The organism is Mycolicibacterium sp. HS_4_1, assembly GCF_054515875.1.
In genome coordinates this window covers 2,799,556-2,857,071 of record NZ_CM137261.1, presented here as the reverse complement: position 1 = coordinate 2,857,071, position 57,516 = coordinate 2,799,556, and the positions used below count along the sequence as shown (strand labels likewise).

Here is a 57,516-nt window from a genome sequence, read left to right as displayed (position 1 = left end):
ACACCGGGCCACGATCGCCCTTGCCGGCCGAAAGCTGGTACGGCGTCTCGCCGTCGGCGACCTCGCGGAGCGCCTGGATCAGCCCCGTGGCGTCCTCTGCGAGCACCGTGGTGCGGACCGGGCGGTGGGCGCGGCGGCGGGACAGCGTGTAGGCCGTATCCGCCACGTCCAGGGACTCGCCCTGGGCTGCCGCCCAGTCGGCCAGCCTGCCTGCGGTGCGGCGCAGTTCCTCGGCCGAGGTCGACGACACCGGGAACAGCAGCTTGCCATTGCCAGCCAGGCTCCCCCGGCCCTCGGACTCGACGGTGCGCGGCGACGATGCGGCGGGCGCCTGCTCGACGACGGCATGCACGTTAGTGCCCGAGAGGCCGTAGGCGGACACGGCGGCGCGGCGCGGGTGGTCGGCGGTGGCCGGCCACGGCACGAGCTCCGTCGGCACGAACAGGCCGCTGGAGATCGCGGCCATCTCGGCGGGCATCTCGTTGTAGTAGAGGTTCTTCGGCACCTCACCGTGCTGCAGGGCCATGACGGCCTTCATCAAACCGACCGCACCCGAAGCCGACTGCGCGTGGCCGAGGTTGGTCTTCACCGAGCCCAGGACGACTGGGCCTTGCTGGCCGTAAACCGTTGCCAGACTTGAGTATTCGATCGGGTCACCAACCGGCGTTCCGGTTCCGTGCGCCTCGATGTAACCGACGGTGGCGGGATCGATGGCGGCCAGGTCGAGCGCGCGCCGGTAGACCGCGACCTGGGCGTCCCCGCCCGGGGTCGCGATGTTGACGGTGTGACCGTCCTGGTTGCTCGCGGTGCCGCGGATGACGGCGAGGATGCGGTCGCCATCGCGCTGCGCGTCATCGAGGCGTTTCAGCATGAACATGACGGACGCCTCGGCGGACACGAAGCCGTCAGCGGCCACGTCGAATGCGTGGCAGTGGCCGGTCGGCGACAGCATGCCCTGCGCCGAACCCGAGGACATCTTGCGCGGCTCCAGCATGATGTTGACGCCACCGGCCAGTGCGGCGTCGCTCTCGCCGTCGTGCAGGCTGCGGCATGCGTGGTGCACGGCGAGCAGGCTGGACGAACACGCCGAGTCGACGGTGTACGCGGGACCATGGGCGCCGAGATGGTAGGAGACGCGACCCGAGGCGAGGCTGTAGTTGTTGCCGGTGAAGCCGTACGGCCCCTCGATGGCGTGCGCATCTGCGGCCAGCAACTGGTAGTCACCGGCAGTCATGCCGACGAAGACGCCGGTCAATGAGCCCGCCAGCGACGCTGGGTCGATACCGGCGTGCTCCACGGCCTCCCAGGAGGTTTCGAGGATCAAGCGGTGCTGCGGGTCGATCGCGGTGGCTTCGCGGTCGCTGATGTTGAAGAAGTCGGCGTCGAAGCCGGCGACGTCATCGATGAAGGCGCCCCACTTGGAGACCGACCGGCCGGGCACGCCGGGCTCCGGGTCGTAGTACTCCTCGGCGTCCCACCGCTCCAGCGGAACTTTGGTAACCAGGTCGTCACCGCGCAACAGGGCTTCCCACAACTCCTCTGGCGAACCGATTCCGCCAGGAAGTCGGCATGCCATGCCGATGATCGCGACGGGTGTCGTCGGTGACCCACCCACTTAGCTACCGCCTCTCCGTGCAGTCCGGACCGACTCCGACACACGCTGTGCCGGGTGGCTCGCAGACCGCCGCTCAATCTTTTTGGAAATCGTCTTTGCCGCTTTAATCAAACTGGCTCGAAATCCTACCGGGTCAAATTAACTGATCCGCCGAATCGGGGCTACCCGTTTCGGCCGAATCGCTACCAGGCGACCATCACCACCGGATATCCGCAGCACACTCGCCACGGAAGGCCCAACCCACCCGGCGCGCCGTTGCACAGGGCGTTGGTTCGGAGCCTTTTCGAACCAGCCTCGGGCCGGAAGCATAGCGCTCCGTAGCGAACAACGTTCACCCCAGCACCGCACGCACAGAGAAGGGGCGACAGGGCGAATGTTTGCGTGGATATCGAAATTACAATTGGAGCAACATTGCAAAAATCCGATACCTACAGGCTGCAGCCATAAATCCGTATTTTCGGCAATGATCGATACACATGGTACGAAATATCTAGTGTGACGAACTCCGCTCGATGCGGGCAAAAAATCAACACGCCAGACATCTCCGGGTTCATGAAAGTACCGTGCTGAGGGCGGTCCGCATCGCTTCCGATGCGGCCGCGTATCTCGCGCGCGCAAACTTCGTCAGCCCGCCACGGGCGCCGGATCTGCATAGGTCGAACCGAACTCCGTCACCCGACAGAAACCGTTGCTGCGGGCCTGCGCGACACTGTGTCGCACCATTGCCCCGAGCGCCACGAAACCGGCCTGATCGGCAACCATGAGCGGTGTCAACAGCCGGTTGTGCACGAAGCCGAACGCCAGGCCGCGATCCGGGTCGGCCCAGCCCAACGACCCACCGAGACCGACGTGGCCGAACCCCGGCATGATGCCCGGGAACGGCAGTCCGTGATAGCCCAGGTTGAAGTCCATCGGCAGCCCGAGGCCCAAGTCGGGGAACACGCTGCCCGTGCCGCGCAGCTGCGCCACCGTGCCGGCGGACAAGAAGCGCATGCCATCGATCTGGCCACCGTTGGCGATCGCGCCGTAAACGCGGCCCAGCGATCGAGCCGTGGCCACCCCGTTGGCGCCCGGCATCTCGGAATCCAGCAGCGGGGTGTCCCCTTGAGCCATCGACCGCATACCGGTGAAGTACATCGAGCCGAACCCACCCGAGAACGGCAACTTCGCCACATACGGCGCCACCGCGTCGAAGAGCGGATTGCGGATGCGGAACTGCGGGCCGATGATCTGTGCCGGCTGCGTGGGCGCATCGGCCGACGGACGACCCAGATGCAGACCATCCACACCGAGCGGTTCCGCCAGCTCCGTGCGGAACAGCTCCCGCATGCCCTGCCCCGTCACCGCCCGGGCCAGGCCGGACAACAACCAGCCGTAGGTGATGGCGTGGTACGCCGGGCGCCCCTTCATCCAGCTCATCGGAGCCGCCGCCAACCGCTGTTCCATGAGGCGGTGGTCCATCAGCTCCTCCCGGGTGGCGCCGTTGAGCTGCGATAGCCCCGCCCGATGCCGCATCAGCTCCCGCACCGTCACGCCGGCCTTACCCTTGGCCGCGAAGGCAGGCCAGTAGTCGGCCACCGGTGCGTCGTAGGCGATCAGGCCCCGGTCGGCCAGCCGGTGGATGACGGTCGACGCCAACCCCTTGGTCGCCGAGAACACCATGGCGCCGGTGTCCGCTTCCCATGGCCGGTTGCCCCATCGGTCGGCCCACCCCGTCCATACATCGACGACCGGGACGCCGTCGAGGTACACCGAGAGGGCGCCGCCGCCGAGAAAGCGGCTGGGGAACATGGCAGAAAAGGCCCGCACCACGTTTGCGAAATTGGGGTCAGCGGCACCGTGAACGCCCTGCGGAAGGGGCCCGCCGGCGGACCGGAGAGGCGCGACATTGCGCTCCCGGCGAAAAGCGTTGGTCATTACCAAATGATGACCTGCCGTTGCCGCCGATCATCTCCGACGTTATCAATCTGTTAACTAAATAGTCTGGCGCGCGCGGCCGGAAATTCACTTCAAGATCGCAGCTACGCCGGCGTAACTCGTTGCGAAAAGTCGACTACGCCGACAGTTTTTCGTGGTCACAGCAGATATCTGGCGACATTGACCGGTAGCCATATCCATCCGACCGCCGTTTTCGGCGGGAATGCGGCACGCCGCTGAACACACCAACATTTGGTTTCGCCAAACGCGCGGCCCGAAAACACCCGGCCCGTGCCCGATATCACGCCGGCGGCACCCGTCGGCGTGATACCGAGGGGAACGCCGTCCGTCAGTTCGCGAGGTCGATGATGCGCTGCGCCGCCAGTGCGGGTGTGAGTTCGCCGTCGCGCACCTGACGTTCCACCTCGTCGCGGTGCGCCTTGACGGCCGGGTTCGACAGCACGCGGTCCAAGACGGTGTCCCGCACCATGGTCCAGGTCCAGTCCACCTGCTGAGCCCGGCGCCGGGCTTCGAATTGGCCCGCCGCGCTGAGAGTGTCCCGATGCTTGAGCACCGTGTCCCACATCTCGGCCAGACCGTCGCCACGTAGCGCACTCATCGTGAGCACCGGCGGCCGCCACAGGGTGTCACGCGGATAGATCAGCCGGATGGCACCCGAGAGCTCGCGGGCCGCGGCCTTGGCTTCGATGGCATGCTCACCGTCGGCCTTGTTGACCACGATGACGTCGGCCAGCTCCAGCACACCTTTTTTGATGCCCTGCAACTGATCGCCGGTGCGAGCCAGGGTCAGGAAGACGAAGGTATCGACCATGTTGGCCACCGTTACCTCGGACTGCCCGACGCCGACGGTCTCGACCAGGACGACGTCGTAACCGGCCGCCTCGAGCAGCACGATGGTCTCTCGGGTGGCCTTGGCCACCCCGCCGAGGGTGCCCGACGTCGGCGACGGCCGGATGTATGCCTCGGGCTGCACCGCCAGCTGAGCCATCCGGGTCTTGTCACCCAGGATCGAGCCACCGGTGCGGGTCGACGACGGGTCGACAGCCAGCACCGCGACGCGGTGTCCCTGCCCGATCAGGTACATACCGAGCGCTTCGATCGTGGTCGACTTCCCCACCCCGGGCACGCCGGTGATGCCGACGTGCAGCGCCCGGCCCGCTTCGGGGGTGAGCTCGAGCAGCAGCTGCTGCGCGGCATCACGATGGTCGGCCCGGGTGGACTCGACCAGTGTGATGGCCCGCGCCAACGCCGCACGATCGCCGGCGCGGATCTTCGTGGCAAGTTCCGGTATTGGTGTGCTCATCGTCGTATCACCGGCGAAACGGTGTTCCAGCAGAAGAAGTGCGAGTAGCAGCCTGCTGGAATGCCGTTTCGGCGCATCAGAGCTTGTAGCCCAGCCGCTCGGCGAGCTTGCCCAACAAGCCGATCGCGGCCTCGGCGATCACGGTGCCGGGCGGGAAGATCGCCGCGGCGCCCGCGGCGTACAACTCGTCGAAGTCGCCCGGCGGGATCACGCCGCCGACCACGATCATGATGTCCGGACGCCCGACCTCGGCCAGTGCATCGCGCAGTGCGGGCACCAGCGTCAGGTGACCAGCGGCCAGCGACGACACCCCGACGACGTGCACGTCGTTGTCCGCCGCCTGCCGCGCCACCTCGTCGGGCGTGGAGAACAGCGAGCCGACGTCCACGTCGAAGCCGATGTCGGCGAATGCCGTGGCGATCACCTTCTGGCCGCGGTCGTGACCGTCCTGGCCCATCTTGGCCACCAGGATGCGGGGCCGACGGCCGTCGGCCTCGGCGAACTTCTCGACCAATTCCGTTGCGGTGCTCACGTTTCCGGCCTTCCCCACCTCGTCGCGGTAGACGCCGGCGATGGTCCGGATCTCGGCCTGGTGCCGGCCGTACACCTTCTCCAGGGCGTCGGAAATCTCGCCGACGGTCGCCTTGGCGCGGGCCGCGTTGATGGCCAGCGCCATCAGGTTGTTGCCCAGGCCGTCTTCCCCGGCATGACCGGATTCGCCTGCGGCACGGGTCAATTCGGCCAGCGCGGCCTGAGTGGCGGCCTCGTCGCGGTCGGCCCGCAGCTGCGCGAGCTTGGCGAGCTGCTCGGCGCGCACGCGGCTGTTCTCGACCTTGAGGACCTCGATCTCCTGGTCCTCGTCGACCTGGTACTTGTTGACGCCGATCACCGTCTGGGCACCGGAGTCGATCCGAGCCTGGGTGCGAGCGGCAGCCTCTTCGATACGCAGCTTCGGAATGCCCTCGCCGATGGCCTGCGCCATGCCGCCGTGCTCGGCGACCTCCTTGATGTGGGCGCGGGCCTTCTCGGCGAGCTGGTGAGTCAGCCACTCGACGTAGTACGAGCCGCCCCACGGGTCGATGGGCCTCGTGGTGCCCGACTCCTGTTGCAACAGCAGCTGAGTGTTACGGGCGATGCGGGCCGAGAAGTCGGTGGGCAGCGCCAGCGCCTCGTCGAGGGCGTTGGTGTGCAGCGACTGGGTGTGGCCCTGGGTGGCGGCCATGGCCTCGATGCAGGTGCGGGCCACGTTGTTGAACGGGTCCTGCGCTGTCAGTGACCAGCCGGAGGTCTGCGAGTGGGTACGCAGCGACAGCGACTTGTCACTCTTCGGCGCGAACTCGGCGACCAGCTCGCTCCACAACAGACGGCCGGCACGCAGCTTGGCCACCTCCATGAAGAAGTTCATGCCGATGCCCCAGAAGAAGGACAGCCGGGGCGCGAACTTGTCGATGTCCAGCCCGGCCTCGAGGCCGGCCTTGATGTACTCCACACCGTCGGCCAGCGTGTAGGCCAGCTCCAAATCCGCTGTGGCGCCGGCCTCTTGGATGTGGTAGCCCGAGATGGAAATCGAGTTGAACTTCGGCATCTTGGTGCTGGTGTAGCCGAAGATGTCCGAGATGATCCGCATCGACGACTTCGGCGGGTAGATGTAGGTGTTGCGGACCATGAACTCTTTGAGGATGTCGTTCTGGATGGTCCCGGCCAGTTTCTCCGGCGGCACGCCCTGTTCTTCAGCGGCGACGACGTAGAGCGCGAGGATGGGCAGCACCGCGCCGTTCATCGTCATCGAGACGCTGACACTGCCCAGGTCGATGCCGTCGAACAGCTGGCGCATATCGAGGATGGAATCGATTGCCACACCAGCCATTCCGACGTCGCCCTGGACGCGGGGGTGGTCCGAGTCGTAGCCGCGGTGGGTGGCGAGGTCGAACGCGACCGACAGACCCTTCTGGCCGGCGGCCAGGTTGCGCCGGTAGAACGCATTGGATTCTGCGGCGGTGGAGAACCCGGCGTACTGCCGGATGGTCCACGGCTGGTTCACGTACATGGTCGGGTACGGCCCGCGGATGAACGGCGGGGTGCCCGGGAAGGTGTCCAGCGGGTAGCCCGCTTGAGTCGCGGCATCCCTGTCTTGAGCGATGTACACCGGCTTGACGTCGATGCCCTCGGGGGTCGACCAGGTGAGCTGCGCCGCGGTATAGCCGTGGGCGCCGGCCGCGTCGGCGACGTGGGTGTCGACGGCGTCCGCGGTTGGCGCGGTGGCGGCCTCGCCCTGCAGCGGAACGTCGGCGAAGCTGGCGATGGGGTTGGCCTCAGTCGCGGTCATTGTCATGCCCCCAATCGGGTGAGCAGGGTGGAAAGCGCTTCGACGGCATCGATTTTCATGGTCAGGTACGCATCGGGTTTATCAGCGGCAGCGGCCACCGCCTTCTCCGGTCCGGCAAGGTAGACGTGCGCGACGCCGGCCGCGCGGGCGGCCTTGATGACGTCACCGGCTTCCTCGGCGTAGCGGGCGTCGGTGCCGCAAACCACCGCGGCGACCTGGCCGGCGGCGGCGGCCGCAGCACCCGCAGCGTCGACGGTTCCGGGGTTGACGGCTTCGATACCTCCGGAGGCCAGCAGGTTCGAGGCGAACGTGGTGCGGATGTTGTGCTCGGCCAGCGGTCCGACGGGCAGCAGCACCGCCTGCGGCCGCTTGCCGGTCTTCGCCAGGTAGGCGTCGGAGCGGTTGCGCAGCGCCTCGAATGCCGCCGCGTACCGGACCACGCCGGGGAACGAATCAGTCTGTGCGAGTGCGTTTTCCTCGAGGTTCGGGAACTCGTTCACACCCGTGAGGGCGGTGCGCCGGTGCGCGATGTCGTCGGCACGCCGGGCCGCGACCTCGGCGATCTGGGCACTCAGGTAATCGCGGGCCGCGACAAATCCACCCCGCGATTCCAGGTCCTGGAACTTCGCCCAGGCCTGCTGCGCCAGCTGGTCGGTGAGGTCCTCGACGAACCATGAGCCGCCCGACGGGTCGACGACCCGGCCCAGGTGCGACTCCTCCAGCAGCAACAGCTGAGTGTTGCGGGCCATGCGCCGGCTGAAAGTGACTGCGGTTCCGGGCAATCCGCCGGCGATGGCGGCGTCGAACGTCTCGACCAACACGGTGTCGGCACCGCCGACACCGGCGGCGAACGCGGCGAGCGTGGTGCGCAGCATGTTCACCCACGGGTCGCGCTGCGACATCATGGCCTTGGAGGTGACGGCGTGAATCGTTGCGGCACCGGCGTCAGGTGCACCGACGACCTCAGCAACCCGCGCCCAAAGCTGGCGCGCCGCCCGGAGTTTGGCGATCGTGGCGAACTGATCGTCGTCGGCCGCGAAACGGAAACTGATCTGCCGCAACGCATCAGCGGCGGACAGCCCGCTGCCGGTGAGCAGGCGCAGGTAGGCGACACCGGCGGCGATGGCACCCGCGAGTTCCAGGGAGGCACTGGCGCCGAGGTTGTGCAACGCGGCGGCGTCGACCGTGACGGCGCGCACTCCCCCGTCGTACTCGGTCAGCTTCGCCGCGGTGGCGATGACGTCGGCTTCGGCCGCGGCGGCGCGACCCGACAGCGGCGCCGTCAGCGGGTCGGCGCCGAGGTCGATCGACAACCGGCCGCGCTGGTCGGCGTCGAACGGCTTCACCAGCGCGAGCAGCTGGTCGGCGGCACCGGCAACGTCGGCGCCGGCATCGAGGAGCACCGGAACCAGGTCCAGGAAGACACCTTCGAATACGCGATCCAGCTGGTCGACGGGGACGCCGCCCGTTCCGACCCGAACCTCGAGGGCACTGGTGCCGTCGGTCAGGGCAAGCAGGATGGCCCCGTTGACCAGGCGGGCGTCGGCGACTTCAGTGTCGCTGGAGATCGGGAAGGATTCGGTCACCTTCCAGCCGGCGAGCACGTCGCGGTGGGCGTCACCGCCACGGGTGAAAGGCCAGTGTCCGGGCAGCGAGGGCTCGGCCAGGCCGTCCAGGCTGGTGTAGAGGGGACGGACCGGGAATCCGTCATAAGTGGGTGTATCGAGCAGACGCTCGGGGTCTGCCGGCAGCTCCTCGACTGCCTTGCGGGTGCTCTTGGCGAGCACGCCGGCGACGTTCTCTTGCCACCGCGCGTAGCGGTCCCGAACGGTGGACGCGTCGACAGTCACCGGCGACTCCCAATCTTTCGGCCATCAGACATATGGCACTGCATGCAGAAATGCCTATCACACTTGAATTCGAGGCTAAATCACGCAGGTCGCTACTACCCAGTAGCTCCACCGCACACCAGCTGTCCATACCTCTGACGGCGACGAGTTGCCGCGATCGACCTCCCAACGCACCCGCTCCTGACAGCGGTGATCAGCCGGTCGCCCCGTACCCTTGGAAGACGTGAACTCCGTTGTCAGCGCGCTGCGCATGGTCCTGTCTGCGGTGCAAGCCACTGCAGCGCAGATGCCGCCCAGACGAGCCGCCGGCATCGGAACGGTGATTGTGATTCTTGTCGCAATGGCGATCTGGGTACCGTTGCCCAACGCGGTCGAGATGCGTGACTGGGCGGCCGCGGCGGGGCCGTGGTTCCCGTTGGCCTTCCTGCTGGCCCACACCGTCGTCACGGTGCTGCCGTTCCCCCGTACCGCTTTCACCCTCGCCGCAGGGCTGTTGTTCGGTTCCGCCCTCGGCGTCACGCTCGCCGTCATCGCCAGCACGCTGAGCGCGTTGATCGCGCTCTGGCTGGTGCGGGTGCTGGGCTGGCACCTGAGCAAGTTGTCGCACAAGCACATCGACAGCCTCGATGCCCGGCTCAAGGAACGGGGCTGGGCGGCGATCTTGTCGATGCGCATGATCCCGGCCGTGCCGTTCTCGGTGCTCAACTATGCGGCCGGGGCCTCATCGGTCCGGGTGCTGCCGTACGCGATCGCCACGTTCTTCGGCCTGCTGCCGGGCACCGCGGCGGTCGTCATCCTCGGCGACGCACTCACGGGACAGATTCGGCCGTCGCTGCTGGTCGTGTCGGCCTGCACCGCGACCATCGGAATCGGCGGACTGATCTACGAGGTCCGGCTCCATCGCCGCGCCCACGCCGCTGCACAGGACACCGTGGGCTCATGAGCGCACTCGCCGACCTCGGCGCCCGGATGCTGCGTAACCGCCGCCTGGTGCGGGCCCCCGTCTGGCTGTACCGGGCGCGGTTGGGCGCACTGCTCGGCTCGCGCATGCTGATGCTCGAGCATGTCGGCCGCAGCTCTGGTCAGCGTCGCTACGTCGTACTCGAAATCGTCGACCGGCCGCACGCCGGCACCTTCGTCGTGGCCTCCGGGTTCGGGACCACCGCGCAGTGGTTCCGCAACGTCTGTGCCAATCCCCGGGTCCGGCTCTGGATCGGCAGCCGCGGCGCCGCACCTGCGACGGCCCGGGTGCTCGATCAGGCCGAAACCGATCGGACGCTGGGCGACTACCGGACCCGCCACCCCAAGTACTGGGAGCAGTTCCGGCCGGTGCTCGAACAGACGCTCGGTCAGTCGATCGGGGACCGCGACATCCCGCTACCGATGGTGGAACTGCGGCTGCAGCCCTAGGCCTCGCGCTCGGGCAGCCCTTTCGCTGTCATCGCGCTGAACAGCGCCAGGAACAGCACAGCCGGCGCGGCGTTCTGGGGCTTGTCGTGGGCTTTGACATGCGCGGTGACGGCGAGCGTGAAGTACAGGGCCAGCATCGCCGTAGTCAGCCGCGCGAGTGCCGAATTCCGTTGTCCGGCAAGCAGACCCACGGCAGCTGCCGCCTTGGACCCGACCAGGACCCACCGGTACTCCAGCGGGAAGTTCACCCCGGTCAGCGACTTCTCGATGGGCGCGACGGGCACGGCACACGCCACGGCATCGCCGGCGAGAAACAATGCCAGCGCGGTGTAGGTCTTGCGGGACGTCAACAGGCTCATCGTCACCTCGCGTGTTGCCCGGCGGACGGGTCGATTTCAGGGGTCTGGCGCGACTCTATCGGCTGCGTCGGCGGGGCCGGCGGCACCGACAGTGGCGGCGCGCTGTAGCCCGGCTGCTGGACCGGGGTGCGGGCCTCGGCCTCGGCCTTCGCGACCGCCTGTGCGATGGCCGGGTCGGTCTGGGTGGAGAACCAGTCAGCGACCTCGTCGTCGTCATCGCGCACCGGAGTCTCGTCGACGGGCGACGGCGTGTAGCGGAACACCCCGTCCTCCCCCGGCGCTCCGAGCAGTTTGGTGAAACCCTGTAGCGCAGAACCGAAATCGCTGGGCACGACCCACACCTTGTTCGCTTCGCCCTTCGCCATCTGCGGGAGGGTCTGCAGGTACTGGTAGGCCAGCAGCTCCGGCGTGGGCCGGCCGGCCTTGATGGCGGCGAACGTCTTCTCGATGGCCTTCGCCTGGCCCTGCGCATTCAGGTACTGCGCGGCGCGTTCACCCTGGGCGCGCAGGATGCGCGACTGCCGGTCCGCCTCGGCCGCCAGGATCGCGGCCTGCTTGGCACCCTCCGCCGACAGGATCTGCGACTGCTTGGCACCCTCCGCCTGCTTGATCGATGCCTCCCGACTGCCTTCCGCCATCAGAATCATGGCGCGCTTCTCCCGGTCGGCCCGCATCTGTTTTTCCATCGACTCCTGGATCGACGGTGGCGGATCGATGCTGCGCAGCTCCACCCGGGCGACCCGCAGGCCCCACCGGCCGGTGGCCTCGTCGAGCACGCCGCGCAGCTGGGCGTTGATCGAGTCGCGAGAAGTCAGCGCCTGCTCCAGCGTCATACCGCCGACGACGTTGCGCAGCGTCGTGGTTGTCAGCTGCTCGACGCCGACGATGTAATTGCTGATCTGGTACACCGCGGCCTGCGGGCTGGTCACCTGGAAGTAGACGACGGTGTCGATGTTGACCGTCAGGTTGTCCTCGGTGATCACCGGCTGCGGCGGGAACGACACCACCCGCTCACGCAGGTCGACCCGCGCCCGGATCTTGTCGATGAACGGCAGCAGCAGCGTCAACTGCCCCGAGACCGTCTTGCTGTAGCGGCCCAGCCGCTCGATGACCGCCGCCTCGGCCTGCGGGATGAGCGCCACCGATTTGACCACCACGACGATGGCCAGTGCCACCAGCATCAGCAGAAGAACAAGTGCACCAGTCAATTTCAGCTCCCCTTGGGTTCAGATGGTCCGGAAGACCACCGCGGTCGCGCCGTCGATCCGCACCACCGTGACGTGATCGCCGGGCTCGAAGACATCGTCGTCGTCCAGCGGACGCGCCGTCCAGATTTCGCCGTCGAGTTTTACCTGCCCTTCATGGCGGGCCACCCGATCGAGGACCAGTGCGGTCTTGCCTTCCAAGGCCTTCACCGGCTCCGGCAGGCCCGGGGCGCCCAACCGCCTGCGCAACGCCGGCCGCACCAGGACCAGCAGCAGGACCGACACGATGAGGAAGGAAGCGCCGTCGGCCCAGATGGGCCAGTCGGTGGCCCAGCTGAGGCCCGCCGTCGCCAGGGCGCCGCCGGAGAGCATGAGCAGGAACATGTCACCGGTGAGCGCTTCGGCACCGGCGAGCCCGATGGCCAAGACGAGCCACAGCAACGGCACCGGCATGCGACCAGAGTAGCGCCTTGCAGGCGTTATGGGCCGGAGCGTTTTACACTGCGTGCATCATGTGGTGTCCGAGTGTTTCACTGACGGTGTGGGCCAATGCCTGGCATGCCGGCCTGGCCGCACCTGACGATGTCCTGGATGCGTTGTCGCCTTGGGCGCCACGGCATTCCATTGCCGCCTACGACGCAGTGGCGGCCAGCCGGACCGGTCTGCCATGGCCGGACCTGACCAACTACGGCGGCGTCACGTTGCTCCAGACGCTGCGGCATGCCGCCGGTGCGGCGCGCTCGGAGCCGGCCATGAACCTGGTACTGCCCGTACCCGGCGATGTCCGCGGTCTGCCCCCTGGCACCCAGTTCCAGCAGGACGCCATCGACGCGGGCGAAGCCGTCGTCGTCACCTCGAACTACGGCGAAGCCGTCGGGCTGGTCCCCGATTTCGAATACGAGGACGACACCGACGACGCCGAGGTCAAGGCGCTGTCCTGGACGGTGTACTCGCTGCCGACCGCACCGGTGGTCGGCCACTTCGACCTCGGTGACGAGGAGTACCGGTTGCGCGACGCGGTCCGGTCCGCGGCCGATGCGCTCGGGCGCCTGCGGGCCGAACCGGGTTCGGACATCGACGATCCGCGCGAAATGGTCGAGCAGTTGCTCGAGGCCGGACACCTGCACCGGCTGCCGGACCACGCCCCCACCCGGGCGGTGCGGGTGCTGGAGACGGCTGCCCACATCGACGCGATCATCACCGTCAGCGCCGGGCTGGCGCCCATCGGCCTGCAGAGCGCATCGGAGATGCAGATCGCCAGCGAGGCCATGCGGCCGCTCGCCGACGTCGTGCGCTCCGCCCGGCTGGCCGCGGTGACGGCCATCCTGCACTCCGCCTGGGAGCGCTAGGCCCCGTCAGTCGCCGCAGCAGCGCGGCAGGCACAATGCGCCGTTGACGCTGCAGCCGTGACCGGGCACGGGATCCGGGCCCTCGACCCGCGCCGGCGTCGCTCCCGTGCGCAGCTCCTCGACCAGCGCCGCCGCCAACCGGGCGAAACGCGGATCGGCATTGGGAGTCGTGGTGCGCGCCAACGTGATTCCCGCCTCGGCGGCCTGCTCGGCCAGTTCGTTGTCGAGGTCCCACACCACCTCGATGTGGTCGGCGACGAACCCGATGGGGCAGACGATGACGGCCTTGGTGCCGGCGTCCGCGAGCGTCGCCAGATGATCACCTATATCCGGTGCCAGCCACGGGATTTGGGGCGGCCCGGACCGGGACTGCCAGACCTGGTCGTACTCGTCGTATCCGGCGGCGGCGGCGACCAGCCGGGTGGCGTAGCCGACCTGACGGCTGTAGAGCCGCGGCCCGTCCCGTTCATCGACCCGGACGGGAATCGAGTGCGCGGTGAACACGAGCCGGGCATCGTCGCGCAGTTCGGCGGGCAACTGGGCGGCGGCTTCGCCGATCGCTTCGGCGAACATCTCGACGAACAGCGGATGGTCGAAGTACTGGCGCAGCTTCACCAGTTCCGGCGCCTGCGGCCCGGCCGCGGCGCGGCCCCGCGCGATGTCCTCGAGGTACTGCCGGCAGCTGGAGAAACCGCCCCATGCCGAGGTGGTGAATACCGCGGCGCGACGAACTCCGTTGTCCCGCATGGCGGTAACCGTGTCTTCGATATATGGATCCCAGTTACGGTTACCGAAGTACACCGGCAGCTCCGGCATCGCCGCCTCGAGCTCCGAGATCAGCGCCCGGTTGATGCCGTTGATCGGCGACGCACCCCCGAAATGCAGGTAGTGCTCGGCGACGGCGTCCAGGCGCTCGGGCGGTACCCCACGTCCGCGCGTCACGTTCTCCAGGAACGGACGGACGTCGTCGGGGCCGTCCGGCCCGCCGAACGACAACAGCAGTAATGCGTCAAAGTCCACGAGTTCGCTCCTCTAAGACGCGAAACGGCGTTCCGGCAGGCGAAGTGCGAGAGCACGCCTGCTGGAACGCCGTTTCGGCGGAAACAAGACAATCAGAGCAGCTGGGTGCTGGCGCCACCATCGGCGTAGATGATCGAACCGGTGGTCGCGGGCAGCCACTCGGACAGCAGCGCACAGACGGTCTTGGCGACCGGCGTCGGGTCCTTCATGTTCCAGCCGATCGGCGCGCGCTGGTCCCAGCCCTCTTCCAGCAGCTGCATCTGCTGGCCGGCCTCGTCGCCGAGGGCGCCACCGACGATAGCGCTCATGGCCAGGGTCCGGATGGGGCCTGCCGCAACAAGATTGGAGCGCACACCGTACTTGCCGGCCTCGCGTGCGACGAATCGGTTGACCGACTCGAGTGCGCTCTTGGCGACCGTCATCCAGTTGTAGGCGGGCATGGCGCGGGTCGGGTCGAAGTCCATGCCGACGATGCCGCCGCCCTCGTTCATGATCGGCAGCAGCGCCTTGGCAAGCGAGGCGTAGGAGTACGCCGAGATGTGGATGCCCTTGGCGACATCCTCGTACGGGGCATCGAAGAACGGGTTGATGCCCATGCCGCTCTGCGGCATGAAGCCGATGGAGTGCACGACGCCGTCGAGCTTGTTGCCCTCGCCGATCACCTCGGTGACGCGCTCGCCGAGCGAGGCCAGGTGCTCTTCGTTCTGCACATCGAGCTCCAGCAGCGGCGCCGGATTCGGCAGCCGGTCGGCGATGCGCTGGATGAGCTTCATCCGATCGAAGCCGGTGAGCACCAGCTCAGCACCCTGTTCCTGGGCGACCTTCGCGATGTGGAACGCGATGGACGAGTCGGTGATGATCCCGGTGACCAGGATCCGCTTGCCTTCGAGCAAACCTGCCATTGTGCTGACTCCTTCTGAGTTCTGGTAAGCCAAAGAATGTGGGGTCAGTGACCCATGCCCATGCCGCCGTCCACCGGGATCACCGCACCGGCGATGTAGCCCGCGTCCTCGGACGCCAGGAAGCTGACGGCACCGGCGACCTCTTCGGCGGTGCCCACGCGCTTGGCCGGGATGAACTCCAGCGCACCTTCCTGGATGCGCTCGTCGAGGGCGCGCGTCATCTCGGTGTCGATGTAACCGGGGGCGACGACGTTGGCGGTCACGCCCGCCTTGGAGAGCTCACGGGAGATGGAGCGCGCCATGCCGATCAAGCCGGCTTTGGCGGCCGCGTAGTTGGCCTGGTTGCCGATGCCCCACATGCCCGAGACCGAGCCGATGTAGATGATCCGGCCGAACCGCTTGCGCTGCATGCTGCGCGAGGCCCGCTGGGTGACCCGGAACGCGCCCGTGAGGTTGGCGTTGATGACCTCGGTGAACCGCTCCTCGGTCATGCGCATCAGGAACGCGTCCTTGGAGATGCCGGCGTTGGACACCAGCACCTCGACGGGGCCCTGGTGCTCCTCGACCTCTTTGAACGCACGGTCGATGGCCTCGGTGTCGGTGACGTCACACTCGACGCCGAACAGGCCCTCGGGCGCACCGGAACCGCGGTGGGTCACCGCAACCTTGTGGCCGTCGGCGGCCAGGCGCTGCGCGATGGCCAGGCCGATGCCCCGGTTACCACCGGTGACCAGCACGGAACGGGAAACGAAAGCCGGGCGACCGCCGACAGGCGTGGCGGCACTTTCCGTGGCAACACTGTCACTCATGGTGGTCAACTTATCGTCTCAGCCGGTGCGGGCCGAAATCGGCGCGCTACAGCGCGCCGCACGGCGGTCTGGGCAACTACCGACGGCTACCGGGCCGCCATGGCGCCGCGGCGGCGGTTCGCCACGAACCGGACGACGTCGGCGATCCAGTCCCGGTCGGTGCGCAGCGTCAGCAGCGGGGCGTCGCATCGGCGCAGCGTGCGGGCCACCTCGTCGCGATGGGCCTGCGCGGCCCGGGCGAAGTCGTCGCGGAGTTGTTCGTCGATGGTGAATTCCTTGGTGATGCCGGACTCGGCGTCCTGCAGCACCACGTCGCCGATGGCCGGCAGCTCCACATCACGGGGGTCGATGATCTCGATGCCCAGTACCTCGTGCCGCCCAGAGATGGCCCGTAGCGGGCGCATCCAGTTGATGGGCCCCAGGAAATCGCTGATGATCACCGCCATGCCGCGCCGCCGCTCTGGCCGCCGCAGCGCATCGATGGCCGCCGCCAGGTCACCGCGGACCCCGACGGGCGCCTTCGGTGTGGTGGCGATGGCGCGCAGCAGCTCCTGCTCGTGCAGCCGCCCCGACAGCGCCGGCACCCGGCGCACGGTGTCGCCATTGGAGATGATGGCGCCGAGCCGGTTGCCGCCACCGCTGTTAAGGAAGGCGATCGCGGCCGCCGCCGCGACAGCCAGATCGCGCTTCTCGCAGCCAGCGGTGCCGAAGTCCAGGCTCGCCGACATGTCGACGACCAGCCATGTTTCGAGTTCGCGGTCCGCGATCATCTGCCGCACGTGCGGATGCGTGGTGCGGGCCGTCACCGACCAGTCCATCCGGCGGACGTCGTCACCCGGCTGGTAGAGCCGTGACTCCCCCGGCTCCGAGCCGGGACCCGGCATCAGGCCCTGGTAGTCACCGTGCAACACCCCGTCCAGCTTGCGGCGGATGGTGAGTTCGAGCTTGCGCAGCGCGGCCGACAGTTCGGGGTCCCGTATCTGGCCGCGCTGCAGCGACGGCAGATCCACCGACCTGCCGGACCGCGGCGAAGCCGAACGATCAGACGACTTCGGCGAAGCCGAACGGTCAGACCCGGGAGCGGTCACCGACCAGAGGCCCCAGCCGCGCCGGCCATCACCGGCGGCACCGAATGCCCTTGCTGCGGAATGGCATTCACCTGAGGCAGCGCGACGGTCTGCAGGATGCGGTTGATCACGGTCTCCGACGAGATTTCGTCGGCCAGCGCGTCGTACGTGAGCACGAGGCGGTGCCGGAGCACGTCCGGGATGACCTCGACGACGTCCTGCGGGATGACGTAGTCGCGGCCGCGCACGAGGGCCAGCGCACGGGAGGCGCTGATGATGCCCAGCGAGGCACGCGGCGAGGCGCCGTAGGCGATCCAGGCCTTGGCGTCGGGCATGCCGAACTTCTCCGGCTCGCGCGTGGCGGTGACGACGCGCACCACGTAGTCGACGAGCGCATGGTGCACGAAGGTGTTGGCGGCCACGTCCTGCAGGCGCAGCAGGTCGTCGGTGGTGAGGATCTGCTTGGGCTCCGGCGGCTTGACGCCCATCCGGTAGATGATCTCGCGCTCTTCCTCAGGCGATGGGTAACCGACGTTGAGCTTGAACAGGAAGCGGTCGCGCTGCGCTTCGGGCAGCTGGTAGACGCCCTCCTGCTCGATGGGGTTCTGGGTCGCCATCACGAGGAAGGGGCTGGGCAGCGGGAAGGTCTTGCCGCCGATGGAGATTTTGCGCTCGGCCATGATCTCCAGCAGCGCCGACTGCACCTTGGCGGGCGCGCGGTTGATCTCGTCGGCGAGCAGGAAGTTGACCATCACGGGGCCGAGTTCGATGTCGAACTCTTCCTTGCCGACGCGGTAGATGCGGGTACCGACGATGTCGGTGGGCACCAGGTCGGGAGTGAACTGGATGCGGGCGAACGAGCCGCCGACCACCTTGGCGAAGGTCTCGACGGCCAGCGTCTTGGCGACACCCGGCACACCTTCGAGCAGCACGTGGCCCTTGGCCAGCAGGCCGACCAGCATGCGCTCGACCAGCTGGTCCTGGCCGACGATGATGCGCTTGACCTCGAAGATCGCCCGCTCGAGGGTGTGCACCTCGGACTGCAACGATCCACTGGCGGGCTGCTGTGCGGTCGGCGCGGCATGCGCCCCGGGCGGGTAACCCTGCGTGGGAGCCGGGCCTGGGTAGCCTCCGGCGCCGTCGGGTGGCCCACTCGGTGACGTCATCTAGCTTCCTCCCAGGTTTATTCAGACCGGCTGTTCCGTCTGATTCGTCGTACACAAAATCGCTGGTCTAGCGGGTAGCCGCCAATATAGCCGCGCGCCCGGACTCAACTATTCCAGGCAGTCGGGTATCCGTCGACGTTGGCATGGCCGACTCAGGTGATTATCAGGTCTCGATGATGCGGGACAGGTGCGGTGACATGCCGGCCATCCGGACCGGGCTGACCGTCACCTTGCCGGCGCTGCCGGAGGCTTCCAGCATCTTCCCGCCACCCAGATAGATCGTGACGTGCTGGCTGCCGCCGGGGCCGTAGAAGATCAGGTCGCCGCGCTTGGCTTCCGACGGCGCGATGGCGCGGCCGGTGTTGTATTGGTCGCCCGAGTACTTCGGGATCTGGACGCCCACGCCGGCGTATGCGTAGCGCGTGAACCCGGAACAGTCGTAGCCAATCTTGCCGGCGTCGTAGTCGACGCCGGGTCCCGGACCGGTCAGGGTGCCGCCGCCCCACGAGTACGGCACGCCCATCTGCGAGCCGCCGCGCCGGATGACGTATTCAATGGCCTGCTTCCCGCCGACCCGGCCGCCCGGCATCATCGCGGCGCTTCCGCCGCCACCGCCGCTCGGCTTGCCGCCGAGACCCAGGCTGGACAGGAAGCTCTGGCCGAGGTTCTGCGTGGTCTGCAGGGCCAACTGGCTGGCCTGGAAAGTCGCGTTGGCAATGGCCACCGGGTCGCCGGGGGCGCCGGAGCTGGGTTTGGCGGGCAAGGTCGGATCCCAGCCACCGTCGGGGTCGGCCGCAGCGCGCGGCGCCGTCCCGATCGCGAATGCCAGCGCGAGCGCGCCGACGCCCGCGAGGACGTCTCGCCGGTGAAATTCCTTGCCCTGCAATGCAATAACCCCTATTTCTTCCCGTCGCTTCGCTCGCCCTGAGCTTTCTTCCCGTCGCTTCGCTCGCCCTGAGCTTTCTTCCCGTCGCTTCGCTCGCCCTGGGTCAGTATTCGATGTAGCGGATCACGTACGGCGTCATGCCGCTGGTTCGCACCGGCGAGATGTGCACGTCCGAGCCGGTGTAGGGGGCTTCGAGCATCTTCCCGTCGCCGAGGTAGAGGGTGACGTGCTGACTGCCGCCTGGGCCGTAGAAGATGACGTCGCCGCGACGGGCCTGCGAGGTCGGGATCTTGCGGCCCATCTCGTACTGGTTGCCGGAGTAGTGCGGCAGCTTGATGCCGACGCCGGCGAACGCGTACAGGATGAGGCCCGAGCAGTCGAAGCCCACCGTGCCAGAGCCCGAGTCGATTCCCGTGCTCGGACCCGCCGCGGTGCCGCCGCCCCAGGAGTACGGCACGCCCATTTGCGACATGGCGCGCTTGATCACGTATTCCGAGGCCTGCTTGCCGTAGACCCGCGGGATGGCGCCGTTGGTGAAGCCGGTCTTGGTGACGTCGGCGGGCACCAGGCCGAGCTTCTGCAGGAAGCTGTGGCCCATCTGCTGGGTGACCTGCGCCGAGGTGGCCGTGATGCCGAGCACGCTGTTGATGACGGCGACCGGGTCACCGGGGATGTTTGCGCTGGCGATCTTGGGCAGGGTCGGGTCCCAGCCGCCTTCGTCCCACTTCCGGGGACCGCCGGCAGCACCGGCCGCGCCGTCCCAGTTTGCGGCGTAGCGGCCGGGATCGGCCGCGGGCGTACCGGGCGCCGTGGCCGGCCCGCTGTTCCCCGCCCATTTCGTGCGTACGGCGTCGAGCTTGGCCTGAGCCGCGTTGCGCTGGCTGACCAGCTGATCGAGTTGGGTCTGCTGCTCGGCGAATGTCGACCGGGCGTCGGTCAGGGCCTTGACCGCGTCGTCCTGGCGGGCCTGCGCGTCTTTGACGGCCTGATCGGCCTTCTGCTTGGCCAGCCGAGCCGCGGATTCACGATTGGCCCGTTCGGTGCGGGTGCGTTGCAGGTCGGCGATGGCCTCCTGCGAACTGATGGTCAGGGCCTGACCGGTGGCGGCGGTGTTGATCATCTCGCCGGGATCGGTGGCGGTCAGGTAGTTGGCAGATGGCCCGTTGATGTAGGCGGCCTCGGCGTACTTGTCGAAGTGAGCCTGTGCTGCGGCGATCGCCGCGTTGGCGTCGTGTAGCTCGCGCTGGCTCGTCTCGATGGACTGTTGGGCAGTGGCGGCGTTGTCGCGGGCGGTCTGCACGTCGGCAATGGCCTTGTTGACCGATTCCTGCCGGGTCTGGATGGAGGCGCCGAGGTCCTGAAGTTTCTGGTTGGCGTTGGCGAGGTCGGTGACCAGAGCGGCGATCTCGCCACTGCCGGGCTGGGCCGAGGCCGGGCCGAGGCCGACCCCGGAGGCGAAGACGGACGCGGTCACGACACCGAATACCAGCGACCCGGTGCCGACGCGACTGCCCAGCCGGGCGGCCAGCCCACCGCTGAAGGGGCGAATGCTGCGTCCCATTGACTAGGTCTCCTAAGGCTCCAGCGCGCTGGTGCCCGCGTAAGGCGAAAGCGGGCTCGATCCGTTGGTCCCGTAAGTCGCAGAAATCACATTCATAACAACTACAACATGCGGTACCAACTGCACCGTACGTCACAGGTTGCACAAATGAAACGTTAGTAACAAACCACATCGGTGTAATTGAAAAAGGTGTGACCGAATAGTGATATTCGAATTCGCGGCGCTCCGCGCCCAGCTACCCCGTTGTGGTCTCGGCGGCATTCACCGGGGCGACCGCGGCGACGGCTTTGCGGGCTCGGACCTGCAAGAAGCGGGTACCGACGGCAGCCGCTACCACGCCGAGGATGACCACCACAGTGAACGACGTCCACGGAAATATCGGCGTTTCCAGCTGGCTCACGAAATTCTTCGACGACTGCACGACGCTCGGTGTCTTCGCCAGGTCCTGACCCGCCTCCAGGAGCACGCGGTCATAGGTCGGGCTGACCGCGCCGGCGAAGCCAGGGCTGAGGGTCAACACCGTCGATTCCGGGTAGTGATGGCCGACGTCGGCGGCGATGTCACGCAACGGGGTGTCGATGCCCGGACTCGTGGGCAGCACCACGATTTTGAGGTCGATGCCCTTGGCGTGGGCGTCGGCGACCACCTGGCGCAGGGCGGCGGCGTCCTGCGCGGCCGCGGCGGCCTGGTTCGCTTCCTGCGGCGTCGCCGGGGGCTTCGCCGGCGCGATGCCCGGCGCGCTCACCCCACCATCGCGCACCTGCGTGATGACCGTCGCCATACAGACGTCGACGGGGGTCTTGACCGGGTCCTGCCCGACCGTGGCGCAGACGTCCGGCGGAATGAATGCCGGGATGAACGGCGTCGCCGCAAAAGTGGTCACCCGGCAAACGGTACTGGAATTTCGACGAACTCCCGGACGGCACACCCGGAACCCGACAAGACTGTGGGAGGCGCCCCGAGGTGCCTACAGGACAAGCGTACTGTTAGGGTTGCAACGCGCCGCTGACACAGCCCGTCGCGGCGAGATCTAGCCGGGAGTTGATGTGAGCAGCAATTCATTTGGAGCCCGTGACACGCTCGTTGTCGGGGAAAACAGCTACGAGATTTTCCGCCTCGATGCGGTACCGGGTGTCGAGAAGCTTCCCTACAGCCTGAAGGTGCTTGCGGAAAACCTGCTGCGCACCGAAGACGGCGCAAACATCACCAAAGATCACATCCTGGCCCTCGCCAACTGGGATCCCTCGGCTGAGCCGAGCATCGAGATCCAGTTCACCCCGGCCCGCGTGATCATGCAGGACTTCACCGGCGTGCCCTGCGTCGTCGACCTGGCCACCATGCGCGAGGCCGTCACCGCCCTCGGCGGCGACCCGAACAAGGTCAACCCGCTGTCGCCCGCCGAGATGGTCATCGACCACTCCGTCATCCTCGACGTGTTCGGCACCGCCGACGCCTACGAGAAGAACGTCGCCCTCGAATACGAACGCAACTCCGAGCGTTACCAGTTCCTGCGCTGGGGCCAGGGCGCCTTCGACGACTTCAAGGTCGTCCCGCCCGGCACCGGCATCGTGCACCAGGTCAACATCGAGTACCTGGCCCGCACCGTCATGGTCCGGGGTGGCCAGGCCTACCCCGACACCTGTGTGGGTACCGACAGCCACACCACCATGGAGAACGGCCTGGGCGTGCTGGGCTGGGGCGTCGGCGGTATCGAGGCCGAGGCCGCCATGCTGGGCCAGCCCGTCTCGATGCTGATCCCGCGCGTGGTCGGCTTCAAGCTGACCGGCGAGATCCAGCCGGGCGTCACCGCCACCGACGTGGTGCTGACCGTTACCGACATGCTGCGTAAGCACGGCGTCGTGGGCAAGTTCGTCGAGTTCTACGGCAAGGGCGTCGCCGAGGTGCCGCTGGCCAACCGCGCCACCCTGGGCAACATGAGCCCCGAGTTCGGCTCGACCTGCGCGATCTTCCCGATCGACGACGAGACCATCAACTACCTGCGCCTGACGGGCCGCACCGACGAGCAGCTGGCGCTGGTCGAGGCCTACGCCAAGACCCAGGGCATGTGGCACGACGCCGACCACGAGCCGGCGTTCTCCGAGTACCTGGAGCTGGACCTGTCCACCGTGGTGCCGTCGATCGCCGGCCCGAAGCGCCCGCAGGACCGAATCCTGTTGTCGGAGAGCAAGATCGCCTTCCGCAAGGACATCCACAACTACGTGGAGGAGCAGCACCCGGCCGACCACACCAAGCTCGACGAGGCCGTCGAGGAGTCGTTCCCGGCTTCCGACCCGGCCGCCTTGTCGTTCGCGGACGACGGTGCCGTCAACGTGCAGTCCGCCGCCAACGGCGCCGAGGGCCGCCCGAGCAAGCCGGTGCGGGTCAAGGGCGAGCGCGGCGAGTTCATCCTCGACCACGGCGCCGTCGCGGTCGCGGGCATCACCTCCTGCACCAATACCTCCAACCCGTCGGTCATGATCGGCGCCGCCCTGCTGGCCCGCAACGCCGTCGAGAAGGGCCTGACCACCAAGCCGTGGGTCAAGACCAACATGGCCCCGGGCTCGCAGGTCGTCACCGACTACTACGAGAAGGCCGGCCTGTGGCCGTACCTGGAGAAGCTGGGTTACTACCTGGGCGGCTACGGCTGCACCACGTGCATCGGTAACACCGGTCCGCTGCCGGAGGAAATCTCCAAGGCCATCAACGAAGAAGACCTGACCGTCACCGCGGTGCTCTCCGGTAACCGCAACTTCGAGGGTCGCATCTCCCCCGACGTCAAGATGAACTACCTGGCCTCGCCGCCACTGGTCATCGCGTACGGACTCGCGGGCACCATGGACTTCGACTTCGAGCAAGACTCCTTGGGCAAAGATAATGAAGGTGCCGACGTCTATTTGCGCGACATCTGGCCGTCGGCTCAGGAGATCGACGACACCATCAAGAGCGCTATCAGCCAGGACATGTTCCGCAAGTCCTACGCCGACGTGTTCAAGGGCGACGACAACTGGCGGAACCTGTCGACGCCGGACGGCGACACCTTCGCGTGGGACGACGCCTCGACCTACGTCCGCAAGGCGCCGTACTTCGACGGCATGCAGATGGAGCCGGCGCCCGTCACCGACATCACGGGCGCTCGCGTCATGGCCCTGCTGGGCGACTCGGTGACCACCGACCACATCAGCCCGGCCGGCCCGATCAAGCCCGGCACTCCGGCCGCGGACTACCTGGACGCACACGGTGTGGCCCGCAAGGACTACAACTCGCTGGGCAGCCGTCGTGGCAACCACGAGGTCATGGTCCGCGGCACCTTCGCCAACATCCGCCTGCAGAACCGGATCCTCGACACCATCGGCCTGGAGGGCACGCAGGGTGGTTACACCCGCGACTTCACCCAGGAGGGTGGCCCGAAGGAGTTCATCTACAACGCGTGCATGAACTACCAGAAGGCCGGCATCCCGCTGGTCGTGCTGGGCGGCAAGGAATACGGTTCGGGTAGCTCGCGGGACTGGGCCGCCAAGGGCACCACGCTGCTGGGCGTCAAGGCCGTCATCACCGAGTCGTTCGAGCGCATCCACCGGTCCAACCTGATCGGTATGGGTGTCATCCCGCTGCAGTTCCCGGCCGGTGAGAGCGCCAAGTCGCTGGGCCTGGACGGCACCGAAACCTTCGACATCACGGGTATCGAAGAGCTCAACGCCGGTAAGACCCCGAAGACCGTCCACGTGACCGCCACCAAGGAGGACGGGACCAAGGTCGAGTTCGACGCCGTGGTACGCATCGACACGCCCGGTGAGGCCGACTACTACCGCAACGGCGGCATCCTGCAGTACGTGCTGCGGAACATGCTGCGTTCGGATAGCTAGTCCGATATCTGGCTGTGGCGGTTGGGTGGCGTCCCGGACACCGGGGTGCCACCCAACCGCTCACCAGTAGGAGTCCTGGTGCCCAAAGTAAGTGACGACCACCTCGCCGCCCGCCGAACGCAGATCCTCGACGGCGCCCGACGCTGCTTTTCCGAGTTCGGGTACGAGGGGGCGACCGTCCGGCTTCTCGAAGAAGCCACCGCGATGTCGCGCGGTGCGATCTTCCACCATTTCCGCGACAAGGACGCGCTGTTCTTCGCGCTCGCCGAAGAAGACGGTGAGCGCATGGCCGAGACCGTCGAGAAGGACGGCCTCGTCCAGGTGATGCGGAACATGCTCGCCAAACCCGAGAACTACCAATGGCTGGGCACCCGGCTGGAGATCGCCCGCCGGCTGCGCACCGACGCCGAGTTCCGCGCCGAGTGGCAGCAGCGCTACGAGGAACTCAACCAGGCCACCATCGCCCGCCTGGAGCGCAAGAAGGCCGCCGGCACGTTGCGTGACGACGTGCCCACCGAAGTGCTGCACATCTATCTCGACCTCGTGCTCGACGGCCTCATCGCGCGGCTCGCCTCGGGCCAGACCGGCGAAGACCTGGCCGCCGTGCTCGACATTGTCGAGGCGTCCGTTCGCCGCAAGCCCTAGTCAGCGGTTCGCGCTCATCACCGATAGCAGCTCGTAGCCGACATGCGCGGCCGCGATGCCCGTCATCTCCGCGTGGTCGTAGGCCGGCGACACCTCGACGATATCGGCGCCGACGATGTTGAGGCCGGTGAGCGAACGCAGCGAGTGCAACAGTTCTCGCGATGTCAGGCCCCCGGCTTCCGGCGTGCCCGTGCCGGGCGCATGCGCCGGGTCCAGCACGTCGATGTCGACCGAGACGTAGACCGGACCACCTGCTAGCCGCTTGACCATCCGCTCACGCACGCTGGCCAGCCCGTCGACCTGGTAGTCGTCGGACCGGATCACCTGGAAGCCGAGGATCGCGTCGTCCTCGAGGTCCTGCTTGCTGTAGAGCGGGCCGCGGATACCCATGTGCAGCGAGCGCTCCATGTCGATGAGGCCCTCTTCGCTGGCCCGGCGGAACGGCGTGCCGTGCGTGTACGCCGCGCCGAAGTAGGTGTCCCAGGTGTCCAGGTGGGCGTCGAAATGCAGTACGGCGATAGGGCCGTGGTCGCGGTGCAGTGAGCGCAGGATGGGCAGGGCGATGGTGTGGTCGCCGCCGAGCGTCAGCACGGCGCTGCCGTCCTTGCGCAGCGCGGTCACCTCGGAGTCGATGGTCTCGATCGCCTCGTTGATGTTGAACGGGTTGACCCCGATGTCGCCCGCGTCGGCCACCTGCTGATTGGCGAACGGCGACACGTCGAGCGCCTGGTTGTAGGGCCGCAACAGCTTCGAGGCCGCGCGGATGTGGCCGGGACCGAAGCGGGCGCCCGGGCGGTAGGAGACGCCGGTGTCGAACGGGACGCCCAGGATCGTCACGTCTGGTGACGCCACCTGATCTAGGCGCGGGACACGGGCGAACGTCGCCGGTTCGGCGTAGCGCGGGAACCGGCTGGCATCGACCTGGCCGACGATCTCGCGGCCGTCGGGTGCGGTGGTCTTGATGTACCGGTCGAAGCTCATCGGTTCTCCAAAGTCGTGGCGTGTGGCTTGGGTCTCATTGTTTCCCGCAGTAGAATTGTTGTCAACCTTTGTTTCCTAGGAGGAAATCGTGGGCGGTTCCCCGGCAACGCAACTGACGATCGCCGCACGGTTGAAGGCTGCGCGCAGCGCCAAGCGCATGACGCTCGACGAACTCGCCGTCGCCAGCGGCGTGACCAAGGGCTACCTGTCGAAGGTCGAGCGCGGCCAGTCCAACGCGTCCGTCGCCGCGCTCATCCGGATCTGCGACGCGCTGGAACTGCAGGTCGGCTCGCTCTTCGACGAAACCCCCGTCGGCGAGGTGGTCCGCGCCGGCGAGTACCCGCCCATCGAATTCGGCGGCACCAAGATGAGCGAGTTCCAGCTGACCCCGACGGGCGAGCGGCGCTTCCAGGTCCTGCTGAGCGACATCGAGCCTGGCGGCGGCAGCGGCACCGACACGTACTCCCTACCGGCCGAGGTGGAGTTCGCCATGGTCATCGAGGGCCGGCTGCACATCGATTTCGTCGAGGGCAACGGCAGCCGCATCACCCTCGACCACGGCGATGCGCTGACCTTCGAGGCCGATCGCCCGCATGCCTTCCACGCTGATGCGCGGGTCGGCGCGAAGGTGTTGTGGGTACTGGCCCCGGCCCTGGCACACCGGCGCCTGGCCGAGGCCGAGTAACCGCCGTCAGGCGGCGGCGAGTTCCCGACGGCTGCGTCGGGCAGCGGCATGCCCGCCACTCAGATCGACGCCACGCGTCAGGACGTAGTACGCCAGACCCAACACCGCCAACCCGACGATGAACGAGATATCCACTCCCCCAAGCATCTTGGCGATAGCACCCGCGTAGAACGTCAGCGAGACGAACGGCACCATCGACGCCATGCCCAGGAAGTACGCGGTCAGTCCACGCCACGACCAGCGGCCGTAGATCCTGTCCGGCCGGAAGATGTCGACAATCGAGTAGTGCCCGTGCCGGCCGAAATAGAAGTCCACCAGATTGACTGCGGTCCACGGGATCAGGAAGTACAGCATGAGCAGCGCGAAGACGTTGAACGCCTCGAGGTAGCCCTCGGGCAGCGACAACGCGACGCCGAACGCGACGAACGACGTGAGCGCGATGCCGATGACGCGCAACCGCACGGTCGGGGTGACCGGCCGGAAGGCATCGAGGGCACTCATGCTCGTCAGGCTCGCGCCGTAGGCGTTGACGGACATGATCGTCACCAGCGCGACCGAAGCCACCACGACCGTGAAAGTGCCGAAGCCAGGCAGCAATTGGTTGCCCACGGCCCGGATCGAGGCGATCGCGTCCGGCGTCGGCAGCGCCGACGCGAGCACCGCGCCCAGCGACATCAGCCACACCGACGAGCCGGCGGCGCCCAGGTACGTCCACCAGATGACGTGCTTGGCCGAGGCGTTCTCGGGCAGGTACCGCGAATAGTCGGACACGTACACCGCGTACGAAATCTGATAGCCCGCCGCCGCGGCGAACTGCATGAGGAACACCGTCAGCGAGAACGTGCCGCCGTCAGGAACCGCGGCGTTCAGGTGCAACGTCGACAACGCGTAACCGGTGAGGACACCGAACACGACGATCAGCAGATACGTCAGCCACCGCTGCACGACCATCATCAGGTCGAAGCCGACGACGGCGATGACGATCGCCACCACCATCAGCCCGAGGTACCAGAGCCAGTTCGGGCCGGCGAACACCGTCTTGAAGCCCGAGGTCGCCAGGATCGTGTTGAAGACGTTGAAGCCGATGTACACGAAGATCACGGCGACGAACGGGGGCCCGAGGAAGCCCGTGACCATCGTGGTCAACACGAAGTTCCCGGTGAACCAGAACGGCGCCTGATGGTGCACCTTGCCCCTGCGTTCGGCGGTCGGGATCCAGTCGATGGACCGGGTCTCGATTTGCTCCTGCCATGGCCATCCCCTTCGATGTGGCTCAGATCACTGCTCCACAGGCTAGGCACCAGAGACAGCCAAGGCAACAATCGTTTCCTAAGTCACTCCCCATGTTGACAGATCAGAGTGACGTACCGCACTCTGTTACGCGAGTCACAAATCTCGTGGCGCGCCCTCCTCTTCACGGAGCTCTCCCTTGGCCATCATCCAGGCCCCACGGCCGGGCATTCTGCGCGCCATGAGCGCACAAAAGTCGGTTGACGACATCGTCGCGGCGAACGAAACCACCGACGGCCCCCACCTCAAACGGTCGATGGGATTCGTCCATCTGACGGCCCTGTCGATCGGCGCGACGCTCGGCACCGGCATCTTCGTCATTCTCGGTGCCGCCGTGCCGAAAGCCGGTCCCGCGGTCCTGCTCTCGTTCATCCTCGCCGCCGTCACCGCACTGTTCTCGGCTCTGTCCTACGCCGAACTCGCCGGCACCATCCCGGTCTCCGGAAGCTCGTACTCCTACGCCTACGCCACCATGGGTGAATTCTGGGCCTGGGTATGCGGCTGGTGCCTGATGCTCGAGTACGGCGTGTCGGTCGCGGCAGTCGCCGTCGGCTGGGGCGGCTACATCAACACGCTGCTGCAGCAGCTCCTCGGCATCGAACTCCCCGCGGCCATCACGGCCGCGCCCGGCGAAGGTGGCTACATCAACCTGCCGAGCATCACGATCGTCGTGCTCGTGTCGATCCTGCTGCTCAAAGGTGCGTCCGAGTCCGCGGTCGTCAACACCGTGATGGTCGTCGTGAAATGCGTTGTGCTGGTGTTCTTCTGCGCAGTCGCCTTCACCGCTTTCAAGGCCGGCAACCTCGCCCCGTTCATGCCATTGGGCTTCATGGGTGCCTCCGCCGCGGCATCGCAGGTGTTCTTCTCCTACATCGGCTTCGACGCGGCGTCCACCGCGGGCAACGAAGCCAAGGACCCCAGGCGCGACCTGCCGCGGGCCATCATGGCCTCGCTGGTGATCGTCACCGTCCTGTACCTCGCGGTGGCGCTGGCCGCGCTCGGCGCGATGAGCTGGACGAAGTTCAGCGCCGACGAGAGCGCCACTCTGGCCGTCGCACTCGGCGGCATCACCAGCAGCAACGTGCCCGCCGTCATCCTGTCCATCGGTGCCGTAATCGCCATCGCGAGCGTGGTGCTCGCCGTCCAGTACGGGCAGACCCGCATCCTGTACACCATGGCCGTCGACGGCCTGGTGCCCGCGATATTCGCGAAGGTCAGCCCCAAGACCAACGTGCCGACGTGGAACATCGTCATCTGCGGCGTCGTGGTCTCGCTGCTGGCCGGCTTCGTGTCGCTGGGTGAACTCGCCAATGCCACCTCGATCGGCTGCCTGTTCGCCTTCGCCCTGGTCAACATCGCCGTCATCATCCTGCGGCGGACCCGGCCGGACCTCGATCGCACGTTCCGGCTGCGGCTCTTCCCCGTCGCACCGGTGCTGGGCTTTCTCTTCTGCTGCTACCTGATGTGGGCGCTGCCCACCGCGACGTGGATCGCGTTCGGCATCTGGGGCGCCCTCGGTCTCGCGGTCTACTTCGGCTACAGCATCAAGAAATCCAAGCTGCGAGTGGACACTGCATAGATGATCACCGTCGGCATGTTCCAAGGTCCCCAGGAATCCGCGACCGTCGCCGAGAACCTCACCGCCATCGCGTCGGCGGCCAGACGGGCGGCCGACGCCGGCTGCCGGATCGTCATCACACCCGAGATGTCCGCCACCGGTTACAACATCGGCACCGCGATCGCCGAGCGCGCCGAGCCCGCGGACGGCCCGATCTTCCGGGCGGTCCAGCAGATTGCGCGCGACGCCGGAGTCGCCGTGGTCTACGGCTACCCCGAAGCGACAACGGGTCATCCGTACAACAGCGTCCAGGTCGTCGACCGCAGCGGCGAATCGCTGGCCAACTACCGCAAAACCCATCTGTACGGCTTCGACCGCGACTTCTTCACCCCGGGCTCGCAATGGGTCACGCAGTTCGAGCTCGATGGCGTCACCTGCGGACTGCTCATCTGCTACGACATCGAATTCCCCGAGAACGCCCGCGCTCACGCCGACGCCGGCACCCAGTGGCTCCTCGTCCCCACCGGACTCATGGAGCCGTGGAGTTTCGTTGCGACGCACATCGTTCCGGCACGTGCCTACGAAAGCCAGCTGTTTCTGTCGTACGTCAACCGCACGGGCGTCGAGAACGGCCTCGAGTACTGCGGACTGAGTTGCACCATCGCGCCCGACGCGACCGAACTGAGTCGCGGTGGCCGCACCGAGGAACTCCTCGTCACTCACATCGATCCCAGCGCGGTCACCGCGTCCCGCGCAGTCAACACTCATCTCAGCGATCGCCGCCGAGACCTCTACCAGGAGAACCAGACCCGATGACGGTCCCCCAGCCCATCGCAGAAACCCAGCCGTCCGACGAGCCGGCAGCCAAGCCGATAACGGATACACGGTCATCGGACAAGCCGATAACGATGTTCGGACCGGACTTCCCGTTCGCCTACGACGACTACGTGTCCTGCCCCGAGGGTCTCGGCGCCATCCCCGCCGACCGCCACGGCACCGAGGTCGCGATCGTCGGTGCGGGCTGCGCCGGCATCACCGCCGCCTACGAACTCATGAAGATGGGCCTCAAACCCGTTGTCTACGAAGCGGATCAGATCGGCGGCCGGATGCGGTCCGTCCCGTTCGAGCACGCCCGCGACGCGGTGGCCGAAATGGGTGCCATGCGGTTCCCGCCCACCTCGACGGCGCTCTACCGATACTTCGACAAGGTCGGTATCGAAACGTTCGAGTTCCCCAACCCGCTGTCGGTCGCGGCGCCCAGCACCGTCGTCGACCTCAAGGGCAAGACGCACTACGCCGAGAAACTCGCCGACCTGCCGCACGCCTTCACCGCTGTCGCCGACGCCTGGCGCAAGACGCTCGAGGACGGCGCCGATCTGTACGCGATCCAGCACGCCATCCGCGAGCGCGACACCCAGGCACTGAAGTCGGCGTGGGACAAGCTCGTTCGTGAACTCGACGACGAGACGTTCTGGGGCTTCCTGACCAAGTCGCACCACTTCAGGTCCTTCGAGCTGCGCGAGATCTTCGGCAAGGTCGGCTTCGGCACCGGCGGCTGGGACACCGACTACCCGAGCTCGATGCTGGAAATCCTGCGCGTCGTACTCACCGAGGCCGACGACAACCACCGCGGCGTGGTGGGCGGTTCCCAGCAGCTCCCGCTGCGCCTGTGGCAGCGCTCCCCGCAGCGCCTCGCCCACTGGCCCGCAGGCACGTCGCTCGAATCACTGCACGGTGGCCGGACCCGGGGCGCCGTCACCGACATCCGGCGTACGCATCCGAACCGCTACACCATCACCGACGCCGACGGGCAGACCCGCACCTACGACGCCGTCATCGTCACCGCCCAATCGTGGATGCTGCTCAACAACATTCGCTGCGACGACGACCTGTTCCCGCCGAACGTGTGGTCGGCCATCGAGCAGACGCACTACATGGGTTCGTCGAAAGTGTTCGTCTTGGTCGACCGCCCGTTCTGGAAGGACAAGGACGCCCGGGGCCGCGACGTCATGTCGATGACACTGACAGACCGGATGAGCCGCGGCACCTATCTGCTGGATCAGGGGCTCGATGCCGACGGAAACGAGAAGCCCGGCGTCATCTGCCTCTCGTACACCTGGGAGGACGACTCCCGGAAGATCGTGCCGCTGAACGCGACCGAGCGTATGGACCTCATGCTCAAGTCGCTCCAGGCGATCTACCCGAACGTCGACATCCGCGGCCACATCATCGAGACGCCGAAGACGGTGTCGTGGGAGACCGAGCGCAACTTCATGGGTGCGTTCAAAGCGAACCTGCCGGGCCACTACCGCTACCAGGAGACGCTCTACACCCACTTCATGCAGCGCGACCTCGACGCGCGTCATCGCGGCATCTACCTGGCAGGCGACGACATCTCGTGGACGGCGGGATGGGCCGAGGGCGCGATCACCACCGCGCTCAACGCCGTCTGGGCCGTGATGGACCAGCTCGGCGGGGCGACGCCGCCGACGAATCCCGGGCCTGGCGATGTCTTCGACCTGATCGCACCGGTCCGGTTGACCGACGAAATCTAGCGCCGGCTAACGGTTTATGCATCCGCGGCGCCGTCTAGTGCGCACCCATGAACGCACACGATGGCTCCGCGAATGTCCGTTCGCGCCGAAAAAGGCTGAGCCGCAGGATGTTCAGGCGATCTTGCGGCTGCGGTGATTCGGGCCACCACGGCTGCGTAGTACCGCGCCCGACTGCACCAGCATGCTGTGCACCGAACCGTAGGATTTGCCAGACGTGGCCACCAATGACCTGATGCTGGCGCCGTTTTCGTAGGCGTTGCGCAGCTGGGTCATCATCTGGTCGCGAGATGCCTTGGATTGCCTCATCGCCGGTCCCCTGACTCTCCCCCGGCGGTATGCCGGGCTGACAGGATTCAGCGTAAGAACAGCAGTCGCTGCGCGCGGGCGATTCGGTGAATCAGGTCACGCCAATTCGATGAGATCGCGATAGGTGTCCGACCAGAAGTCTTCGGTGGCATCCGGCAGCAGCAGCACCCGCTGCGGGTTGAGCGCTTCGGCCGCCCCCGGATCGTGTGTCACGAGCACCACCGAACCCGCGTAACTGCGCAGCGCGTCGAGCACCTGCTCGCGCGACGCCGGGTCCAGGTTGTTGGTCGGTTCGTCGAGCAGCAGCACATTGGCGGTCGAGGCGACCAGCCCCGCGAGAGCCAGACGGGTCTTCTCACCACCGGACAGCGTGCCGGCGGGCTGGTCCAATTGCGGACCGGTGAACATGAACGCACCCAACAGGCCGCGCAGGTCCTGCTCGCCCGTGTCCGGGGCGGCATGCCGGATGTTCTCCCACACCGTCGCCGCGTTGTCGAGGGTGTCGTGCTCCTGCGCGAAGTACCCGATCTTGAGGCCGTAGCCCGGTTCGATGCCGCCGGCGTCGGCGGTCTCCACGCCCGCCAGCAGGCGCAGCAGCGTCGTCTTACCGGCGCCGTTGAGGCCCAGCACGACGACGCGCGAACCGCGGTCGATCGCGAGGTCCACGCCGGTGAAGATCTCGAGCGACCCGTAGGTCTTGGTCAGACCCTTGACGATCAGCGGGGTCTTGCCGCACGGCGCCGGGGTCGGGAACCTGATCTTGGCGACCTTGTCGGCCACCCACTCGGCATCGAGCTCGGCGATCATGCGCTCGGCGCGGCGCAACATATTCTGTGCCGCAACGGCTTTGGTGGCCTTGGCGCCCATCTTGGCGGCCTGTGCGCGCAGCGCGCCGGCCTTCTTCTCGGCGTTGGCACGCTCACGACGGCGGCGCTGCTCGTCGGTCGCGCGCGCGTCGAGGTACTTCTGCCAGCCCATGTTGTAGACATCGGCTTCGCCGCGCACGGCATCCAGGAACCACACCCGGTTCACCACATCGGCGAGGAGTTCGACGTCGTGGCTGATCACCACGAGGCCGCCGGTGTGGCTCTGCAGGAAGCCCCGCAGCCAGCCGATGGAGTCGGCGTCGAGGTGGTTGGTCGGCTCGTCCAGCAGCAGCGTGGTGTTGGAGCCGGAGCCCTCAGAGGCGGCGAACAGGATGCGGGCCAGTTCGATACGGCGACGCTGACCACCGGACAGGGTCCGCAGCGGCTGGGTCAGCACCCGGTCCGGCAGGCCCAGGCTGGCGCAGATGCGACCGGCATCACTCTCGGCGGCATACCCGCCCAGGGCCGAAAACCGCTCCTCCAGAACGCCGTACCGGCGCACGGCCTTGTCGCGGGCCGCCTCGTCCACCACCTCGGCCATGATGGCCTGCTGCTTCTCGAGGTCCGCCAGCAGGGTGTCCAGTCCGCGGGCCGAGAGCACCCGATCGCGGGCCAGGACGTCCAGATCGCCTTCCTTCGGATCCTGTGGCAGGTAGCCGATTTCACCGATGCGCTCGACCGTGCCCGCATAGGGCTGGCCTTCACCGGCCAGGATGCGCAGCGTGGTGGTCTTGCCGGCACCGTTGCGCCCGACCAGGCCGATGCGGTCCCCCGGCTGGATGCGCAGCGCGGAACCTTCGAAGGCCAGCAGCGTGCGCGCTCCGGCGCGGACCTCCAGGTCCGTTGCGGTGATCACGCTGCTGCCTCCTTGGCTGTCAGTGCCGGGGCCGTGGGCACCGGTCTATTTGTCGTCTGTGAAGACCGCGGGTCGTTTCTCGGCGCGCGCGGCAACCGCCTCTTCGAAGTTGGCGGTGAGCAGTCGGATGAAGAGCTGACCCAGGCCTTCGGCCTGCATATGGCTCTCCAGACTACCGGCGTCCAGTCCACTCCAGAGAGTCCGCTTGGTCAATTCAATTCCCGGGCGAGAAAACGAGCCGATGCGCTCGGCCATGTCGAAGCAGGTTTGCAGGAGCTGATCGTCGGCCACGGTGCGTGACACCAGACCGATCCGCTCGGCCTCCTGGGAGTCGATGTCCCGGCCGGTGAGCATCACCTCGAACGCCCGCGACGTGCCGATGGCCCGCGGCAGCAGGTACGACAGGCCCAATTCGCTGGCCGTCAGACCGTTGTTGATACCCGCCGCGCGAAAGTAGGCGCCCTCGGCGGCGATGCGGATGTCGCACGCCAGCGCCAGGCACAGGCCACCACCGATGGCGGCGCCGTTGACTGCGGCGATCACCGGTTGGTGCAGCTTGCGCAGGGCGAGGATGACGTCGTCGAGCACTTCCATGGAGCGCAGCGCGAACGTCGGGCGGGTGAGCCCGGCCACGTGCGGCACCGAGCCGGCCGACTTGTGGTCGGCACCCGACGAGAATCCCCGCCCGGCGCCGGTGAGGACAACCGCCCGGACGTCGTTGTCGTGGCTGACCTCGTCGAGTGCCGTCTTCAGCGGAACCATGACGTCGAAGGCCATGGAGTTCATCCGCTCCGGGCGGTTGAGGGTGACCAGTGCGACGCCGGGGCGCGGACGGTCGACGAGTACCAGTGGGGTCTGTTCGCTCACGCCCTGCACGCTAGCGGGTGCGCAATGTCACACCCGCCGGCAGTGCAGATTGCTCAGATGTCGGTCGTCGCGCTGTCGTTGGCCATCGCGGCGTCGACGTCGAACTGCTTGATCTGGCTGATGACCTCGTCGAGTTGGTTCGCCGCGAGCATGCCCGAGTGCCGGAAGACCAGCTGCCCCTTCTTGAAGGCCATGAGGGTCGGGATGGCCTGGATCTCGGCCGCGGAGGCCAGACCCTGCTCGGCCTCGGTGTCGACCTTGGCGTGGAAGACGTCGGGGTGCTTCTCAGACGATGCGGTGAACGTCGGAGCGAACGCCCGGCACGGCCCGCACCATGACGCCCAGAAGTCCACCAGCACGATGTCGTTGTCGCTGATGATGCCGTTGAATTCGGCGGCGGTGATGTCCTTGGTGCTCACGCTTCTCCCAACGTTGCGGTATACCTGCTTGTTCCCAGTATCTGGTCAGCTCAACCGTGCCAGTGCACTGGCCGCGTCGTAGCCATTGAACCCGTCCAAGGTGCCGGTGCGCAGGCGGTTGACCCAACCGGGGTCCGCGAGCAGTGCCCGGCCGATCGCGATCATGTCGAACTCGCCCGCGTCGAACTGTTCCACCAACTGGTCCACCGGTCCCGGCTCGATGACCTGGCCGGGCTTCTCGGACCGGAATGCGGTCTGCAGGCCCACCGAACCGACCGCGATGACGGGCGTCCCGGTGACCTTCTTGGTCCAGCCGGCCAGCGTGAGGGCCGGGTCGGCGGCGGGGAACGCCGGCACGTAGTGCCGGCGGGTCGAGGGATGCAGCGCGTCGACCCCGGCATCGACCAGCGGTGCGAGCAGTTCCTGCAGCTGCATCGGGTCGTCGACCAACGTCGCGTTGTAGTCCGTGCCCTTCCACTGCGAGAAGCGGTAGATGATCGGGTAGTCGGGGCCGACCGCGGCACGCACCGCGGCGACCACCTCAGCCGGGAAACGGGTCCGGTTCAGGGCCGAGCCGCCGTATTCGTCAGTGCGCAGATTCGTTCTGGTCCACAGGAATTGGTCCAGCAGATAGCCATGAGCGCCGTGCAGTTCGACCGCGTCGAAACCCACCTCTTTGGCGTTGCGCGCCGCCTCGGCGTACCACCGGGCGACGGCCGGCAGCTCGTCGGCCTCCAGCGCCCGGCCGATCTGCTCGCCGAGACCGTTGACGCCCGACGGGCTGACCGGGGCCACCCCGTCGCGGTCGCCACGCTCGGCGCCCTGATGCCACAACTGGGCGGCGATGGTCGCGCCGTGGCGGTGCACCGCGCTCGTGACGTTGCGCCAGCCATCGAGCGCTGCGGCACCGACAAGGGTCGGGATGTCCTGCGAGCCGGCCGCCGACGGGTCACCCAGCCGCACGCCTTCGGTGATGATCAGGCCGACGCCGCCGGCAGCCCGACGGGCGTAGTACTCCGCCACGTCGCGCCCAGGGACGCCTCCGGGCGACGCCTGCCGGGTCATGGGAGCCATTGCGAACCGGTTGGGGACGGTCAGGTTCCGCAGGGCCAGTGGGGCGAAGAGTCCAGATGCATCGACGGTCATGAGCCTATGCAACACCGTGACGCCTCAACCGATTCCGCCGGGCTGCCGGTCAGTTATCGCTGTCACGCGGTCGACGGCAGCTCCGGCGCGCGGCGTGCTTCGAACCGCCAGATCGCCTGGCGCAGCGCATCGGCGTGCCAGCCTGCCGCGTCCGCCACCGCGACGAGGAGCCCCGCCGTGTCGATCGGGCCGTCGTCACCAATCTCGCGCGCGACGTATCCCGCGACCGTCGGATCAGCGCCGGGCAGTTCCGCCAGCATCAGCAGGAAGCGCCACGTGAAGCCCGACCGCTGCCCGGGCACCGCGCACCACGCCCGCTTGGCCTCCTTCGCCAGCTCGGGGTCCGCGGCAATCACCCGCAGGTCCTCGGTGGTGGTGATCCCCAGCGCGACAAAGGCTTGCGCCACCTCGGTCAGCGCCACCGATCGCAGCGGTGCGTCCTTCCTCGTGGACGTCGGTCGCCGATTACCGATCTGGGCGGCCCACCGCTCCGGGCCACCCAATGCCTCGACGTTCGCGAGCAGTTCGGGTGCGCCGTCGGTATCGGCGTCACCGCCTTGCCCGGCCCGGTAGCTGCGGTACCGCTCGACGATCTTGTCGACGGTGAGGTGCCGGGCGCCGGTGACGTAGATGGCATCAATGATGCAGAGCGCCAGCGAATCTGGATAAGCGTTCGGATATCCGAACTTCGAGGGCCAGCCGGCTGGATCGCCGAGATCGCGTTCGCACGCAGCCTGCAGTCGTTCGATGTCAGCGTTCATCGTGTTGCCTTCCTATCGCAGCGGACCGAAGTGGTCCTGTTGCGCTGGAAGCTAGAGAAGGCGACCGACAAGAATGCCGCGAAGAGGCCTCAGAATTGAAAGTTATCCACAGGCGAGAACCCGTGAACTAGACGGTGAAGCCCAGCGCCCGCAGCTGCTCGCGACCGTCGTCGGTGATCTTGTCCGGGCCCCACGGCGGGTTCCAGACCCAGTTCAGCTTGAGGTCGCTGACCAGGCCCGCGCCCACGAGGGCCGTCCGCGACTGGTCCTCGATCACATCGGTCAACGGACAGGCCGCCGACGTCAGCGTCATGTCCAGCTTCACCACGGTGCCTTCGTCGCCTTCTTCGAGGGTCATGCCATAGACGAGACCGAGGTCGACGACGTTGATGCCGAGCTCGGGGTCGACGACGTCGCGCATGGCCTCTTCGACCGCATCGAGCAGTTCGGGGTCGTCGACCACGTTGGGTGCAGTGGTGCCTTCTGTTGTGGCGTCAGTCATCGCTTGTCCTCCACGGTGGTGCCGGCGGATGCCAGCGCAGTGTCTTTGGCGCTCGCCTCGGCGAGCGCGGCCTTGAACGCGGTCCAGCCCAGTAGCGCGCATTTCACGCGCGCCGGGTACTTGGCGACACCGGCGAACGCGATGCCGTCACCCAGCACATCCTCATCCCCCTCAACGTTGCCGCGGGAGGAAATCATCTCGGTGAACGCACCGACGGTTTTGAGTGCCTCGTCGATGCTCTGGCCGATCACCTGGTCGGTCAGCACCGACGTCGACGCCTGGCTGATCGAGCAGCCCTGGCCGTCATACGAGATGTCGGCGATGGTCTCGCCATCGTCGGACAGCGTCACCCGCAGCGTCACCTCGTCACCACAGGTCGGGTTGACGTGGTGCACCTGCGCGCCGAACGGCTCGCGCAGCCCGCGGTGATGCGGGTGCTTGTAGTGGTCCAGGATCACTTCCTGGTACATCTGTTCCATTCTCATGCAAAGAACTCCACAGCGCGTTTGACTCCGGCTACCAATCGGTCGACCTCGTCGAGGGTGTTGTACACCGCGAACGACGCCCGGGCCGTCGCGGCGATACCGAACCGGCGGTGCAATGGTGCCGCGCAGTGATGCCCGACGCGGACGGCGATCCCGTCATCGTCGAGGATCTGGCCGACGTCGTGCGCGTGCACTCCGTCGAGCACGAAGCTGACGGGGGAACCGCGGTGCTCGGTGGTGGTCGGCCCGATGATCCGCACCTGCGGAATCTGGGTCAGCCCGTCCAGCGTGGCGGCCACCAGTTCGCCTTCGTGCGCCTCGACGGCAGCCATGCCGATCGCGTCGAGATAGCGTGCGGCAGCGGCCAATCCGACGACCTGCGAGGTCATCGGGGTACCGGCCTCGAACCGCTGCGGTGCCGGCGCGTAGGTCGCCGATTCCATGGTGACGGTCTCGATCATCGACCCGCCCGTGAGGAACGGCGGCAACGCGTTCAGCAATGCGCGACGGCCGTACAGCACGCCGATCCCGGTGGGCCCCAACATCTTGTGGCCCGAGAACGCCGCGAAGTCGACGTCGAGGGCGTGGAAGTCGATGGGCTGGTGCGGCACCGACTGGCAGGCGTCCAACACGGTCAGCGCACCGACGGCCTTGGCCCGCGACACCAGCTCCGCGACCGGGGCGATGGCGCCGGTGACGTTCGAATGATGAGTGAAGGCAACGATTTTCACCCGCTCATCGAGCTGCAACGAATCCAGGTCGATGCGGCCGTCATCGGTGACCGAGTACCAGCGCAGCTCAGCGCCGGTCCGGCGAGCCAGCTCCTGCCACGGGATCAAGTTGGCGTGGTGCTCCAGTTCCGTGGTGACGATGACGTCGCCCGGGCCGACCACGCGGTCGAACCGGTTGTCCCCCACCGCATACGACACCAGGTTCAGCGCCTCGGTGGCGTTCTTGGTGAACACCAGCTCATCGTCGTCGGCGCCGACGAACGCCGCGATATCGGCGCGGCCCTGTTCGTAGGCGTCGGTCGACTCCTCCATCAGCTGATGCGCACCACGGTGCACGGCGCCGTTGGAAGTGGTCAGAAACTGCCGCTCGGCATCGAGGACCTGCAGCGGCTTCTGCGATGTCGCCCCGGAATCCAGGTACGCCAAGGTGTTTCCGCCGCGCATAACGCGGCCGAGAATCGGGAAGTCCGCCCTGATCCGCGTCAGGTCGAGATCAACTGACGCGGTCATGTCAGGCCTCGGCAGCCGCGGTGGTGTAGCGCTCGTAGCCGTTCTCTTCGAGCTCGTCGGCCAGCTCCGGACCACCGGAGGTGATGATGCGGCCGTCGAAGAAGACGTGCACGAACTGCGGGCGGATGTAGCGCAGGATGCGGGTGTAGTGCGTGATCAACAGGACGCCACCGTGCTCGGCCTCGGCGTACCGGTTGACGCCCTCGGACACGACGCGCAGCGCATCGACGTCCAAGCCGGAGTCGGTCTCGTCCAGGATCGCGATCTTCGGCTTCAGCAGGCCCAGCTGCAGGATCTCGTGGCGCTTCTTCTCACCACCGGAGAAACCTTCGTTGACGCTGCGCTCGCCGAACGCGGGGTCGATGTCGAGCTCGGACATGGCCGTCTTGACCTCTTTGACCCAGTGGCGCAGCTTGGGGGCCTCGCCTCGGACCGCGGTCGCGGCAGTGCGCAGGAAGTTCGACATCGAGACGCCGGGCACCTCGACCGGGTACTGCATGGCCAGGAACAGGCCGGCCCGCGCACGCTCGTCGACGCTCATCTCCAGCACGTCCTGGCCGTCCAGGGTGATGGAGCCGGAGGTGACGGTGTACTTGGGGTGGCCGGCGATGGCGTACGACAGCGTCGACTTGCCAGAACCGTTGGGGCCCATGACCGCGTGCGTCTCGCCCGACTTCACGGTCAGGTTGACGCCCTTGAGGATCGGGACGTCGGCACCGTCGGGTGCGGTGACCGAGACGTGCAGGTCCTTGATTTCCAGTGTGGTCATGAGTTGTTGCGTCCTTCAGTCAGTTCAAGTTCGTGTTCGATGGCGGCGGTCAGGCGGTCGCGAACTTCCGGCACGGCGATCTTCTGGATGATCTCGCCGAAGAAGCCCCTTACCACCAGGCGGCGGGCCTGGTCCTCCGGGATGCCGCGGGCCTGCAGGTAGAACAGCTGCTCGTCGTCGAAACGTCCGGTGGCGCTGGCGTGTCCGGCGCCGACGATCTCGCCGGTCTCGATCTCCAGGTTGGGCACCGAGTCGGCGCGGGCGCCGTCGGTGAGCACCAGGTTGCGGTTCACCTCGAAGGTGTCGGTACCGGTGGCGGCGGCCCGGATCAGCACGTCGCCGATCCACACCGTGTGGGCGTCGGCCTTCTTCGAGTCCGGATCACCTTGCAGCGCACCCTTGTACAGCACATTGGAGCGGCAGTTGGGTACCGCGTGGTCGACCAGCAGGCGCGACTCGAAGTGCTGACCCTCGTCGGCGAAGTACAGGCCGAGCATCTCGGCGTCGCCGCCGGGACCCAGGTAGCGGGTGCGCGAGGTCAGCCGCACGACGTCGCCGCCGAGGGTGACCGCGACGTGCCGCAGCACGGCGTCCTTGCCCAGCGTGGCGTGGTGGGTGCTCACGTTTACCGCGTCGTCGGCCCAGTCGGCAATCGACACGACGGTCAAACGTGCCGCGTCACCGACGACGAATTCGATGTTGTCGGCGTAGGTTCCGCTGCCACTCTGGTCGATGACCACAACGGCCTGGCCGAGCTCGCCGACCCGCAGCTGCAGGTGGCCGTACGCGGTCTTGCCCTCACCGGGGCCGGCGATAGCGATCTCGATGGGCTCGGCGACCTGAACGTCGCGCCCGACGGACACCACAGTGGCCTCGGTGAACGACGAATAGGCCTGTGCGGCAACACGGTCCGCAGGCACGCCACCCTGGCCCAGCCGCTCGTCGTCACGGCCGACGGTCTCGACCGTGACTCCGTCACGCTCCGAAACCTCGATGCGCGCGGCGCCGGTGGCCTCGGCCGAGCCGTCATGCAGGCCGTGCAGACGCTTCAGCGGCGTGAACCGCCACAGCTCGTCGCGGCCGCCCGGCACCTCGAAAGCGTTGACGTCGTAGGACGTGAACAGCTCACCCTTGTTGGCGACGATGCCTTCCGTCGCCTCAGTCAGATTCGAACTCACAGTTGTCTTTCCCGTCGCTTCGCTCGCCCCACTAGCCGACCGCGCCTTCCATCTGCAGCTCGATCAGCCGGTTGAGCTCGAGCGCGTATTCCATTGGCAGTTCCTTGGCGATGGGCTCGACGAAGCCGCGCACCACCATCGCCATGGCTTCGTCCTCGGTCAGGCCGCGGCTCATCAGATAGAACATCTGGTCCTCGCTGACCTTCGAGACCGTGGCCTCGTGACCCATCGTGACGTCGTCCTCACGGATGTCGACGTACGGGTAGGTGTCCGAGCGGCTGATGTTGTCCACCAGCAGCGCATCGCATTTCACGCTCGACCTGGAGCCGTGCGCACCCTTGTTGACCTGAATCAGGCCGCGGTATGACGAGCGGCCGCCACCACGGGCCACCGACTTCGACACGATGTTGCTCGACGTGTTCGGCGCCAGGTGCACCATCTTGGCGCCGGTGTCCTGGTGCTGGCCTTCGCCCGCGAACGCCACCGAGAGCACCTCACCCTTGGCGTGCTCGCCGGTCATCCAGACCGCCGGGTACTTCATGGTGACCTTGGAACCGATGTTGCCGTCGATCCACTCCATGGTGGCGCCGGCCTCGGCGCGGGCCCGCTTGGTGACCAGGTTGTAGACGTTGTTCGACCAGTTCTGGATGGTCGTGTACCGCACGCGCGCACCGGGTTTCACCACGATCTCGACGACGGCCGAGTGCAGCGAGTCCGACTTGTAGATCGGCGCGGTACAACCCTCCACGTAGTGCACGTAGGAGCCCTCGTCGGCGATGATCAGCGTCCGCTCGAACTGGCCCATGTTCTCGGTGTTGATCCGGAAGTAGGCCTGCAGCGGGATGTCGACGTGCACGCCCGGCGGCACGTAGATGAACGAGCCACCCGACCACACAGCGGAGTTCAGCGCGGAGAACTTGTTGTCACCAGACGGGATCACGGTGCCGAAGTACTTCCTGAACAGCTCCGGGTGCTCGCGCAGACCCGAGTCGGTGTCCAGGAAGATGACGCCCAGTGCCTCGAGGTCTTCGCGGATCTGGTGGTACACGACCTCGGACTCGTACTGCGCGGCGACACCGGCGACCAGACGCTGCTTCTCGGCCTCCGGGATGCCCAGGCGGTCGTAGGTGTTCTTGATGTCCTCGGGCAGTTCCTCCCAGGACGTGGCCTGCTTCTCGGTCGACCGCACGAAGTACTTGATGTTGTCGAAGTCGATGCCGTCGAGGTCGCTGCCCCACCGCGGCATGGGCTTCTTGTCGAAGATGCGCAGCGCCTTGAGCCGGAAGTCGAGCATCCACTCGGGCTCGCTCTTCTTGCCGGAGATGTCGCGGACGACAGCCTCGTTCAACCCTCGGGTCGCGGAGGCTCCTGCGACATCGCTGTCGGCCCAGCCGTAGCCGTACGTGCCCAGGGAGGCAATGGTCTCCTCCTGGGTCAACTGTTCCGGGGTGGTCGTCATTGCGACACTCCTTCTTCTTGGGTCGCGGTGTGGATGGAGTGGACTGCGTGCTCGGGGATCACGGGGACGTGTGTCGTACACGCACAATCTCCGTTGACGATGGTGGCCAGGCGTTGCACGTGGGTGCCGAGGACCTCGGCGAACGCTTCGCGCTCTGCGTCGCACAGTTCCGGGAACTCCTCGGCGACGTGCGAAACCGGGCAGTGGTGCTGGCAGATCTGCACCCCGCCGATGGGCCCCGTCACCGGGGTCGTCGTGGTGGCGTAGCCGGCCTTGGTGAGCGCCGCGGCCACCCGGTCCGCGGTGTCGGTGACGTCGTCGGCCGCGGTGACACCCGCGAGGATCGAGTCGATACGACGCCGGGCGAACGTGCGAATGGCATCGTCGCCGCCGAGCTCGCGCAGCTGGCGCATGGCGGCCGCCGCCAGGTCGTCGTAGGTGTGACCGAGCTTGGCGCGGCCGGCCGCGGTCAACCGGTAGCGCTTGGCGGGCCGGCCCCGGCCGTTGTGCTGCCACGCGGCGGCGGCGCTGGACTCAGCGTCGCCGGCATCGATGAGCGCGTCGAGATGACGCCGCACACCGGCCGCGGAGATGCCGAGCCGCTCGCCGATCTGGGTCGCGGTGACGGCCCCTTCCAGCAGCAATTGCACGATGGCCGACCGGGTGTGACCGTCTGAAACCGCCGTCGCCGACGCCACCGCAGTCGCGGTGCCGGCAGCTTCAGGAGCTCCAGACGGCAATTTCACAACACCATTGTGACGGAATTCAGAAACTGAATCTAGGAAGGTAACCCTTATCACCGGCGCAGTGGAGTTCGGCGATGCCGAACAGGCCTACGGCTAATCTGCTCTGATGCCCGACCGCCTTCAGCACCTGAGCACGGCCGTCGCGCATTGGCATGCCGACGAGCCGTCCGTCGGCTACCCGCTCAACGACTCCGAGATCGCCTCGCTGCGCCGGACCCGGCGGTTCGGCGCCACCGGAACGGTACTGATGGCCATCGGAGCGCTCGGCGCCGGCGCCCGGCCCGTCGTGCAAGATCCGACGTTCGGGGTCCGCCTGCTGAACCTGCCGTCGCGGATCCAGACCGTCTCGCTGACCATGACGACCACTGGTGCCGTCATGATGGCACTGGCCTGGTTGATGCTGGGCCGCTACACGCTGGGCAGACGCCGGATGTCCCGCAGCCAGCTGGACCAGACGCTCATGCTCTGGGCGCTGCCGCTGCTGATCGCCCCGCCGATGTACAGCAAGGACGTCTATTCCTATCTGGCGCAGAGTCAGATCGCCCGGATCGGCCTCGACCCCTACCGCGTCGGCCCCGCCACCGGCCTCGGACTCGACCATGTGTTCACACTGACGGTGCCCAGCCTGTGGCGCGAAACACCGGCCCCCTACGGGCCCCTGTTCCTGTGGATCGGGCGCGGCATATCGGAACTGACGGGCGACAACATCGTCGCCGGAGTCCTCTCGCACCGGGTGGTCGTACTACTCGGCGTCGCGGCCACGGTGTGGGCAACGCCACGCCTGGCCCGTCGCTGCGGTGTCGCCGAAGTCAGCGCCCTGTGGCTCGGACCCTGTAATCCCCTGCTCTTCATGCACCTCATCGCAGGCATCCACAACGAAGCGCCCATGCTCGGGCTGATGCTGGCCGGCACCGAATTCGCCATGCGCGGCATCGATTCCGGCCGTCCGCTCATCCCGCGACCACTCAGCTGGCCACGGCACCGCGACGACTGGGCCGCGTGGTGGCCGATGACGATGCTGCTCACCGGCACCGTGCTGATCGCCATGTCGTCGCAGATCAAGCTGCCGTCGCTGCTGGCGCTGGGGTTCGTGGCGATGGCCCTCGCCCGCCGGCTGGGCGGGACGGTCAAGGCCTTCTTCCAGGCCTGCGTGCCGTTGGGCGTGGTCGCGCTGGCTGTCATGGCACTCATCGGCTGGGCCAGTGGGCTGGGCTTCGGCTGGCTGTTCACCCTCGGCACCGCGAATGTGGTGCGGTCGTGGATGTCGCCGCCGACGCTGGTCGCCCTCGGCACCGGCCAGGTCGGCATTCTGCTCGGGCTCGGCGACCACACCACCGCGGTGCTCGGGCTGACCCGCGGGATCGGTGTCTTCGTCATCGGCGTGCTGGTGACCTGGCTGCTGCTGTCGGTGCTGCGCGGTCGGCTGCATCCGCTCGGCGGCCTCGGCGTCGCCATGGGTGCGACAGTCCTGCTCTTCCCCGTGGTGCAGCCCTGGTACCTACTGTGGGCGATCATCCCGCTGGCCTGTTGGGCCACTCGGCCGGGCTTCCGCGGCACCACCATCGTGGTGACGTTCGTCGTCGGCGTCTTCGGTCCGACGGCCAACGGCGACCGGTTCGCCCTCTTCCAGATTCTCGACGCCACCCTGGCCAGCACGGTCATCGTGCTGCTGCTGATCGCAGTCACCCGCAACTACCTGCCGTGGCGCGGATTGCCGGAAACCGATAACGGTGACGCCCCTGGTAGCGCCTCTGCCAGGCCCGACGCTTACGCTGAGTCCCCGTGAGTTCTTCAGAGACGCCCGTACTGCTGCGCGGCGTCAGCAAGCGCTACGGCGATATCCAGGCCGTGAACAACCTGGACCTCGAGGTGCACCGCGCCGAGGTACTGGCTCTGCTCGGGCCCAACGGGGCCGGTAAGACCACCACCGTCGAAATGTGCGAAGGCTTCAACAAACCCGACTCGGGCAGCATCTCCATCCTGGGCCTGGACCCGACGGCAGACAACGCCAAGCTGCGCGCACGCATCGGCGTGATGCTGCAGGGCGGCGGCGGATATCCCGCCGCCAAGGCCGGCGAGATGCTGAATCTGGTGGCGGCGTACTCGGCCAACCCGCTGGATCCCCAATGGCTGATGGACACCCTCGGCCTCACCGAAGCCGCGCGCACCACCTATCGCAGGCTGTCCGGCGGCCAGCAGCAGCGCCTGGCGCTGGCCTGCGCCATCGTCGGACGTCCCGAGCTGGTGTTCCTCGACGAGCCCACCGCCGGGATGGACGCCCACGCCCGAATTGTGGTGTGGGAGTTGATCGAAGGTCTGCGCCGCGACGGCGTGACCGTCGTACTCACCACGCACCAGCTGACCGAGGCCGAGGAACTGGCCGACCGCATCGTGATCATCGACCACGGCGCTGCGGTGGCTGCCGGCACTCCCGCCGACCTGATGCGCGGCGGCGCCGAGAACCAGCTGCGCTTCTCCGCACCACCCAAACTGGACCTGTCACTGCTGGTCTCTGCCCTGCCCGAGGGCTACCGCGCCAGCGAAGCCGCCAGCGGCGAATACCTCGTGGAGGGACAGATCGATCCGCAGGTGCTGGCCACCGTCACCGCCTGGGCCGCCCGGCTGAACGTGCTGACCACCGACATGCGCGTCGAGCAGCGCAGCCTCGAGGACGTGTTCCTCGACCTGACCGGACGGGAGCTGCGGTCATGAGTACCGAGCGAGTAGCGGAGGCGGATCGCGCATGAGCACCGAGACGAATCGCTTCGCGCCGGGGACGTTCACCCCGGACCCCAGGCCCGCGGCCGTCCCCGCGATGCTGGCGGCTCAGTACCGCCTCGAGCTCAAACTGCTGCTGCGCAACGGCGAGCAGTTACTGCTCACCATGTTCATCCCGATCACGCTGTTGGTCGGGCTCACGCTGCTGCCCCTGGGCTCACTCGGCGACCACCGCCCTGGGACCTTCACCCCGCCGATCATGGCGCTGGCGGTGATCTCGACGGCATTCACCGGCCAGGCCATCGCCGTCGCGTTCGACAGGCGCTACGGCGCGCTGAAACGCCTCGGTGCCACCGCACTGCCGGTCTGGGGCATCATCGCCGGCAAGTCGCTCGCCGTGGTCACCACGGTGTTTCTGCAGTCAATCCTGTTGGGCGGCATCGGCATTGCGTTGGGCTGGCGGCCGAGCCCACTGAGCCTGCTGTTCGGTGCCGTGATCATCGCGCTCGGCACCGCGTCGTTCGCCGCGCTGGGCCTACTGCTCGGCGGGACGCTGAAGGCCGAGATCGTGCTGGCCCTGGCGAACCTGTTGTGGTTCATCCTGGCCGGCCTCGGCGCGCTGACCATCGAGCATCGCGTGGTCCCCGAGGCCCTGCGCTGGGTGGCCCGCCTGACCCCGTCCGGGGCGCTGACCGAAGCCCTGACGCAGGCCATGACGCTGTCTGTGGACTGGTTCGGCATCGCGGTGTTGGCCGCCTGGGGCGGGCTCGCCGGGCTGGCGGCGATGCGCTGGTTCCGCTTCAGCTGACGGCCCCTACTACGGCACGTAGTTAGCGCTGTTCTACGATCAGGCCGTGCTTGACAAGCTGCCCATCCCCTCGCTTCGGGTCCAGCGGCTCATCGCATTCCTGGTCATCCTGACCCAGGGCGGCATCTCCGTCACCGGGGCCATCGTCCGCGTCACGGCGTCCGGACTGGGTTGCCCGACGTGGCCACAGTGCTTCCCCGGCAGCTTCGTGCCAGTGCCGCACGCCGAAGTGCCCGTGGTGCACCAGGCCGTCGAATTCACCAACCGGATGTTCACGTTCGGTGTCGTGCTGACGGCCGCGCTGGCGGTCCTCGCCGTCATCCGAGCCGGCCGCCGCCGCGAAGTCCAGGTCTACGCGTGGCTGATGCCGGCCTCGACCGTGGTCCAGGCCGTCATCGGGGGCATCACGGTCCGCACCGGACTGCTGTGGTGGACGGTCGCCATTCACCTGCTGGTGTCCATGGTGATGGTCTGGTTGGCCGTACTGCTCTACGTCAAGATCGGCGAACCCGACTCTGGTACCGATGAACTCGTCGTACCCAGGCCGCTGCGCTGGTTCACCGCCCTGACGGCGACCACCCTGTCGGCCGTGCTGGTAACCGGGACACTGGTGACGGGAGCTGGGCCGCACGCCGGCGACAAGAGCGCCCAGCAGCCGGTCAAGCGCCTGCAATTCGAGATCACCGATCTGGTGCACTTGCATTCGTCACTCCTGGTGGCTTATCTCAGCTTCGTGGTCGGGCTGGCTTTCGCCCTGTTCGCGGTGCGCGCACCCAAGCCGGTGCTGGTGCGGCTCGGGGTCCTCGCCGCACTGGTGTGCGCTCAAGGCGCGGTCGGCGCGGTCCAGTTCTATACCGGGGTTCCCGCGGTGCTGGTCGCCATCCACGTGGCCGGCGCAGCCGCCTGCACGGCGGCCACCGCGGCGCTGTGGGCGTCGATGCGACAGCGGGTGCGGCCGGCGGATGAGAGCGCGGCCGTCCCCGCGCACTGACTGTTGCACCAGCGCACGCGCAACGCAATTGGTCTGTGATAGTTGTGATTAATTCACAACAGTGCTCTAGGCTCTCCCCATGGCACCCGGCATGAACGCCCAGGCCCGGCGTGCGGCGATCGCCGCACGAATTCACGCCGACCGGGAAGTCGACTTTTCCACCCTCGCCGACGAGTTCGATGTCTCGGCCATGACGATTCGTCGCGATATCGAGCGACTCGAGGATCAGGGCATTGCACGGCGGGTCCTCGGCGGCGCCATCGCGTTCGGCGGTAAGTCGACCGAACCGTCGTTCGCCGCGCGAGCCGCCGATTCCGCCGACGAGAAACTGCACATCGCCCGCGCGGTTGCCGATCTGCTGACCCCGCGGGAAACCGTGATCTTGGACAGTGGCAGCACGGTGCTGGCCGTTGCCCGTGCCATCAGGGGCCGCGATCTGGGACTCACCGTGATCACCCCGAGCGTGCTGGTCGCCGTCGAACTCGCCGACGAGCCCGATACCACCGTCCTGCTCACTGGAGGGAAAGTCCGCCCTGGCGAGCTGAGCTTGATCGGCGCCGAGGCTGAGGACTTTTACCTGCGCTACTACTGCGACACCTACGTCATGGGCATCGCCGGGGTGGACGGGAAACGTGGCGCCTCGGAGTACCACCGCGAGGAAGGCAATGTGAAGCAGGCCGCCATGCGGTCCGCGGACCGGGTGATCGTGGCCGCCGACGCGACCAAGCTCGGTCGGGTTCAGCTGATCAATGTCGCACCGGTGTCCGCGATTTCAATCCTGGTGACCGACGGGCCGCCGACGCATCCCACGGTCGAGGCCCTGCAGTCGGCCGGCGTTTCGGTGGTCTGTGTCAACGCGGAACGGTCAGCGCCAGAACGCTGACAACACCGTGTCGCAGCCCGCCGGCCGCGACACCCGGACCCCGGCCTCCTCGGCGATCAGCGCGCCTGCCGCCCAGTCATGCACCGCGAGGTCGTCCTCGACGAACGCGTCGAGGCTGCCCTGTGCCACCAGACACAGATCGATAGCTGCCGCACCGAAGCGACGCATATCGGTGTAGTCGGTCATCAGGGCACCGAGTTCCCGCACCTGGCGCCGGCGATGCGATGGATCGTAGGACAGGCCGGTACCGATCAGTCGCGCCGACGATTGCACCATAGCCAGCGGCAGACGTTGCCCACCCGATCCCGAATCAACCAGTGCACCAAGGTTTTCCGCAGCACTCCAGAGCATTCCCAGTGCCGGCGCGCACACCGCGCCGGCGAGCCAGCGCCCGTCGACCGCCGACCGTGCCGCCACCGACGTGGCGAAGTATGGGATGCGGCGGGTGTAGTTGGTGGTGCCGTCGAGCGGGTCGACGACCCACTGCACCGACCCGGCACCGACATGCTCGGCCAACTCCTCGCCGAGCACCCCGTCATCGGGCCGCGCGTCGAGCAACAGGGCGCGAACCGCTTCTTCGGCTGTGCGGTCGACGGTGGTCACCACGTCGCCGGCAGCGCTCTTGGTGCGAACCTCTACCGGTTCGCCCCACTGCCGTAGACATACCGCGGCACCCCTCCGAGCGGCTTCGATCGCCAGCACACGCAGCTGTTCACTCATAGCGTCTGGCGGAATTCCTTGACCACCGTCATCAATTCGCTGACCCGGGAGGTCACCGCGCGGTTTTCGAAGACGCCGTCCTCCTTGAAGTACGTACCCACGACGGCCCCGTCGGCGATCGACAACTGGTCGGCGGCGTTGTGGGCGCGCACGCCGGTGTTGACGAACACCGGCACCGCGCCGGCGTTGTTCTTGACCACCTGAAGTGCCTGGGTATCTGTCGACGCCCCCGCGGTCAGGCCGGAGACGCAGATGGCGTCGGGCTTGGTGGCGAACACCGTCGTGGCGGTGACTGATGCCAAATCCCGGTCGGCGAGATAGACCGCCGACTCGGGGACGATGTTAAACAGCAGCTTGACCCCGTCGCCGCCGATGCGATGACGGTGCCGCGCAACCTCACCCACATTGGTATTCCACAGGCCGAAGTCGCTGGCGTACACACCGGTGAAGATTTCCCGGACCCACTGCGCACCGGTGGCCACGGCCAGATCGATGGAAGCCCGTCCATCCCACAGCACGTTCACGCCGTAGGGCACCGAGAAGTCGGGCAGTAGTTCGCCGATGATCCGGGCCATGGCGATGGCGGTGATCGGCTCGGTCTTGGTCAGGTAGGGCAGGCTGAACTCATTGGAAACCATCACGCCGTCGACTCCACCCTCCTGCAGCGCGGCGAGCTCGCCACGGGCCCGATCCACAACCGCACGGATGCCAGCAGCCGAATCGAATCCGGGATCACCCGGTAATGCCGACAGGTGCAGCATCGCGATCACGGGCTTTCGCACGGCGAATACCTCGTCGAGCCAGTTGGTCATGGGGCGCCTCTCTCACTTCGGTCATCGGAGTAGGTGATTGATATCCGTTACTGAATCACATTGAACGTACTTCTTTACGTGATTTTACGTGACTATTACACAAATCATGTGAGAATCTAACAGCATCAGCTACGGTAAGTTCGCTCCTCCGCACTGAGCAGCAGTCACCCAAAAGAAGGGACGGCATGCCGGAGTTCACCATCGGCATCGACATCGGCACCACCGGTACCAAAACCGTGCTCGTCGATATCCACCGAGCGCGCATCGTCGCCCAGGCCACCGGCGAGGCTCGACTGTTTTCCGCCGGTACCGGGCAGGCCGAAGCCGACCCGGCTCAGTGGCTACGCAATGTGCACGACGGCATCCGGACCGTGTTGGCCGAGTCGGGCGTCAGTCCCGACCGGATCGGCGCACTGTCGACCACCGGTATGGTCCCGGCCGTCGTACCGGTCGACCTCACCGGCGCCCCGGTGCGGCGCGCGATGCTGCAGAACGACGCTCGCGCGGCCGCTGAGATCGCCGAACTCAAAGATGCCCTCGACGGCGAAGCGGTGCTGCGCGCCACGGGGTCAGCGGTCACCCAGCAGTCCGTAGGTCCGACTGCGCTGTGGCTGCAACGCAACGAGCCCGAAACCTGGCGCGCCACAAATCATTTGGTCGGCTCCTACGACTGGGTGCTGATGGCCCTCGGCGCCCCCGCGCACGTCGAGCTCAACTGGGCGATCGAATCCGGGCTGGGCACCGTCGACGGCCACCGCTTCGAGCCGATGTATGCCGCCGCCGGTCTGCCTTCCGACCTGGTGCCACCTGTGCTGTCCCCCGGTACCCAGGCCGGCGAGTTGAGCGCCGCGGCAGCGACGGCGACCGGCCTGCCCACCGGCCTGCCTCTGATCGTCGGAGGTGCCGACCACGTGCTGTCGGCGTACGCCGCTGGGATCAACGACGAGGGCGACTGGCTGGTGAAGCTCGGCGGTGCCGGGGACATTCTGGCCGCCGCCGCGCACCCCGTGATCGATGCCCGGCTCTATCTCGACGCCCACCCGGTACCCGGCCGCTGGCTGCCCAACGGTTGTATGGCAACCAGTGGCAGTCTGATCCGCTGGTTCCAGACCTTGTCCGGCGGTATCGACCTGCTGACCCTCGACGACGAGGCCAGCGACCGAAACCCAGGCGAAATCCTTTGTCTGCCCTATTTTCTCGGCGAGAAGAGCCCGTTACACGACCCGGATCTGCGTGGCGCTTTCGTCGGACTCGATCTCGCCCACAATCGCGCGGACATGTATCGCTCGGTACTCGAGGCGATCGCCTACGGCTTCAAGCACCACACCGAAATCTTCGCCGCCATCGATATCCCGCTGCATCGCGCTCTGGTCACCAACGGCGGTAGCCGGTCGGTGCTGTGGAAGCAGATCCTCGCCGACGTACTGGACACCCCGCTCTCCCCGGTCATCGGCCATCCCGGCGCATCGCTCGGTGCGGCGATCATCGCCGCCGTCGGGACCGGCCTACTCGAGAGTTGGGACAGCACCGCGGCATTCCAGACCGTAGGTGACGCCGTCGAGCCCAACCCACAGCACGTCGACCGGTATGCCGAGGCGTATGCGCAGTGGCGCGAGCTCGGCGACGTTCTCACTCCCGTTTCCCACCGCATCGCCCGAAAGGCCCGGTAATGACCAGCGCTGACAGCTCAGAGAACACAGCCACCGCCCACACCGTCGTCGTCACCGGCGCCGGTTCGGGCATCGGGCGGGCTATCGCCACCACGCTGGCTGCCCGGGGCTGGCGTGTGGTGGTCACCGACGTCGACGACGCCGCGGCGGTGGAGACCTGTCGAGGCTTGTCCGGCTCCGGGCACGAAGCCGCCCGGCTCGACGTTACCGATGCCGCTGCCGCGACCCGGCTCGCCGACGACGTCGCCGACCGGCTCGGGTTGCACGCATGGATCAGCAATGCCGGCATCTCAGCCATGGCCAGCTTCGTCGACGTCTCTGCCGAACAGCTCAACCGCAGCCTCGACATCAACCTCAAGGGCGTGTTCCTGTGCGGACAGGCCGCGGCCCGCGCGATGATCCGCACCGGGGTGCGCGGCACGATCATCAACACCGCATCGATGGCGGCCAAACAGGGCCGGGTGCCGTTCCTGTCGGACTACGTGGCATCCAAGTTCGGCGTGTTGGGTCTCACCCAGGCTATGGCGTATGAGCTTGCCGCCCATGGCATCACGGTCAACAGCGTGTGCCCGGGTTTCGTCGCGACTCCCATGCAGTCCCGGGAACTGGAGTGGGAAGCCGCCCTCAGCGGCTCCACCCCCGACGGCGTGCGTCAGTCGTGGATCGATGCCACCCCACTGGGACAGCTGCAGACCCCCGACGACGTCGCCCGCGCGGTGGCGTTCCTGACCTCCGAGGACGCCCGGTTCATCACCGGGGAAGCACTGTCCGTCAACGGTGGTGCGTACATGGATTGAGCCGAACCGGTACTTGTGAACGCCTCGATTCATCCACTCGGACAAGGGAAGTGAGAACGCATGAAAATTCCGATGTTCCGCAGTACCGGCCGCGCCGCCTCCAGGGCGACGCGGTGGTTGCCCGCGATCATCGCCACGGCCGGTCTGATCCTCGCAGGTTGCGCCGGTAGCGGCGATTCCGGCGGGCAGAATGCCTCCGCGATCGGCAATGTGCCGACCGATACCAGCGCCACCGTCCGGATGCTGATGGAGAACGTGCCTGACACCGATGCCGTGAAACGGCTTGTCGGACAGTTCAATCAGAAGTACCCCAAGATCAAGGTCCAGATCGAGACCATGACCTACGATCAGATGCGCGACCGCCTGGTGTCCTCGTTCCAGGCCGCCCAGCCGGCCTATGACCTGATCGTGGTCGACAACCCCTGGATGGACGATTTCGCCGCGGCCGGATTCCTGGCCCCGCTGAACGGACGGATCGCCGCGACCACCGGCTATCAGCCCGACGACTTCTTTCCGTCGCTGACCGCGATCACCAATGTCGGGGGTACCACGTACGGAGTTCCGTTCTACAACTACGCACTCGGGTACATCTACAACAGCGTGGACCTCAAGTCGGCCGGGTTGACCGTCCCGAACGACCTGTCCGCCCTGGTATCGACGTCACAGAAACTCAAGACCACCGACCGGGCCGGCATCGCCATGCAGCCACAGCGCGGCTACAAGATCTTTGAAGAGTGGGCCAACTGGCTGTTCGCCGCCGGCGGGTCGATCTATGGTGCGGACGGCAAGCCCACCCTGAACACCGAACAGGCGGCCCGGGCCCTCAACGCCTACATCGAGACCTACCGCACCGCGGCCCCGGCCAACAGCCTGTCCTGGGGCTTCGACGAGGCGTTCCGTTCGGTCTCCAGCGGCAAGGCCGCCTCGATGGTCGCGTACAACTGGAACCTGCCCGCCCTCAATGACCCCGCCGGAGCTTCCGGGCCGCGCGCGGGCCAGTACGCCCTTGCCCCCATCCCTGGCGGCAAATCGGCTCTGGGAATGTGGAGTTGGGCCATCCCGGCCAACTCAGGTGCGCCCGACGCGGCATGGGCTTTCGCCTCGTGGGTGACCTCGCCCGAGATCGACGCCCTGCGCGTCGCCGACGGTGGCGCCGTGATCCGCAAGAGCTCGCTGACCAACCCCAAGGTGCTCGGCGACAAGTACGGCGCCGAGTACTACAAGACCGTCGGGCAGATCCTTGCCAACGCCTCACCACTGAGCAAAGGCAAGGGCGGCGAGGAGATGATCCAGGCGGTCGGCACCGAGCTCAACGACGCCGTCGCGGGCAACAAGAGCGTCGCCGACGCGCTGCGTGACGCGCAGGCTGCCGCGGAGCGGGTCCAGAAGTGATGGTCGGGAGTCCGGCGGCCACGACGACGGGGCCGTCCACATGAAGTTCAGGTACGGCATGCTCATGCCGCTACTGGCCCTGTTCGCGGTGGCCGTCGGATTCCCGCTGTGTTACGCGGTTTATCTGTCGCTGACGGACTACAAGCTGACCGACCGTAAACAGCCCGGCTTTGTCGGCGTGGCGAATTTCACCCACGCGCTGACGGATTCGGCGTTCTGGGAGGCATTCGCCACGACCGCGCTCTACGTGGTCATCGCGGTGACTGCCGAGCTGGTGATCGGTTTCGCCTTGGCGCTCGCACTGCACCAGCAGCGTTGGGGCAAGGATCTGTCCCGGGCCATCGTGCTCGCGCCCATGTTCGTCACCCCGATCGCCGTCGGATTGATCTTCCGGTTCCTGCTCAACGACCAGATCGGCGCCGTCCCCGCGCTGCTGCACGCCGTCGGAGCCGACTACGACTTCTTCGGCAGCGGACGGGCGTTGTTCACCCTGGCCTTCATCGATGTCTGGCAGTGGACACCGTTCATGGTGCTGCTGATCCTGGCCGGTCTGGAGTCGATGCCCAAGCAGCCTTTGGAAGCTGCCCGGGTCGACGGAGCGGGCCCCGTCTACCGGCTGCGCCGCGTCCTGATACCGATGCTCGCACCGGTGCTGACCGTGGCGGTGTTACTCCGCGGACTCGATGCGCTACGGGTGTTCGAGTACGTCTATGCGACGACCCGCGGCGGCCCGGGCACGCAAACCCAGACCCTGCAGTACTACATGTATCTCGAAGGCATCCAGTTCTTCCGGCTCGCGCAGGCCAGTGCCATGGCCTTCATCGTGTTGGCCGTGGTCCTGCTGGTGATCGTGGTCGCGTTCCGCACCATGGAACGCAACCGGGCGGCCGAAAGGAACACCGTCTGATGGCCCGACCCCGATGGCTGGAGATCCTTCGAATCTCCGTGCTGACCGCAGCATTCGTGTTTGTCTTGTTCCCCATCGCCTGGGTGGCACTGGCCAGCTTCAAGACGCCGGATCAGATGGCTGACCCGTTCCTGATCGCGTTCTCCCCGAGCCTGACCAACTGGCGCGCCGTGCTGGATTCGGGGGTGTTCGCCGCCGCGGGCCGCAGCGCGCTGGTCGGCATCGTGACGGTGTCGATCAGTCTGGTGGTCGGCAGCATGGGTGCCTACGTCATCGCCAAGTACCGCGCGGGCGGTTCGCTGACCCGGTTCGGCATGCTGGCCGCGCAGGTCGTCCCGCCCGCGGTCATGGTCTTTCCGTTCCTGACCATGGCGCACGCGCTGCGGTTGACCGACACCCTGACGCCGGTCATCTTCGCTCACCTGTCTTTCGTTCTGCCCCTGGTCACCTGGTTCCTGATCGGCTTCTTCGAGGCAGTACCCGCCTCCCTGGAAGAGCAGGCCCGCGTCGACGGCTTCACCCGGTGGCAGGCCTTCCGGCTGGTGGTGCTGCCGCAGGTGTACCCGGGTATCGGGGCGGCCGGCATCTTCGGCTTCACCCTGTCCTGGAACGACCTGTTCTACGGGCTGATCCTGGCCCCGGGCAACTCGGCGATCCTGCCGGTGGCAATCGCCAACTTCAACACGTTCCGCGGTGTGCAGATCGGCACCATGAGCGCCGCCATCATGATCGCCATCGTGCCGGTCGTGGTGGCGAGCTTCTTCATCCAGCGACGCCTGGTCCAAGGGATCAGCGGCGGCGCCGTCAAGTACTAGACAAGGATTCGGATATGGCATCGGTTACGTTCTCCAAGGTCGGAAAGTCCTACGGGACAACGACTGTGGTGTCCGACCTCGACCTGGAGTTGGCCGACGGAAGCCTCACCGTGCTGGTCGGCCCGTCCGGATGCGGTAAGACCACGTCGCTGCGGATGCTGGCCGGGCTGGAAGACATCACCTCCGGCAGCATCCACATCGGCGACCGCGATGTGACCAGGCTGGAGCCCAAGGAGCGCGATGTCGCCATGGTGTTCCAGAATTACGCCCTGTACCCACACCTGACGGTCCGCGAGAACATCGCCTTTCCTTTGCGCGCCAAGCGGATTCCCCGCGCCGAGGCGTTGAAGCGGGCCGACGAGATCGCCGAGTCGCTGGGACTGGGCAAGTTGGTCGAGCGCAAACCCAAGGAGCTGTCCGGCGGCCAACAGCAGCGTGTTGCGATCGGGCGGGCCATCATCCGTGAACCCGCGGTGTTCCTGTTCGACGAGCCTTTGAGCAACCTTGACGCCAAGCTGCGGGTGGAAACCCGCACCGAACTGTTGCGGCTGCAACGCAAGCTGGGCATCACCGCGCTGTACGTGACCCACGACCAGGAAGAAGCGATGACGCTGTCGGACCGCATCGTCGTCATGCGCGACGGGCACATCGCCCAAGCCGGTCCTCCTGAGGAGGTCTACCGCCGGCCGGCCGATACCTTCGTCGCCACCTTCGTCGGCAGCCCCAAGATGAACCTGATCGACGGCGCGGTGCGCGGCGGCGAGCTACGCACCATGTCGGGCGTGCGTATCGAGGTCGGCGGCCCGGACACCGGCACCGTGACGATCGGGGTGCGCCCGGACGACGTCATCCTCACCCCGGAATCGGGCAGTGCCGATCTGGCGTCGGTGGAACTCGTGGAGTTACTGGGCCCGCGCGCCATCGTCACGGTGCGTGCCGGCGATATGCAGCTCACCAGTGTGGTGGAAGCCGCATCATTGACCGACATCACCCCGGGCGCGTCAGTTCGGCTCTCGGCCCGCGAAGTGCACCGCTTCGATTCGGCCAGCGGCAAGCGGA

General features: G+C 67.0%; 53 protein-coding genes (2 of these 53 cut by a window edge). 20 read left to right on the top strand and 33 right to left on the bottom strand.

Translation table 11 applies throughout. From position 1 onward, the window contains the following. The 5 genes from pks2 to mutA all read right to left on the bottom strand — a co-directional run. A protein-coding gene (gene pks2 / locus ACX12F_RS13650; RefSeq protein WP_459370342.1) for a sulfolipid-1 biosynthesis phthioceranic/hydroxyphthioceranic acid synthase crosses the window boundary here: on the bottom strand, positions 1-1,576 show its 5' portion. Its footprint begins 4,670 nt before the window's first position; 1,576 of the gene's 6,246 nt are visible here — the first part of the coding sequence; the start codon lies at positions 1,574-1,576; its stop codon lies off the left edge, out of view. A 663-nt stretch (positions 1,577-2,239) separates the two neighbouring features. Beyond that, on the bottom strand, positions 2,240-3,532 hold the full coding sequence (gene lipL, locus ACX12F_RS13645) for an esterase/beta-lactamase LipL (protein WP_459370055.1): 1,293 nt from the start codon (positions 3,530-3,532) through the stop codon (positions 2,240-2,242). Positions 3,533-3,881: 349 nt separating this feature from the next. Continuing rightward, positions 3,882-4,856: a methylmalonyl Co-A mutase-associated GTPase MeaB gene (gene meaB, locus ACX12F_RS13640; protein WP_459370054.1), complete on the bottom strand. Its 975-nt coding sequence runs from the start codon at positions 4,854-4,856 to the stop codon at positions 3,882-3,884. Positions 4,857-4,932: 76 nt separating this feature from the next. Next, positions 4,933-7,188, bottom strand: coding sequence for a methylmalonyl-CoA mutase (gene scpA / locus ACX12F_RS13635; RefSeq protein WP_459370053.1), 2,256 nt, complete (start codon positions 7,186-7,188; stop codon positions 4,933-4,935). Further along, positions 7,185-9,032, bottom strand: a complete 1,848-nt coding sequence (gene mutA, locus ACX12F_RS13630) for a methylmalonyl-CoA mutase small subunit (RefSeq protein WP_459370052.1) — start codon at positions 9,030-9,032, stop codon at positions 7,185-7,187. Before mutA ends, scpA begins: the two co-directional genes overlap by 4 nt. 223 nt (positions 9,033-9,255) lie before the next feature. On the opposite strand from mutA, the gene ACX12F_RS13625 reads away from it, so the two are divergent. Together ACX12F_RS13625 and ACX12F_RS13620 are read left to right on the top strand one after the other, a co-directional pair. After that, positions 9,256-9,975 (top strand): TVP38/TMEM64 family protein, encoded by a 720-nt coding sequence (locus ACX12F_RS13625; RefSeq protein ID WP_459370051.1) that lies wholly within the window; start codon positions 9,256-9,258, stop codon positions 9,973-9,975. Beyond that, on the top strand, positions 9,972-10,442 hold the full coding sequence (locus ACX12F_RS13620; RefSeq protein WP_459370050.1) for a nitroreductase family deazaflavin-dependent oxidoreductase: 471 nt from the start codon (positions 9,972-9,974) through the stop codon (positions 10,440-10,442). The genes ACX12F_RS13625 and ACX12F_RS13620 overlap by 4 nt, the downstream gene beginning before the upstream one ends. Here ACX12F_RS13620 and ACX12F_RS13615 read toward each other — a convergent pair. Genes ACX12F_RS13615 through ACX12F_RS13605 form a run of 3 tightly spaced genes read right to left on the bottom strand, consistent with a single transcriptional unit; the run spans position 10,439 to position 12,459 of the window. Next, a complete protein-coding gene (locus ACX12F_RS13615; protein ID WP_459370049.1) occupies positions 10,439-10,801 on the bottom strand; it encodes a DoxX family protein in 363 nt (120 codons plus the stop codon). The two genes, ACX12F_RS13620 and ACX12F_RS13615, sit on opposite strands and share 4 nt — an antisense overlap. 2 nt (positions 10,802-10,803) lie before the next feature. Then, on the bottom strand, positions 10,804-11,982 hold the full coding sequence (locus ACX12F_RS13610) for an SPFH domain-containing protein (RefSeq protein ID WP_459370341.1): 1,179 nt from the start codon (positions 11,980-11,982) through the stop codon (positions 10,804-10,806). A gap of 45 nt (positions 11,983-12,027) precedes the next feature. Continuing rightward, the gene (locus tag ACX12F_RS13605; RefSeq protein WP_459370048.1) at positions 12,028-12,459 is read right to left on the bottom strand and encodes an NfeD family protein; all 432 of its coding nucleotides are present in this window, start codon (positions 12,457-12,459) and stop codon (positions 12,028-12,030) included. Positions 12,460-12,518: 59 nt separating this feature from the next. Here ACX12F_RS13605 and ACX12F_RS13600 point away from each other — a divergent pair, with 59 nt between their 5' ends. Next, positions 12,519-13,355 (top strand): Rv1486c family protein, encoded by an 837-nt coding sequence (locus ACX12F_RS13600; RefSeq protein ID WP_459370047.1) that lies wholly within the window; start codon positions 12,519-12,521, stop codon positions 13,353-13,355. Positions 13,356-13,361: 6 nt separating this feature from the next. Here ACX12F_RS13600 and ACX12F_RS13595 read toward each other — a convergent pair whose 3' ends face one another. The 8 genes from ACX12F_RS13595 to ACX12F_RS13560 all read right to left on the bottom strand — a co-directional run bounded on the left by ACX12F_RS13595 (position 13,362) and on the right by ACX12F_RS13560 (position 21,649). After that, positions 13,362-14,375: a ferrochelatase gene (locus ACX12F_RS13595; RefSeq protein WP_459370046.1), complete on the bottom strand. Its 1,014-nt coding sequence runs from the start codon at positions 14,373-14,375 to the stop codon at positions 13,362-13,364. A 92-nt stretch (positions 14,376-14,467) separates the two neighbouring features. Further along, a complete protein-coding gene (gene inhA, locus ACX12F_RS13590; RefSeq protein WP_459370045.1) occupies positions 14,468-15,277 on the bottom strand; it encodes an NADH-dependent enoyl-ACP reductase InhA in 810 nt (269 codons plus the stop codon). Between the two features lie 44 nt (positions 15,278-15,321). Next, positions 15,322-16,086, bottom strand: a complete 765-nt coding sequence (gene fabG1 / locus ACX12F_RS13585; protein ID WP_459370044.1) for a 3-oxoacyl-ACP reductase FabG1 — start codon at positions 16,084-16,086, stop codon at positions 15,322-15,324. 86 nt (positions 16,087-16,172) lie between these two features. Beyond that, positions 16,173-17,096: a DUF58 domain-containing protein gene (locus ACX12F_RS13580; RefSeq protein WP_459370043.1), complete on the bottom strand. Its 924-nt coding sequence runs from the start codon at positions 17,094-17,096 to the stop codon at positions 16,173-16,175. Between the two features lie 74 nt (positions 17,097-17,170). Continuing rightward, positions 17,171-18,319, bottom strand: coding sequence for a chaperone MoxR1 (gene moxR1 / locus ACX12F_RS13575; protein ID WP_459370042.1), 1,149 nt, complete (start codon positions 18,317-18,319; stop codon positions 17,171-17,173). Positions 18,320-18,482: 163 nt separating this feature from the next. Next, positions 18,483-19,205: an NlpC/P60 family peptidoglycan endopeptidase RipB gene (ripB, locus tag ACX12F_RS13570; RefSeq protein WP_459370041.1), complete on the bottom strand. Its 723-nt coding sequence runs from the start codon at positions 19,203-19,205 to the stop codon at positions 18,483-18,485. A gap of 103 nt (positions 19,206-19,308) precedes the next feature. Next, positions 19,309-20,766: an NlpC/P60 family peptidoglycan endopeptidase RipA gene (ripA, locus tag ACX12F_RS13565; protein WP_459370040.1), complete on the bottom strand. Its 1,458-nt coding sequence runs from the start codon at positions 20,764-20,766 to the stop codon at positions 19,309-19,311. Between the two features lie 235 nt (positions 20,767-21,001). Then, positions 21,002-21,649, bottom strand: a complete 648-nt coding sequence (locus ACX12F_RS13560; RefSeq protein WP_459370039.1) for an Rv1476 family membrane protein — start codon at positions 21,647-21,649, stop codon at positions 21,002-21,004. A gap of 163 nt (positions 21,650-21,812) precedes the next feature. On the opposite strand from ACX12F_RS13560, the gene acnA reads away from it, so the two are divergent. Both acnA and ACX12F_RS13550 read left to right on the top strand, forming a co-directional pair. Then, positions 21,813-24,629 carry an aconitate hydratase AcnA gene (gene acnA / locus ACX12F_RS13555; RefSeq protein ID WP_459370038.1) on the top strand — a complete coding sequence of 939 codons (2,817 nt, stop codon included), beginning with the start codon at positions 21,813-21,815 and terminating at the stop codon, positions 24,627-24,629. Positions 24,630-24,707: 78 nt separating this feature from the next. Continuing rightward, positions 24,708-25,274, top strand: coding sequence for a TetR/AcrR family transcriptional regulator (locus tag ACX12F_RS13550; protein WP_459370037.1), 567 nt, complete (start codon positions 24,708-24,710; stop codon positions 25,272-25,274). On the opposite strand, the gene speB is transcribed toward ACX12F_RS13550, so the two are convergent. After that, positions 25,275-26,255, bottom strand: a complete 981-nt coding sequence (gene speB, locus ACX12F_RS13545) for an agmatinase (RefSeq protein WP_459370036.1) — start codon at positions 26,253-26,255, stop codon at positions 25,275-25,277. An 88-nt stretch (positions 26,256-26,343) separates the two neighbouring features. Here speB and ACX12F_RS13540 point away from each other — a divergent pair, with 88 nt between their 5' ends. Further along, positions 26,344-26,940, top strand: coding sequence for a helix-turn-helix domain-containing protein (locus tag ACX12F_RS13540; protein WP_459370035.1), 597 nt, complete (start codon positions 26,344-26,346; stop codon positions 26,938-26,940). Between the two features lie 6 nt (positions 26,941-26,946). Here the strand turns inward: ACX12F_RS13540 and ACX12F_RS13535 are convergent, their stop codons facing one another. Next, complete coding sequence (locus tag ACX12F_RS13535; protein ID WP_459370034.1) at positions 26,947-28,128, bottom strand: purine-cytosine permease family protein; 1,182 nt, start codon at positions 28,126-28,128, stop codon at positions 26,947-26,949. A 283-nt stretch (positions 28,129-28,411) separates the two neighbouring features. Here ACX12F_RS13535 and ACX12F_RS13530 point away from each other — a divergent pair, with 283 nt between their 5' ends. From ACX12F_RS13530 to ACX12F_RS13520, 3 genes are read left to right on the top strand one after another with little or no spacing between them, the layout of a single operon-like run. Continuing rightward, positions 28,412-29,809, top strand: coding sequence for an amino acid permease (locus ACX12F_RS13530; protein WP_459370033.1), 1,398 nt, complete (start codon positions 28,412-28,414; stop codon positions 29,807-29,809). Continuing rightward, positions 29,810-30,604 (top strand): carbon-nitrogen hydrolase family protein, encoded by a 795-nt coding sequence (locus ACX12F_RS13525; protein ID WP_459370032.1) that lies wholly within the window; start codon positions 29,810-29,812, stop codon positions 30,602-30,604. Beyond that, positions 30,601-32,343 (top strand): flavin monoamine oxidase family protein, encoded by a 1,743-nt coding sequence (locus tag ACX12F_RS13520; protein WP_459370031.1) that lies wholly within the window; start codon positions 30,601-30,603, stop codon positions 32,341-32,343. The genes ACX12F_RS13525 and ACX12F_RS13520 overlap by 4 nt, the downstream gene beginning before the upstream one ends. Positions 32,344-32,454: 111 nt before the next feature. Here the strand turns inward: ACX12F_RS13520 and ACX12F_RS13515 are convergent, their stop codons facing one another. The 13 genes from ACX12F_RS13515 to ACX12F_RS13455 all read right to left on the bottom strand — a co-directional run bounded on the left by ACX12F_RS13515 (position 32,455) and on the right by ACX12F_RS13455 (position 43,998). Next, complete coding sequence (locus ACX12F_RS13515; RefSeq protein ID WP_459370030.1) at positions 32,455-32,649, bottom strand: helix-turn-helix domain-containing protein; 195 nt, start codon at positions 32,647-32,649, stop codon at positions 32,455-32,457. Between the two features lie 96 nt (positions 32,650-32,745). Next, positions 32,746-34,371 (bottom strand): ABC-F family ATP-binding cassette domain-containing protein, encoded by a 1,626-nt coding sequence (locus ACX12F_RS13510; protein WP_459370029.1) that lies wholly within the window; start codon positions 34,369-34,371, stop codon positions 32,746-32,748. A 45-nt stretch (positions 34,372-34,416) separates the two neighbouring features. Then, complete coding sequence (locus ACX12F_RS13505; RefSeq protein WP_459370028.1) at positions 34,417-35,247, bottom strand: enoyl-CoA hydratase; 831 nt, start codon at positions 35,245-35,247, stop codon at positions 34,417-34,419. Positions 35,248-35,291: 44 nt separating this feature from the next. Then, positions 35,292-35,657, bottom strand: a complete 366-nt coding sequence (gene trxA, locus ACX12F_RS13500; RefSeq protein ID WP_459370027.1) for a thioredoxin — start codon at positions 35,655-35,657, stop codon at positions 35,292-35,294. Positions 35,658-35,702: 45 nt separating this feature from the next. Continuing rightward, a complete protein-coding gene (locus ACX12F_RS13495) occupies positions 35,703-36,803 on the bottom strand; it encodes an NADH:flavin oxidoreductase (RefSeq protein WP_459370026.1) in 1,101 nt (366 codons plus the stop codon). A gap of 62 nt (positions 36,804-36,865) precedes the next feature. Further along, positions 36,866-37,564 carry a DUF8548 family protein gene (locus tag ACX12F_RS13490; RefSeq protein WP_459370025.1) on the bottom strand — a complete coding sequence of 233 codons (699 nt, stop codon included), beginning with the start codon at positions 37,562-37,564 and terminating at the stop codon, positions 36,866-36,868. A 127-nt stretch (positions 37,565-37,691) separates the two neighbouring features. Further along, the gene (locus ACX12F_RS13485; RefSeq protein ID WP_459370024.1) at positions 37,692-38,066 is read right to left on the bottom strand and encodes a metal-sulfur cluster assembly factor; all 375 of its coding nucleotides are present in this window, start codon (positions 38,064-38,066) and stop codon (positions 37,692-37,694) included. Further along, a complete protein-coding gene (sufU, locus tag ACX12F_RS13480) occupies positions 38,063-38,551 on the bottom strand; it encodes a Fe-S cluster assembly sulfur transfer protein SufU (RefSeq protein ID WP_459370023.1) in 489 nt (162 codons plus the stop codon). Before sufU ends, ACX12F_RS13485 begins: the two co-directional genes overlap by 4 nt. Next, positions 38,548-39,792: a cysteine desulfurase gene (locus ACX12F_RS13475; RefSeq protein WP_459370022.1), complete on the bottom strand. Its 1,245-nt coding sequence runs from the start codon at positions 39,790-39,792 to the stop codon at positions 38,548-38,550. The genes sufU and ACX12F_RS13475 overlap by 4 nt, the downstream gene beginning before the upstream one ends. Position 39,793: 1 nt before the next feature. Continuing rightward, positions 39,794-40,561, bottom strand: coding sequence for a Fe-S cluster assembly ATPase SufC (gene sufC / locus ACX12F_RS13470; RefSeq protein WP_459370021.1), 768 nt, complete (start codon positions 40,559-40,561; stop codon positions 39,794-39,796). Then, positions 40,558-41,739, bottom strand: coding sequence for a Fe-S cluster assembly protein SufD (gene sufD, locus ACX12F_RS13465; RefSeq protein ID WP_459370020.1), 1,182 nt, complete (start codon positions 41,737-41,739; stop codon positions 40,558-40,560). Before sufD ends, sufC begins: the two co-directional genes overlap by 4 nt. Before the next feature lie 31 nt (positions 41,740-41,770). Further along, a complete protein-coding gene (sufB, locus tag ACX12F_RS13460) occupies positions 41,771-43,198 on the bottom strand; it encodes a Fe-S cluster assembly protein SufB (protein ID WP_459370019.1) in 1,428 nt (475 codons plus the stop codon). After that, complete coding sequence (locus ACX12F_RS13455; RefSeq protein WP_459370018.1) at positions 43,195-43,998, bottom strand: helix-turn-helix transcriptional regulator; 804 nt, start codon at positions 43,996-43,998, stop codon at positions 43,195-43,197. The genes sufB and ACX12F_RS13455 overlap by 4 nt, the downstream gene beginning before the upstream one ends. A gap of 52 nt (positions 43,999-44,050) precedes the next feature. Between ACX12F_RS13455 and mptB the strand changes: the two genes are divergently transcribed. From mptB to ACX12F_RS13430, 5 genes are all read left to right on the top strand, one after another. After that, positions 44,051-45,730, top strand: coding sequence for a polyprenol phosphomannose-dependent alpha 1,6 mannosyltransferase MptB (gene mptB / locus ACX12F_RS13450; protein ID WP_459370017.1), 1,680 nt, complete (start codon positions 44,051-44,053; stop codon positions 45,728-45,730). Next, positions 45,727-46,656: an ABC transporter ATP-binding protein gene (locus ACX12F_RS13445; protein ID WP_459370016.1), complete on the top strand. Its 930-nt coding sequence runs from the start codon at positions 45,727-45,729 to the stop codon at positions 46,654-46,656. Before mptB ends, ACX12F_RS13445 begins: the two co-directional genes overlap by 4 nt. A gap of 31 nt (positions 46,657-46,687) precedes the next feature. Beyond that, positions 46,688-47,470 carry an ABC transporter permease gene (locus tag ACX12F_RS13440; protein WP_459370015.1) on the top strand — a complete coding sequence of 261 codons (783 nt, stop codon included), beginning with the start codon at positions 46,688-46,690 and terminating at the stop codon, positions 47,468-47,470. Positions 47,471-47,516: 46 nt separating this feature from the next. Then, positions 47,517-48,461 carry a COX15/CtaA family protein gene (locus tag ACX12F_RS13435; RefSeq protein ID WP_459370014.1) on the top strand — a complete coding sequence of 315 codons (945 nt, stop codon included), beginning with the start codon at positions 47,517-47,519 and terminating at the stop codon, positions 48,459-48,461. Positions 48,462-48,540: 79 nt separating this feature from the next. Continuing rightward, positions 48,541-49,344: a DeoR/GlpR family DNA-binding transcription regulator gene (locus ACX12F_RS13430; RefSeq protein ID WP_459370013.1), complete on the top strand. Its 804-nt coding sequence runs from the start codon at positions 48,541-48,543 to the stop codon at positions 49,342-49,344. On the opposite strand, the gene ACX12F_RS13425 is transcribed toward ACX12F_RS13430, so the two are convergent. Beyond that, the gene (locus tag ACX12F_RS13425; protein ID WP_459370012.1) at positions 49,327-50,064 is read right to left on the bottom strand and encodes an inositol monophosphatase family protein; all 738 of its coding nucleotides are present in this window, start codon (positions 50,062-50,064) and stop codon (positions 49,327-49,329) included. The genes ACX12F_RS13430 and ACX12F_RS13425 overlap by 18 nt on opposite strands. Continuing rightward, complete coding sequence (locus ACX12F_RS13420; RefSeq protein WP_459370011.1) at positions 50,061-50,876, bottom strand: BtpA/SgcQ family protein; 816 nt, start codon at positions 50,874-50,876, stop codon at positions 50,061-50,063. Before ACX12F_RS13420 ends, ACX12F_RS13425 begins: the two co-directional genes overlap by 4 nt. A 185-nt stretch (positions 50,877-51,061) precedes the next feature. Between ACX12F_RS13420 and ACX12F_RS13415 the strand changes: the two genes are divergently transcribed. The 6 genes in view from ACX12F_RS13415 to ACX12F_RS13390 are tightly spaced (at most 60 nt apart) and all read left to right on the top strand, a layout consistent with a single transcriptional unit that may run on beyond the window. After that, a complete protein-coding gene (locus ACX12F_RS13415; RefSeq protein WP_459370010.1) occupies positions 51,062-52,546 on the top strand; it encodes an FGGY-family carbohydrate kinase in 1,485 nt (494 codons plus the stop codon). Then, positions 52,546-53,343 (top strand): SDR family NAD(P)-dependent oxidoreductase, encoded by a 798-nt coding sequence (locus ACX12F_RS13410; RefSeq protein ID WP_459370009.1) that lies wholly within the window; start codon positions 52,546-52,548, stop codon positions 53,341-53,343. Before ACX12F_RS13415 ends, ACX12F_RS13410 begins: the two co-directional genes overlap by 1 nt. 60 nt (positions 53,344-53,403) lie before the next feature. Next, positions 53,404-54,735 (top strand): ABC transporter substrate-binding protein, encoded by a 1,332-nt coding sequence (locus ACX12F_RS13405; RefSeq protein WP_459370008.1) that lies wholly within the window; start codon positions 53,404-53,406, stop codon positions 54,733-54,735. 40 nt (positions 54,736-54,775) lie between these two features. Then, complete coding sequence (locus ACX12F_RS13400; RefSeq protein WP_459370007.1) at positions 54,776-55,642, top strand: carbohydrate ABC transporter permease; 867 nt, start codon at positions 54,776-54,778, stop codon at positions 55,640-55,642. Continuing rightward, complete coding sequence (locus ACX12F_RS13395) at positions 55,642-56,457, top strand: carbohydrate ABC transporter permease (RefSeq protein ID WP_459370006.1); 816 nt, start codon at positions 55,642-55,644, stop codon at positions 56,455-56,457. Before ACX12F_RS13400 ends, ACX12F_RS13395 begins: the two co-directional genes overlap by 1 nt. A 14-nt stretch (positions 56,458-56,471) precedes the next feature. Continuing rightward, positions 56,472-57,516: the 5' portion of an ABC transporter ATP-binding protein gene (locus ACX12F_RS13390; RefSeq protein WP_459370005.1), read on the top strand. It continues 11 nt past the right edge of the window; 1,045 of the gene's 1,056 nt are visible here — the first part of the coding sequence; the start codon lies at positions 56,472-56,474; the stop codon falls past the right edge of the window.

What these genes read in the sequence shown, in the direction of transcription:
- lipL (WP_459370055.1), bottom strand. Translation starts at nt 3,532, where the DNA reads ATGACCAACGCTTTTCGCCGGGAGCGCAATGTCGCGCCTCTCCGGTCC.
- meaB (WP_459370054.1), bottom strand. Translation starts at nt 4,856, where the DNA reads ATGAGCACACCAATACCGGAACTTGCCACGAAGATCCGCGCCGGCGAT.
- scpA (WP_459370053.1), bottom strand. Translation starts at nt 7,188, where the DNA reads ATGACAATGACCGCGACTGAGGCCAACCCCATCGCCAGCTTCGCCGAC.
- ACX12F_RS13620 (WP_459370050.1), top strand. Translation starts at nt 9,972, where the DNA reads ATGAGCGCACTCGCCGACCTCGGCGCCCGGATGCTGCGTAACCGCCGC.
- ACX12F_RS13615 (WP_459370049.1), bottom strand. Translation starts at nt 10,801, where the DNA reads ATGAGCCTGTTGACGTCCCGCAAGACCTACACCGCGCTGGCATTGTTT.
- ACX12F_RS13610 (WP_459370341.1), bottom strand. Translation starts at nt 11,982, where the DNA reads ATGCTGGTGGCACTGGCCATCGTCGTGGTGGTCAAATCGGTGGCGCTC.
- ACX12F_RS13605 (WP_459370048.1), bottom strand. Translation starts at nt 12,459, where the DNA reads ATGCCGGTGCCGTTGCTGTGGCTCGTCTTGGCCATCGGGCTCGCCGGT.
- ACX12F_RS13600 (WP_459370047.1), top strand. Translation starts at nt 12,519, where the DNA reads ATGTGGTGTCCGAGTGTTTCACTGACGGTGTGGGCCAATGCCTGGCAT.
- inhA (WP_459370045.1), bottom strand. Translation starts at nt 15,277, where the DNA reads ATGGCAGGTTTGCTCGAAGGCAAGCGGATCCTGGTCACCGGGATCATC.
- fabG1 (WP_459370044.1), bottom strand. Translation starts at nt 16,086, where the DNA reads ATGAGTGACAGTGTTGCCACGGAAAGTGCCGCCACGCCTGTCGGCGGT.
- moxR1 (WP_459370042.1), bottom strand. Translation starts at nt 18,319, where the DNA reads ATGACGTCACCGAGTGGGCCACCCGACGGCGCCGGAGGCTACCCAGGC.
- ripA (WP_459370040.1), bottom strand. Translation starts at nt 20,766, where the DNA reads ATGGGACGCAGCATTCGCCCCTTCAGCGGTGGGCTGGCCGCCCGGCTG.
- speB (WP_459370036.1), bottom strand. Translation starts at nt 26,255, where the DNA reads ATGAGCTTCGACCGGTACATCAAGACCACCGCACCCGACGGCCGCGAG.
- ACX12F_RS13530 (WP_459370033.1), top strand. Translation starts at nt 28,412, where the DNA reads ATGAGCGCACAAAAGTCGGTTGACGACATCGTCGCGGCGAACGAAACC.
- ACX12F_RS13525 (WP_459370032.1), top strand. Translation starts at nt 29,810, where the DNA reads ATGATCACCGTCGGCATGTTCCAAGGTCCCCAGGAATCCGCGACCGTC.
- ACX12F_RS13520 (WP_459370031.1), top strand. Translation starts at nt 30,601, where the DNA reads ATGACGGTCCCCCAGCCCATCGCAGAAACCCAGCCGTCCGACGAGCCG.
- ACX12F_RS13515 (WP_459370030.1), bottom strand. Translation starts at nt 32,649, where the DNA reads ATGAGGCAATCCAAGGCATCTCGCGACCAGATGATGACCCAGCTGCGC.
- ACX12F_RS13495 (WP_459370026.1), bottom strand. Translation starts at nt 36,803, where the DNA reads ATGACCGTCGATGCATCTGGACTCTTCGCCCCACTGGCCCTGCGGAAC.
- ACX12F_RS13490 (WP_459370025.1), bottom strand. Translation starts at nt 37,564, where the DNA reads ATGAACGCTGACATCGAACGACTGCAGGCTGCGTGCGAACGCGATCTC.
- ACX12F_RS13485 (WP_459370024.1), bottom strand. Translation starts at nt 38,066, where the DNA reads ATGACTGACGCCACAACAGAAGGCACCACTGCACCCAACGTGGTCGAC.
- sufU (WP_459370023.1), bottom strand. Translation starts at nt 38,551, where the DNA reads ATGAGAATGGAACAGATGTACCAGGAAGTGATCCTGGACCACTACAAG.
- ACX12F_RS13475 (WP_459370022.1), bottom strand. Translation starts at nt 39,792, where the DNA reads ATGACCGCGTCAGTTGATCTCGACCTGACGCGGATCAGGGCGGACTTC.
- sufC (WP_459370021.1), bottom strand. Translation starts at nt 40,561, where the DNA reads ATGACCACACTGGAAATCAAGGACCTGCACGTCTCGGTCACCGCACCC.
- sufB (WP_459370019.1), bottom strand. Translation starts at nt 43,198, where the DNA reads ATGACGACCACCCCGGAACAGTTGACCCAGGAGGAGACCATTGCCTCC.
- mptB (WP_459370017.1), top strand. Translation starts at nt 44,051, where the DNA reads ATGCCCGACCGCCTTCAGCACCTGAGCACGGCCGTCGCGCATTGGCAT.
- ACX12F_RS13440 (WP_459370015.1), top strand. Translation starts at nt 46,688, where the DNA reads ATGAGCACCGAGACGAATCGCTTCGCGCCGGGGACGTTCACCCCGGAC.
- ACX12F_RS13430 (WP_459370013.1), top strand. Translation starts at nt 48,541, where the DNA reads ATGGCACCCGGCATGAACGCCCAGGCCCGGCGTGCGGCGATCGCCGCA.
- ACX12F_RS13425 (WP_459370012.1), bottom strand. Translation starts at nt 50,064, where the DNA reads ATGAGTGAACAGCTGCGTGTGCTGGCGATCGAAGCCGCTCGGAGGGGT.
- ACX12F_RS13420 (WP_459370011.1), bottom strand. Translation starts at nt 50,876, where the DNA reads ATGACCAACTGGCTCGACGAGGTATTCGCCGTGCGAAAGCCCGTGATC.
- ACX12F_RS13415 (WP_459370010.1), top strand. Translation starts at nt 51,062, where the DNA reads ATGCCGGAGTTCACCATCGGCATCGACATCGGCACCACCGGTACCAAA.
- ACX12F_RS13410 (WP_459370009.1), top strand. Translation starts at nt 52,546, where the DNA reads ATGACCAGCGCTGACAGCTCAGAGAACACAGCCACCGCCCACACCGTC.
- ACX12F_RS13405 (WP_459370008.1), top strand. Translation starts at nt 53,404, where the DNA reads ATGAAAATTCCGATGTTCCGCAGTACCGGCCGCGCCGCCTCCAGGGCG.
- ACX12F_RS13400 (WP_459370007.1), top strand. Translation starts at nt 54,776, where the DNA reads ATGAAGTTCAGGTACGGCATGCTCATGCCGCTACTGGCCCTGTTCGCG.
- ACX12F_RS13395 (WP_459370006.1), top strand. Translation starts at nt 55,642, where the DNA reads ATGGCCCGACCCCGATGGCTGGAGATCCTTCGAATCTCCGTGCTGACC.